The sequence below is a fragment of the Micromonospora sp. NPDC047644 genome (assembly GCF_040704315.1).
Taxonomy (GTDB): domain Bacteria; phylum Actinomycetota; class Actinomycetes; order Mycobacteriales; family Micromonosporaceae; genus Micromonospora.
Map to the genome: position 1 here is coordinate 1 of NZ_JBEYSY010000016.1, position 57249 is coordinate 57249.

General features: G+C 71.6%; 51 protein-coding genes, 1 rRNA gene and 1 pseudogene (1 of these 53 only partly in view). 39 read left to right on the forward strand and 14 right to left on the reverse strand.

The genetic code is table 11. From position 1 onward, the window contains the following. Positions 1-87: ribosomal RNA gene (gene rrf / locus AB0877_RS24925) — 5S ribosomal RNA — on the forward strand; the annotation flags it as partial. A gap of 220 nt (positions 88-307) precedes the next feature. Here rrf and AB0877_RS24930 read toward each other — a convergent pair. Continuing rightward, positions 308-994 (reverse strand): hypothetical protein, encoded by a 687-nt coding sequence (locus tag AB0877_RS24930; protein ID WP_366611866.1) that lies wholly within the window; start codon positions 992-994, stop codon positions 308-310. Positions 995-1063: 69 nt separating this feature from the next. Between AB0877_RS24930 and AB0877_RS24935 the strand changes: the two genes are divergently transcribed. Genes AB0877_RS24935 through AB0877_RS24945 form a run of 3 tightly spaced genes read left to right on the forward strand, consistent with a single transcriptional unit; the run spans position 1064 to position 5447 of the window. Continuing rightward, the gene (locus AB0877_RS24935) at positions 1064-3682 is read left to right on the forward strand and encodes a valine--tRNA ligase (RefSeq protein ID WP_366611868.1); all 2619 of its coding nucleotides are present in this window, start codon (positions 1064-1066) and stop codon (positions 3680-3682) included. Then, positions 3679-5013, forward strand: a complete 1335-nt coding sequence (locus AB0877_RS24940) for a folylpolyglutamate synthase/dihydrofolate synthase family protein (protein WP_366611869.1) — start codon at positions 3679-3681, stop codon at positions 5011-5013. The genes AB0877_RS24935 and AB0877_RS24940 overlap by 4 nt, the downstream gene beginning before the upstream one ends. Beyond that, complete coding sequence (locus tag AB0877_RS24945) at positions 5010-5447, forward strand: DUF4233 domain-containing protein (RefSeq protein ID WP_366611870.1); 438 nt, start codon at positions 5010-5012, stop codon at positions 5445-5447. The genes AB0877_RS24940 and AB0877_RS24945 overlap by 4 nt, the downstream gene beginning before the upstream one ends. Positions 5448-5482: 35 nt before the next feature. Here the strand turns inward: AB0877_RS24945 and AB0877_RS24950 are convergent, their stop codons facing one another. Further along, positions 5483-6940, reverse strand: a complete 1458-nt coding sequence (locus AB0877_RS24950) for a VOC family protein (protein ID WP_366611872.1) — start codon at positions 6938-6940, stop codon at positions 5483-5485. 141 nt (positions 6941-7081) lie between these two features. Between AB0877_RS24950 and ndk the strand changes: the two genes are divergently transcribed. Continuing rightward, on the forward strand, positions 7082-7507 hold the full coding sequence (ndk, locus tag AB0877_RS24955) for a nucleoside-diphosphate kinase (RefSeq protein ID WP_088949743.1): 426 nt from the start codon (positions 7082-7084) through the stop codon (positions 7505-7507). Between the two features lie 37 nt (positions 7508-7544). Here ndk and sigJ read toward each other — a convergent pair whose 3' ends face one another. The 3 genes from sigJ to AB0877_RS24970 form a co-directional block, all read right to left on the reverse strand. Further along, positions 7545-8423, reverse strand: a complete 879-nt coding sequence (gene sigJ, locus AB0877_RS24960; RefSeq protein WP_366611873.1) for an RNA polymerase sigma factor SigJ — start codon at positions 8421-8423, stop codon at positions 7545-7547. Next, positions 8420-8860: a carboxymuconolactone decarboxylase family protein gene (locus AB0877_RS24965; protein WP_366611875.1), complete on the reverse strand. Its 441-nt coding sequence runs from the start codon at positions 8858-8860 to the stop codon at positions 8420-8422. The genes sigJ and AB0877_RS24965 overlap by 4 nt, the downstream gene beginning before the upstream one ends. 381 nt (positions 8861-9241) lie before the next feature. After that, positions 9242-10261, reverse strand: coding sequence for an ArsR family transcriptional regulator (locus AB0877_RS24970; protein ID WP_366611876.1), 1020 nt, complete (start codon positions 10259-10261; stop codon positions 9242-9244). A gap of 309 nt (positions 10262-10570) precedes the next feature. On the opposite strand from AB0877_RS24970, the gene ileS reads away from it, so the two are divergent. Next, a complete protein-coding gene (gene ileS / locus AB0877_RS24975; protein ID WP_366611878.1) occupies positions 10571-13741 on the forward strand; it encodes an isoleucine--tRNA ligase in 3171 nt (1056 codons plus the stop codon). Positions 13742-13838: 97 nt separating this feature from the next. Next, positions 13839-14528, forward strand: coding sequence for a lysophospholipid acyltransferase family protein (locus AB0877_RS24980; protein ID WP_366611880.1), 690 nt, complete (start codon positions 13839-13841; stop codon positions 14526-14528). Positions 14529-14565: 37 nt separating this feature from the next. Here the strand turns inward: AB0877_RS24980 and AB0877_RS24985 are convergent, their stop codons facing one another. Further along, the gene (locus AB0877_RS24985; protein WP_366611881.1) at positions 14566-15786 is read right to left on the reverse strand and encodes a hypothetical protein; all 1221 of its coding nucleotides are present in this window, start codon (positions 15784-15786) and stop codon (positions 14566-14568) included. Between the two features lie 107 nt (positions 15787-15893). On the opposite strand from AB0877_RS24985, the gene AB0877_RS24990 reads away from it, so the two are divergent. From AB0877_RS24990 to AB0877_RS25040, 11 genes are all read left to right on the forward strand, one after another. Further along, positions 15894-17948, forward strand: coding sequence for a TIGR03960 family B12-binding radical SAM protein (locus AB0877_RS24990; protein WP_366611883.1), 2055 nt, complete (start codon positions 15894-15896; stop codon positions 17946-17948). Between the two features lie 261 nt (positions 17949-18209). Continuing rightward, positions 18210-18650 carry a hypothetical protein gene (locus AB0877_RS24995; RefSeq protein WP_366611884.1) on the forward strand — a complete coding sequence of 147 codons (441 nt, stop codon included), beginning with the start codon at positions 18210-18212 and terminating at the stop codon, positions 18648-18650. Positions 18651-18660: 10 nt separating this feature from the next. Continuing rightward, entirely contained in the window at positions 18661-20166 is a 1506-nt protein-coding gene (locus tag AB0877_RS25000) for a hypothetical protein (protein WP_366611886.1), read from the forward strand. A gap of 10 nt (positions 20167-20176) precedes the next feature. After that, positions 20177-21589 (forward strand): type VII secretion-associated serine protease mycosin, encoded by a 1413-nt coding sequence (gene mycP / locus AB0877_RS25005; RefSeq protein WP_366611887.1) that lies wholly within the window; start codon positions 20177-20179, stop codon positions 21587-21589. A gap of 158 nt (positions 21590-21747) precedes the next feature. Then, complete coding sequence (locus AB0877_RS25010) at positions 21748-22560, forward strand: TIGR03936 family radical SAM-associated protein (protein ID WP_366611889.1); 813 nt, start codon at positions 21748-21750, stop codon at positions 22558-22560. 131 nt (positions 22561-22691) lie between these two features. Continuing rightward, on the forward strand, positions 22692-25814 hold the full coding sequence (locus AB0877_RS25015; RefSeq protein WP_366611890.1) for an Rne/Rng family ribonuclease: 3123 nt from the start codon (positions 22692-22694) through the stop codon (positions 25812-25814). A 115-nt stretch (positions 25815-25929) separates the two neighbouring features. Further along, positions 25930-26412 carry a hypothetical protein gene (locus tag AB0877_RS25020; protein ID WP_366611892.1) on the forward strand — a complete coding sequence of 161 codons (483 nt, stop codon included), beginning with the start codon at positions 25930-25932 and terminating at the stop codon, positions 26410-26412. 166 nt (positions 26413-26578) lie between these two features. Further along, positions 26579-26893: a 50S ribosomal protein L21 gene (gene rplU / locus AB0877_RS25025; protein ID WP_007464063.1), complete on the forward strand. Its 315-nt coding sequence runs from the start codon at positions 26579-26581 to the stop codon at positions 26891-26893. A gap of 11 nt (positions 26894-26904) precedes the next feature. Then, entirely contained in the window at positions 26905-27159 is a 255-nt protein-coding gene (gene rpmA / locus AB0877_RS25030) for a 50S ribosomal protein L27 (RefSeq protein ID WP_007464062.1), read from the forward strand. 95 nt (positions 27160-27254) lie between these two features. Beyond that, a complete protein-coding gene (gene obgE, locus AB0877_RS25035; RefSeq protein WP_366611893.1) occupies positions 27255-28718 on the forward strand; it encodes a GTPase ObgE in 1464 nt (487 codons plus the stop codon). A gap of 70 nt (positions 28719-28788) precedes the next feature. Further along, on the forward strand, positions 28789-29238 hold the full coding sequence (locus tag AB0877_RS25040; RefSeq protein WP_366611894.1) for a GNAT family N-acetyltransferase: 450 nt from the start codon (positions 28789-28791) through the stop codon (positions 29236-29238). Positions 29239-29254: 16 nt separating this feature from the next. On the opposite strand, the gene AB0877_RS25045 is transcribed toward AB0877_RS25040, so the two are convergent. Together AB0877_RS25045 and AB0877_RS25050 are read right to left on the reverse strand one after the other, a co-directional pair. Beyond that, positions 29255-29914 carry a DUF6766 family protein gene (locus AB0877_RS25045; RefSeq protein WP_366611895.1) on the reverse strand — a complete coding sequence of 220 codons (660 nt, stop codon included), beginning with the start codon at positions 29912-29914 and terminating at the stop codon, positions 29255-29257. A 65-nt stretch (positions 29915-29979) separates the two neighbouring features. After that, positions 29980-30471: a DUF4383 domain-containing protein gene (locus AB0877_RS25050; RefSeq protein ID WP_366611896.1), complete on the reverse strand. Its 492-nt coding sequence runs from the start codon at positions 30469-30471 to the stop codon at positions 29980-29982. A 216-nt stretch (positions 30472-30687) separates the two neighbouring features. Between AB0877_RS25050 and AB0877_RS25055 the strand changes: the two genes are divergently transcribed. From AB0877_RS25055 to AB0877_RS25065, 3 genes are read left to right on the forward strand one after another with little or no spacing between them, the layout of a single operon-like run. After that, positions 30688-31533, forward strand: coding sequence for a hypothetical protein (locus tag AB0877_RS25055; protein WP_366611897.1), 846 nt, complete (start codon positions 30688-30690; stop codon positions 31531-31533). Positions 31534-31564: 31 nt separating this feature from the next. Then, complete coding sequence (locus AB0877_RS25060; RefSeq protein WP_366611898.1) at positions 31565-32032, forward strand: phage holin family protein; 468 nt, start codon at positions 31565-31567, stop codon at positions 32030-32032. Beyond that, complete coding sequence (locus AB0877_RS25065) at positions 32029-32646, forward strand: DUF3618 domain-containing protein (RefSeq protein WP_366611900.1); 618 nt, start codon at positions 32029-32031, stop codon at positions 32644-32646. The genes AB0877_RS25060 and AB0877_RS25065 overlap by 4 nt, the downstream gene beginning before the upstream one ends. A gap of 129 nt (positions 32647-32775) precedes the next feature. On the opposite strand, the gene AB0877_RS25070 is transcribed toward AB0877_RS25065, so the two are convergent. Together AB0877_RS25070 and AB0877_RS25075 are read right to left on the reverse strand one after the other, a co-directional pair. Then, complete coding sequence (locus AB0877_RS25070) at positions 32776-33795, reverse strand: glycosyltransferase (protein WP_366611901.1); 1020 nt, start codon at positions 33793-33795, stop codon at positions 32776-32778. Continuing rightward, entirely contained in the window at positions 33783-35060 is a 1278-nt protein-coding gene (locus AB0877_RS25075) for a cytochrome P450 (RefSeq protein ID WP_366611902.1), read from the reverse strand. Before AB0877_RS25075 ends, AB0877_RS25070 begins: the two co-directional genes overlap by 13 nt. 143 nt (positions 35061-35203) lie before the next feature. On the opposite strand from AB0877_RS25075, the gene AB0877_RS25080 reads away from it, so the two are divergent. Continuing rightward, entirely contained in the window at positions 35204-35605 is a 402-nt protein-coding gene (locus tag AB0877_RS25080; RefSeq protein WP_366611904.1) for a hypothetical protein, read from the forward strand. A gap of 120 nt (positions 35606-35725) precedes the next feature. Here the strand turns inward: AB0877_RS25080 and AB0877_RS25085 are convergent, their stop codons facing one another. Continuing rightward, positions 35726-35944: a DUF397 domain-containing protein gene (locus AB0877_RS25085; RefSeq protein WP_030336536.1), complete on the reverse strand. Its 219-nt coding sequence runs from the start codon at positions 35942-35944 to the stop codon at positions 35726-35728. Positions 35945-36013: 69 nt separating this feature from the next. Between AB0877_RS25085 and pepN the strand changes: the two genes are divergently transcribed. The 7 genes from pepN to AB0877_RS25120 all read left to right on the forward strand — a co-directional run bounded on the left by pepN (position 36014) and on the right by AB0877_RS25120 (position 42875). Then, entirely contained in the window at positions 36014-38530 is a 2517-nt protein-coding gene (gene pepN, locus AB0877_RS25090) for an aminopeptidase N (protein WP_366611905.1), read from the forward strand. Positions 38531-38809: 279 nt separating this feature from the next. Beyond that, positions 38810-39406, forward strand: coding sequence for a nicotinate-nucleotide adenylyltransferase (nadD, locus tag AB0877_RS25095; protein WP_355009302.1), 597 nt, complete (start codon positions 38810-38812; stop codon positions 39404-39406). Between the two features lie 110 nt (positions 39407-39516). Next, positions 39517-39924, forward strand: a complete 408-nt coding sequence (gene rsfS / locus AB0877_RS25100; protein ID WP_238670899.1) for a ribosome silencing factor — start codon at positions 39517-39519, stop codon at positions 39922-39924. Continuing rightward, a complete protein-coding gene (locus AB0877_RS25105) occupies positions 39921-40580 on the forward strand; it encodes a histidine phosphatase family protein (protein ID WP_366611906.1) in 660 nt (219 codons plus the stop codon). The genes rsfS and AB0877_RS25105 overlap by 4 nt, the downstream gene beginning before the upstream one ends. A 48-nt stretch (positions 40581-40628) precedes the next feature. After that, positions 40629-41483: a DegV family protein gene (locus AB0877_RS25110; RefSeq protein ID WP_366611908.1), complete on the forward strand. Its 855-nt coding sequence runs from the start codon at positions 40629-40631 to the stop codon at positions 41481-41483. Positions 41484-41486: 3 nt separating this feature from the next. Continuing rightward, positions 41487-42260 carry an SDR family oxidoreductase gene (locus tag AB0877_RS25115; protein WP_366611910.1) on the forward strand — a complete coding sequence of 258 codons (774 nt, stop codon included), beginning with the start codon at positions 41487-41489 and terminating at the stop codon, positions 42258-42260. A 240-nt stretch (positions 42261-42500) separates the two neighbouring features. Then, on the forward strand, positions 42501-42875 hold the full coding sequence (locus tag AB0877_RS25120; RefSeq protein ID WP_366611912.1) for a VOC family protein: 375 nt from the start codon (positions 42501-42503) through the stop codon (positions 42873-42875). A gap of 55 nt (positions 42876-42930) precedes the next feature. Here the strand turns inward: AB0877_RS25120 and hemC are convergent, their stop codons facing one another. Further along, entirely contained in the window at positions 42931-43866 is a 936-nt protein-coding gene (hemC, locus tag AB0877_RS25125; protein WP_366611914.1) for a hydroxymethylbilane synthase, read from the reverse strand. 188 nt (positions 43867-44054) lie between these two features. Here hemC and AB0877_RS25130 point away from each other — a divergent pair, with 188 nt between their 5' ends. From AB0877_RS25130 to AB0877_RS25145, 4 genes and pseudogenes are all read left to right on the forward strand, one after another. After that, positions 44055-44891 (forward strand): ComEA family DNA-binding protein, encoded by an 837-nt coding sequence (locus AB0877_RS25130; RefSeq protein WP_366611915.1) that lies wholly within the window; start codon positions 44055-44057, stop codon positions 44889-44891. Positions 44892-45127: 236 nt separating this feature from the next. After that, positions 45128-47482: pseudogene (locus tag AB0877_RS25135) on the forward strand (ComEC/Rec2 family competence protein); the annotation flags it as partial. 149 nt (positions 47483-47631) lie between these two features. Further along, the gene (gene holA / locus AB0877_RS25140; protein WP_366611916.1) at positions 47632-48612 is read left to right on the forward strand and encodes a DNA polymerase III subunit delta; all 981 of its coding nucleotides are present in this window, start codon (positions 47632-47634) and stop codon (positions 48610-48612) included. Next, a complete protein-coding gene (locus AB0877_RS25145) occupies positions 48609-49031 on the forward strand; it encodes a hypothetical protein (protein ID WP_366611917.1) in 423 nt (140 codons plus the stop codon). The genes holA and AB0877_RS25145 overlap by 4 nt, the downstream gene beginning before the upstream one ends. Positions 49032-49200: 169 nt before the next feature. On the opposite strand, the gene rpsT is transcribed toward AB0877_RS25145, so the two are convergent. Next, the gene (gene rpsT / locus AB0877_RS25150; RefSeq protein WP_030491765.1) at positions 49201-49467 is read right to left on the reverse strand and encodes a 30S ribosomal protein S20; all 267 of its coding nucleotides are present in this window, start codon (positions 49465-49467) and stop codon (positions 49201-49203) included. Between the two features lie 247 nt (positions 49468-49714). Next, complete coding sequence (locus tag AB0877_RS25155) at positions 49715-50707, reverse strand: aminoglycoside phosphotransferase family protein (protein ID WP_366611919.1); 993 nt, start codon at positions 50705-50707, stop codon at positions 49715-49717. 61 nt (positions 50708-50768) lie between these two features. Between AB0877_RS25155 and AB0877_RS25160 the strand changes: the two genes are divergently transcribed. The 6 genes from AB0877_RS25160 to AB0877_RS25185 all read left to right on the forward strand — a co-directional run. Then, positions 50769-51305, forward strand: coding sequence for a DUF4240 domain-containing protein (locus AB0877_RS25160; RefSeq protein WP_366611921.1), 537 nt, complete (start codon positions 50769-50771; stop codon positions 51303-51305). Positions 51306-51421: 116 nt separating this feature from the next. Next, positions 51422-53299: a translation elongation factor 4 gene (gene lepA, locus AB0877_RS25165; protein WP_366611923.1), complete on the forward strand. Its 1878-nt coding sequence runs from the start codon at positions 51422-51424 to the stop codon at positions 53297-53299. Positions 53300-53785: 486 nt separating this feature from the next. After that, entirely contained in the window at positions 53786-54070 is a 285-nt protein-coding gene (locus AB0877_RS25170) for a GlsB/YeaQ/YmgE family stress response membrane protein (RefSeq protein ID WP_366611924.1), read from the forward strand. An 887-nt stretch (positions 54071-54957) separates the two neighbouring features. Then, complete coding sequence (locus AB0877_RS25175; RefSeq protein ID WP_357357297.1) at positions 54958-55242, forward strand: GlsB/YeaQ/YmgE family stress response membrane protein; 285 nt, start codon at positions 54958-54960, stop codon at positions 55240-55242. Positions 55243-55493: 251 nt separating this feature from the next. After that, positions 55494-56780 carry a sugar ABC transporter substrate-binding protein gene (locus AB0877_RS25180; RefSeq protein ID WP_366611926.1) on the forward strand — a complete coding sequence of 429 codons (1287 nt, stop codon included), beginning with the start codon at positions 55494-55496 and terminating at the stop codon, positions 56778-56780. Then, a protein-coding gene (locus tag AB0877_RS25185; protein ID WP_366611928.1) for a sugar ABC transporter permease crosses the window boundary here: on the forward strand, positions 56777-57249 show its 5' end (the start). 514 nt of this gene lie beyond the right edge of the window; the window shows 473 of its 987 coding nt (coding positions 1-473); the start codon lies at positions 56777-56779; the stop codon falls past the right edge of the window. Before AB0877_RS25180 ends, AB0877_RS25185 begins: the two co-directional genes overlap by 4 nt.

Below are 57249 nucleotides of genomic sequence, written 5' to 3' on the forward strand. Positions count from 1 at the left end.
GGTTACATTCCGAACCCGGAAGCTAAGCCCTCCAGCGCCGATGGTACTGCACTCGTGAGGGTGTGGGAGAGTAGGACGCCGCCGGACAATCTTCCGAAGAAGCCCACCCCAATTGGGGTGGGCTTCTTTGCGTATCCCCCCTTTTTTCCTGACCGCGGCGACCGCGGGACCGTTCAAGGTCACGCTCGATCCTGGTTGTAGTGGCCTCGTGGGTGTGGACACCACTACATCCAGGATGTTGCACGATCTTGCGGCCGGGCGGCCGGGCGGCCGGGCGGCAGGCGGGGCGGCCGGCGGCTGTGCTGGGTCAGTCTCGGGTCTGCATCCCGGCGCGGAGGTTGCGCAGTAGGCCGCCGGCGTCGCTGACCGACCGGCCCGGGAACATCGCCATGACCACGCTGCCGTGGTCGGCCCAGCCGCACACCGCGAAGTCACCGCCCTCGCCGCTGGTGCTGCCACACTTCAATACCCCGCCGAGGTCACCCGCGGCCAGCTCCCGCAGACCGTTCACCGCACCGGTCTCGTCCGACATCAGGCGGAAGAGGCTGTCCAGGTCCCGCTCCGGCTGCCAGAGCAGGGTGGTGCCTCCGAAGATGAGCACGGAGCGCTTGTCGTCGGCCGGGTCGCGGTAGACGGTGCCGAAACTGCGGTCCAACTCGATGTTCGCCGCCAGACCGCTGCGGAGATAGTCGGCGGTGCTCTTCGCCCGCTCGCTGTCGTCGCGAGTCAGACCGGCCACCCGATCGGGTGAGGCCAGTTGGGTGTCCTTCTGCTGCGCCACCCGCCACCCACCGACACCGAGAACGCCGGCGCCGGCGAGACCGACCACCAGTGCGACCGTCCAACCGATCTTGCGTCGGCGTGACCAGCCGCTGGGCCGCTCGTCGGGGTCGCCTCCGGAGTCCCGGGTGCTCAGCTGGATCGGCTCTTCGGTGAGCTCGACCGGCTCGCGGCCGCCGTCGCGCGACCGCTCGGTGAGATGTGCGTCGGACATAGCCGACACCGTACGCGAACGGCAGGTGGCGCACGTCAGGTCTGCGGAAGCCCTCCGTAGACTTGCCCGGTGACCGAGAGACTGGATGCCCGACGCCCCGACGCCCCGACCCTTGCCGGCCAGTACCAGCCCGGTGAGGTAGAGCAGCGACGGTACGAGCAGTGGGTAGCCGGCGGGCACTTCCGGGCCTCCGCCGACAGCGACAAGCCCCCGTTCACCATCGTCATCCCGCCGCCGAACGTCACCGGCTCGCTGCACATGGGCCACGCGTTCGAGCACACGCTGATGGACGCGTTGACCCGGCGTAAGCGGATGCAGGGCTTCGAGGCGCTGTGGCTGCCGGGCATGGACCACGCCGGCATCGCCACCCAGAACCTGGTCGAGCGTCAACTCGCCGCCGAGGGGCTGTCCCGGCACGATCTCGGCCGGGAGAAGTTCGTCGAGCGGGTCTGGCAGTGGAAGGCCGAGTCCGGTGGCGCCATCCTCGGCCAGATGCGTCGCCTCGGCGACTCCGTCGACTGGGACCGCGAGCGCTTCACCATGGACGAGGGGCTGACCCGCGCCGTCCAGACGATCTTCAAGAAGCTCTTCGACGACGGTCTGATCTACCGGGCCAACCGGATCATCAACTGGTGTCCGCGCTGCCTCACAGCCCTGTCGGACATCGAGGTCGAGCACACCGACGACGACGGCGAGCTGATCTCCATCCGCTACAGCGACGAGGTCGTGGTGGCCACCACCCGGGCCGAGACGATGCTCGGCGACACCGCCGTGGCGGTGCACCCCGACGACGAGCGCTACCAGCACCTGATCGGCACCGAGGTCGAGCTGCCGTTGACCGGCCGCCGGATCCCGATCGTCGCCGACGCGCACGTCGACCCGTCCTTCGGCACCGGCATGGTCAAGGTGACGCCGGCCCACGACCCGAACGACTTCGAGATCGGCCAGCGGCACGACCTGCCCGCGCTGACCGTGATGGACGAGCGCGGGGTGATCACCGTGCCCGGCCCGTTCGAGGGGCTGGACCGGTTCGAGGCGCGGCCGGCGATCGTGGCGGCGCTGCGGGAGCAGGGCCGGATCGTCGCCGAGAAGCGTCCGTACGTGCACGCGGTGGGGCACTGCTCGCGGTGCAAGACCACCGTCGAGCCGCGGCTGTCGCTGCAGTGGTTCGTCAACACCGCCCCGCTGGCCCAGGCCGCAGGTGACGCGGTGCGTGACGGCCGGGTCCGCATCGAGCCGGCCGAGTTGGCCAAGCGCTACTTCGCCTGGGTCGACAACATGCACGACTGGTGCATCTCCCGGCAGCTGTGGTGGGGGCACCGCATCCCGGTCTGGTACGGCCCTGCGGGTGAGATCGTCTGCGTCGGCCCCGACGAGGCGCCGCCGACCGGCGAGGGCTGGCACCAGGACGAGGACGTCCTGGACACCTGGTTCTCCAGCGGGCTGTGGCCGTTCTCCACCCTGGGCTGGCCCGAGCAGACCCCGGACCTGGCGAAGTTCTACCCCACCAGCGTGCTGGTCACGGGGTACGACATCCTGTTCTTCTGGGTCGCCCGGATGATGATGTTCGGCCTCTACGCGATGGACGGCCGGCCGCCCTTCGACGTGGTCGCACTGCACGGCATGGTGCGCGACCAGTTCGGCAAGAAGATGTCGAAGTCGTTCGGCAACGTGGTCGACCCGTTGGACTGGATCGACCGGTACGGCGCCGACGCCACCCGGTTCACCCTGGCGCGGGGCGCGAACCCCGGCCAGGACGTCCCGGTCAGCGAGGAGTGGTGCCAGGGCTCCCGCAACTTCTGCAACAAGCTCTGGAACGCCACCCGGTTCGCCCTGATGAACGGCGCGCACACCACCGGCGACCTGCCCCCCACCGAGCAGCTCTCCACCGTCGACCGGTGGATCCTGTCCCGGTTGGCGCACGTCACCGCCGAGGTCGACGAGCAGCTCGAGGCGTACGAGTTCGCCAAGGTGTGCGACCTGCTCTACCACTTCGCCTGGGACGACGTCTGCGACTGGTACGTCGAGCTGAGCAAGCCGGTGCTCGCCGAGGGCGGTGAGCGCGCGGAGGCCAGCCGTCGGGTGCTCGGGCACGTGCTCGACCAGCTGCTACGGCTGCTGCACCCGGTCATCCCGTTCGTCACCGAGGAGCTGTGGCTCGCGTTGACCGGCGGCGAGACGGTGCAGGCCGCCGCCTGGCCGGTGGCCGACCGGTCGCTGATCGACGACGCCGCCGAGGCCGAGCTGGTCGGCGTTCAACGGGTGGTCACCGAGATCCGCCGGTTCCGGTCCGACCAGGGGCTGCGCCCCACGCAGCGGGTGGCTGCCCGCCTGGACGGGCTGTCCGGCGCGGGTATCGCTGCCCACGAGCCGCTGATCCGCTCGCTGGTCCGGTTGGATCCGGCCGGTGACGACTTCCAGGCCAGCGCCACCTTGGCCATGCCCGGCGCGGTCGGTGTCGCGTTGGACACCCGGGGGTCGATCGACGTGGCGGCCGAGCGGGCCCGGCTGACGAAGGACCGCGCGGCAGCCGAGAAGGAGGTCGCGCAGGCGCGGGCGAAGCTCGACAACCCTGCCTTCATCGGCAAGGCCCCCGAGCCGGTGGTCGCGAAGATCCGCGACCGGCTCGCCACCGCCGAGGCCGACCTGGTCCGGATCGACGCTGCTCTGGAGACACTGCCCTCGTGACCGACCGTACCGATTTCGCCGCCGTCGAGGCCGAGCTGAACGCCCGTGGCTTCACCCGCATGGTCTTCGAGCTGGACCGGATCGAGTCGCTGCTCGACCTGCTCGGCAGCCCGCAGCGGGCGTACCCGGCGATCCACCTGACCGGCACCAACGGCAAGACCTCCACCGCGCGGATGATCGATTCGCTGCTGCGGGCGTTCGGGCTGCACACCGGGCGGTACACCAGCCCGCACCTGGAGACCGTCCGGGAGCGGATCAGCCTGGACGGGGAGCCGGTCAGCGAGGAGCGGTTCGCCGCGGTGTACCGGGAGATCAAGCCGCTGGCCGACCTGGTCGACGCGCGGTCCGACGAGCCGCTGACGTACTTCGACATGACCACCGCGCTGGCGTTCGCCACCTTCGCGGACGCGCCGGTCGACATCGCGGTGGTCGAGGTGGGCCTCGGCGGTGCCGAGGACGCCACGAACGTCCTCCAGGCCGGGGTCTGTGTGATCACCCCGATCGGGCTGGACCACACCGAGTGGCTCGGTGACACGCTCCAGGACATCGCGCTGGCGAAGGCCGGAATCATCCACCCGGGCGCCACGGTCATCGCGGCGGCGCAGGACGAGGAGGCGGCAGGTCCCATCCTCGACCGCTGCGCCGAGGTCGGGGCCACCATCGCCCGGGAGGGCGGTGAGTTCGGGGTACGGGGTCGGGCGGTCGCGGTCGGCGGTCAGGTCCTCAGCCTCCAGGGGCTGGGCGGCGTGTACGACGACGTGTTCATTCCGCTGCACGGTGCCCACCAGGCGCAGAACGCGGCGGTGGCGCTCGCCGCCGTCGAGGCGTTCCTGGGTGCGGGGGCCCGACGTCAGCTGGACATCGAAGCGGTCCGGGAGGGCTTCGCCTCGACAAGTTCCCCGGGTCGTCTGGAGCGGGTCCGTAACGCCCCGACCGTCCTGCTGGACGGTGCGCACAACCCGCACGGCATGCGGGCCACCGTCACCGCGCTCCAGGAGGAGTTCGCGTTCAGCAAGCTGGTGGCCGTGCTCGGCGTCCTCGCCGACAAGGACGCGGAGGCGCTGCTGGAGCTGCTCGAGCCGGTGGTCGACCAGATCGTGGTCACCAGGAACAGCTCGCCACGGGCGATGCCGGCGGAGGAACTCGGCGCGCTGGCCGCCGAGATCTTCGGCGAGGATCGGGTGCATGTGGCCCCGGAGATGCCGGACGCCATCGAGGTGGCGGTGGCGTTGGCCGAGGAGGACGTCCCGGGTGAGTTGAGCGGGGTCGGGGTGCTGGTCACCGGGTCCGTGGTGACGGTCGCCGACGCGCGCCGGCTGCTGAAGCGATGACCGGCCCGGAGCGGGACCCGCACCCCACCGAAGACGCGACCGGCCCGTCGGTCGGGCAGCCGGTGGGGGAGGAGGAACCCACGGCCGGGCAGCCGCGACGCTCCGGGTTGCGCAACCCGGAGCGGGCGGTACGCGGTCTCGGCGCTGGCACGCTCAGCCTGGAGGCGCTGGTGCTGTTGCTGGCGATCCAGCCGATCCGGGTGGTCGGCGGTGACCTCGGCGGCGCGGCGATCGGTGCGGTGGTGGCCCTGGCGGTGGCCGCCGTGGTGCTCGCCGGCATGATGCGTCGGCCCTGGGCCTGGAACGCCGGCACCGTGCTTCAGGGGTTGCTGCTGCTGGGCGGTCTGCTGCACTGGTCGCTGCTCGGGCTGGGCATCATCTTCGCCCTGGTCTGGGCGTACGCGTTGCACGTTCGCCGCGTCATTCTCGGCTGACCGCGGACCCGGCCGCTGTCCGAAGGCGGGCCGGGTCAGGCGTCGGCGCGTTCGCGCCACTGGGTGAGCGCGACGCCGTGGCCATCCGGGTCGCGGAAGGCCGCCGCCCACCCCTCCAGCTTGGTGCCCCGGTTGACCACCCGGGGCGCGTACGTGAAGCGGACGCCCGACTCGCGCAACCGCTCGTACGCCGCCTCGATGTCGCTCACCTCAAGGTTGACGTGCACGAGTCGGCGGCTGATGGGTGCCGCCCCGGTCACCTCGCGCAGGACGATCCGGGTCGCCCCGGAGGCCAGGACGGCGTTGTGGGCGCCCTGGTCGACCTCGTTGAAGCCGAGCACGTCGCGGTAGAAACCGAGCGACCGTTGCAGGTCGGTCACCAGCAGGGTGAGGCCCACCCCGCTGATCGGCCCGGCCGGGTCCGCGCCGGCGTCGAACCCGAAGATCGCCTGGTCCAGTTCCTCGTCGGTCACTGTCGTGCGTGCGGCCCCGGCCGGGGAGGGGTCGTCCAGCGGAAGATCGAGTGGGTCCAGCGGGTCGGAGGTGCCCGGGCCGGAGCGCTGCGTGGGCGGCGGCTCGAAGCGCTGAGCGCTCGCCTGCTCGACGCGCTGCGCGCTGGGCGGGTCTGCGGAGTCCCCGGCCGGCGGGGGGCTCGTGTCGCTGGCCTGCGAAGCGTCGAACCGGTCGGCGGCGGGCTCGTCGAAGCGCTCGTCGGCGGGCGGGCGCGGCGCCGGGGTGGTGGCCCGTCGGGGCAGCCCACCGGCTTGCGGCTCGACGACCACGCCCTCCAACACCACCGGGCCACCCGGGCTCTGGTGCATCACCACTGGCTCGCGCTCCTCGGGCACGACGACCGGGTCGTCGCGCCGGAGGTCGTCGCGCGAGGGTTCGGTGCGCAGCGGGTCACCGAGCGGGTCCCGGAACGGGTCACCGACCGGGTCGCGGAAGTCGTCGTCGGGTGCGCGGTCGGCCCACGGCGGCGCGTCCTGCTGGATCAACAGCTCGTCCACCGGCTCCGCGTCGGCGAACTCCGGCGGGAGATCGGCGACGGCAGCGGCGGTCTCGGCGTGGGTGAGCACCTCGTCCCAGAGGACCTTCACGTGCCGCTGGTCGTCCAACGCGACCCGGATCGGCAGGGTCTGGCCCAGCGACGGCCACTTGGAGACCGGCACCCTCGGCTCAATGATCTTCTTGGACCGCGGCGGCAGACCAGGGGCGTCGATCACCAGTTGCAGTTCGCAGCGGCCGAAAGCGTACTGGGTGGGTGGTTCGGAGGCGCTGTGCACGTGCCCGACGCCGACGACCCACGTGCGACCGCCGCCGCGTACGGTTGCCAGCGCGATCGCCAGCACCAGCAGGGCGATCCCCAGAGCGACGATGGCCCAACTCGTCATGCCGAGCCCGAACAGGACGACGAACGTGGCAACGGTGCCCAGCACCGCGCCGATCAGCTTGCGTACCGGCGCGATGGGTCGGTTCCCGCCATTCGCCACAGTGGACCTCCCGGGGTCAGGACCAGGCTAGGCCGGATCGGCCACCGGGGGAAAGACCGGCCGCCGCGCCGGCGCCGGGACCGGGTCGCTAGGCTGACCGTACCGATCCCGAGCGTTCAGCGCGTACAGGAGGAACCCAGCGTGTCCAGCAACAGCCCGGATGAGCGCAGCCTCGTTCTGATCAAGCCCGACGCGGTCCGCCGCGGCCTGGTCGGCGAGGTTCTCTCCCGCTTCGAGCGCAAGGGGCTGCGAATCGACGCGATGGCGCACCGGACGATGGATGCCGCGCTCGCCGACGAGCACTACGCCGAGCACGTCGACAAGGCGTTCTACCCGCCGTTGAAGGACTTCATGACCGGCGGCCCGCTGGTCGCCCTGGTGCTCTCCGGCGACCAGGTCATCGACGTGGTCCGCGGGCTGGTCGGCGCCACCGACGGACGCAAGGCCGCCGCCGGCACCATCCGGGGTGACCTGTCGCTGTCCAACCGGGAGAACCTGGTGCACGCCTCCGACTCGACGGACAGCGCCAAGCGCGAGATCGCGCTCTGGTTCCCCGAGCTGGGCTGACACCCACCGGCCCGGGGTCGACCGACGACGCCCGGGTTCAACCGATCGCCGGCACCTTTGCCGGGTTTCCGACAACGTAGATCCCGGTGATCCGTCCGTCGGCCGCGGCGATGGTCAGCGTGTACCGACTGCCGTCCGCGCGGGTGATCAGCATCGCCGGTTCCCCGTTCAGCTCGACCGGATCCATCGCAACCCGGTGACGCGGGCCGTAGACCCCGGCGTAGAACCGGGCGATCCGGTCGGCGCCGGTGACCGGATTGAGGGCGGCCCGCGCCCGACCGCCGCCGTCGTTCCACGCGGTGGCGTCGGCCGCCACCAGGTCGGTGAGCCTCGCCAGGTCACCGTCGCGGGCGACGGCGAGGAACGCGTCCAGCAGCCGCTCCCGTTCCGCGCGGCTGGCGGTGAACCGACGCTGCTCCTGCCGTACCCGCGCGGACGCGCGGTGGAACAGCTGCCGACAGTCGACGACGGAACGGTCCAGGATCTCGGCGATCTCCGCGTAAGGCAGGTCGAAGGCCGTGTGCAGGACGTACACCGCGCGCTCCGGCGGTGTGAGCCGCTCCAGGACGTGCAGCAACGCCGTGGAGAGCGAGTCGCGCAGCTCCACCCGGTCCAACGGACCGAACGGCGAGGGCGCGGTCGGCACCGGCTCGGGCAGCCACGTCCCGACGTACGTCTCCCGGGCCGCCTGCCGCGCCCGCAGCCGGTCCAGCGCCAACCGGGTGACCACCCTGGACAGGTACCGGCGTGGCTCCTCGACCCGGGCCCGGTCCACACCGAGCCAGCGCAGGTACGCCTCCTGGAGCACGTCCTCCGCGTCGTGCCGGCTGCCGAGCAGGCGGTACGCGAGACCGAGCAGCATCGGCCGGTGCGCCTCGAGCGCACCGGCCGCCTCCGCTGCCGCCGCGGTGGTCACGCCTGGGCCGGAGGCTCCAGCCGCATCGTCACCCCGATCCGGTTCCACACGTTGATTGTGGCAATCGCGATGACGAGGTCGGCCAGTTCCTTCTCCGACCAGACCTTCGCGGCGTCATCCCACACCTCGTCCGGCACCCCGTGCTCGCCGAGCCGGGTGACCGCGTCGGTGAGGGCCAGCGCGGCCCGCTCCCGCTCGTCGAAGAAGGGGGACTCCCGCCAGGCGGCCACCGCGAACAACCGCCGGCTCGACTCGCCGCCGGCGAGCGAGTCCCGGCTGTGCATGTCCACGCAGTACGCGCACCCGTTGATCATCGACGCCCGCAGTTTCACCAGCTCCAGCACGGTGCGGTCGATGTTCGCCTGGACGTACTTCTCCAACCCCATGACGGCCTTGTACGCCTGCGGTGCGACCTCGGCCGGGTTCATCCGTTGCACGACTACCTCCCTGATCGGTCCGACGCCCCTACGACGACCGGGCCGGTCCGGCTCGTGACAACCCCGACTGTGATCCCGCTCATCCCAAGCCCCAACCCCCGGTCGATCATGGAGTTGTCGCCACGACACGCCGTCGAGCGAGGCAACAACTCCATGATCAACGGGGGTCGGGTCGGGGATGGGGTCTGGCAGCGCCGTCTGGTCCGGGCAGGCCGAGCAGCTCCCCGTTGCCGACCGTCAGGTCGACGCCGCGGTCTGCCCGGACCTTCCGGCGCTCGGGTGGTGACCCACCCCGTCCGCCTTGATCGCGTGTTCGATCGTGATCCACAGGCTAGGAGTGACGGATACGAATGGGAAACGGATTCGGATCGAGCCGAATGCTCAGGCCGAGGCGCTCGTCGGCTCGTCACCGACGAGCTGCACCAGTGCCAGACCGGCCGGTTCCAGGCCGTACAACACCCGCCGGCCCACCCGGCGCCGGTGCACCACCCCGGCGGCCAGCAGCGCGGAGAGCTGCTCCGACACGGTGCTCGTCGCCAGCCCCAACGTGGCTGCGAGGCCCGCGGTGGTGGCTGGCCTCGCCAGCGCCCGCAGCACCTGGGCGCGACCCCGACCGACCAGCACCGCCAGCCGATCCGTGGCCGGTGACGTCCGGGCCGCCGGGACCGGCCCACCCTCGGCGAGCACCGCCGCCCCGCGTGCCTGGTAGGAGACGGCGATGATCTCCGGATGGTCGGTGGCGCAAACGAGAGCCCCCTGCGAGAAGATCAGGGGAAGCAGCAGCAGTCGCTGGTTCACCGTTTTGAACTGCTGCTCCGACGGTTTCACCAGGGTCAGCACCGGCCTGTTCCAGCGCACCCGTTCATGCAGGTCGGCCAGGAGCGCGTCCGGGCCGTACGCGGCGAGCGCCCGGGCCCGATGCAGCACCTCCTCGTCCAGCGCCGCCTGCATCGCCGGCCACCACGGCGCGATGGCCGCGTCCCAGTACGCCTGGATGCCGTCGGCGAGCCGGTCCAGCGCGGCCCGCCGGTCCGTGACGAACGGGCGGAGCCACTCCGGCAGGTCGTCCGGGTGGTAGTAGTGGGGGATCTGCTCGGCGATCACCTCGGCCGGCGTCGCGCGCAGCTCGGCGAGCTGGTCGGCCAGGGTCGGCGCGGCCAGCGTGGGGATCGGGCTGAGGAAGTCCGGTGCGGGCAGGCCCATGGTCAGCAGCCGGGCCGGCGCGGTCGCCGGCACGTCGTCGAGCACCCGCCGTGCGTGCCGCGCCCAGGCGGTGTACGGCCAGGGCACCTCGATCGGACTGCGGTGCAGCAGTAACAGACTGGTCAGCACCTCCCAGAGCGGGCTGGTGGCGATCCGGGTCCGGAGCAGCGTCGGCTCGTCCAACTCGATCCGGATCACCCGGTCAGCCTAGGGTGCCGGCGCGGGCGTTCACTCGGCGGCGGGACGGGCGGCGGGTCGAGTATCGTTGAGCACCGAAAGGCGATGACCCGGCCATCACCGGTGAGCCTCCGGAAGAACAGCCGGGCAACCGGCCCAGTAGAACCGGACGGGTGCGGCCCGTCACAGCCGACAAATGAGCGGGCGGTCGATCCTGACCGCCAAGCGGGGTGGTACCGCGGGCCACCCGGGAGCGCCGTTCCAGGCGTACCCGGAGGTTCGTCCTCGCAGACCCACGTTGAGTGAGCTGCATGAGGAGAGCGACCCCCGATGGCCTATCCGTTGCACGACCCGACCGCCGCCGGTGTTCCGGCGAGCCCGGACCTGCCCGCGGTCGAGCGCCGGGTGCTGGAGCACTGGACGGCCGACAAGACCTTCGAGGCCAGCATCGAGGCCCGCCCCGCCGGCACCGACGGCAAGAACGAGTACGTCTTCTACGACGGCCCGCCGTTCGCCAACGGCCTGCCGCACTACGGTCACCTGTTCACCGGCTACGTCAAGGACGTGGTGCCGCGCTACCAGACCATGCGCGGCCGGCACGTCGAGCGGCGTTTCGGCTGGGACTGTCACGGCCTGCCCGCCGAGGTGGTGGCCGAGAAGCAGCTCGGCATCACCAGCAAGGCGGAGATCATCGACCTGGGCGTGGACCGGTTCAACGAGGCCTGCCGCACCTCGGTGCTGGAGTTCACCCAGGACTGGGAGCGGTACATCAACCGGCAGGCCCGCTGGGTCGACTTCACCAACGACTACAAGACCCTCGACCTGGACTACATGGAAAGCGTCATGTGGGCCTTCAAGACCCTGCACGACAAGGGTCTGATCTACGAGGGCTTCCGGGTGCTGGCGTACTGCTGGCGCTGTGAGACGCCGCTGTCGAACACCGAGACCCGGATGGACGACGTCTACCGGGACCGGCACGATCCCACGCTGACCGTGTGGTTCGGGCTGACCGCCGACGACTCCGCGCCGGAGCTGCTGCGCGGGCCGGTCAAGCTGGGCGTCTGGACCACCACGCCGTGGACCCTGCCGTCGAACCTGGCGCTCGCCGTCGGCCCCGACATCGAGTACGCGGTGCTCGAACACCGGGTTTCCCCCGACAGCGAGCGCAGTGGCGACCGCTACCTGGTGGGGGCGGCGCGGCTGGCCGCGTACGCCAAGGAGCTGGAGGGCTACCAGCAGGTCGGCTCGGTGTACGGCCGGGACCTGGTCGGACGCCGCTACACGCCGCTGTTCGACTTCCTCGTCGAGCAGGCCGGGGAGAACGCCTACCAGGTGCTCGGCGCGGAGTTCGTCACCACCGAGGACGGCACCGGGATCGTGCACCTGGCCCCGGCCTTCGGTGAGGACGACCAGAACGTCTGCAACGCCGCCGGCATCCCCACCATCGTCACCGTCGACGACCACACCCGGTTCACCGCGCTGGTCCCGCCGTACCAGGGTGAGCAGGTCTTCGACGTCAACAAGCCGGTGATCCGGGAGCTGAAGGACCGGGGGGTGGTGCTCAGGCAGGACACCTACACCCACTCGTACCCGCACTGCTGGCGTTGTGACACCCCGCTGGTCTACAAGGCGGTGTCGTCGTGGTTCGTCGCGGTGACGCAGTTCCGGGACCGGATGGTCGAGCTGAACCAGGAGATCAACTGGACGCCCGGCCACATCAAGGACGGCTCGTTCGGCAAGTGGCTGGCCAACGCCCGGGACTGGTCGATCAGCCGGAACCGGTTCTGGGGCTCGCCGATCCCGGCGTGGAAGTCCGACGACCCGAACTACCCGCGCCTGGACGTCTACGGTTCGCTGGCCGACATCGAGCGGGACTTCGGCGTACGCCTGACCGACCTGCACCGGCCGGCGGTGGACGACCTGGTCCGCCCCAACCCGGACGACCCGACCGGGCAGTCGATGATGCGCCGGGTGCCGGAGGTGCTGGACTGTTGGTTCGAGTCCGGGTCGATGCCGTTCGCCCAGGTGCACTACCCGTTCGAGAACGCCGACTGGTTCGAGCACCACTACCCGGGTGACTTCATCGTCGAGTACATCGGGCAGACCCGCGGTTGGTTCTACACCATGCACGTGCTGGCCACCGCGCTGTTCGACCGGCCGGCGTTCCGCAACTGCCTGAGCCACGGCATCCTGCTCGGCTCGGACGGGCGCAAGATGTCCAAGAGTCTGCGCAACTACCCGGACGTCTACCACGTCTTCGACGCGTACGGCTCGGACGCGATGCGCTGGATGCTGATGTCCTCGCCGGTGCTGCGCGGTGGGGACATGGCGGTCACCGAGGCGGGCATCCGCGACGCCGTCCGGCAGGTGCTGCTGCCGCTGTGGAACGTGTACTACTTCTTCACGCTCTACGCCAACGCCGACGGGTATCAGGCCCGGCGACGCACCGACTCCACCCACCTGCTCGACCGGTACGTGCTGGCCAAGACGAACGAGCTGGTGTCCACGGTCGGCGCGCAGATGGACGCGTACGACATCTCCGGTGCCTGCGCCAGCGTCCGGTCCTACCTCGACGCGCTGACCAACTGGTACGTGCGCCGGTCCCGGGACCGGTTCTGGTCCGGTGACGCCAACGCCTTCGACACCCTGTCGACGGTGCTGGAGACGCTCTGCCGGGTGGTGGCGCCGCTCGCGCCGCTGACCGCCGAGGAGATCTGGCGTGGCCTGACCGGGGAGCGTTCGGTGCACCTGACCGACTGGCCCTCGGCGGAGGAGTTCCCGGCCGACCACGACCTCGTGGCGGCGATGGACAACGTGCGGGCGGTCGCCTCGGCGGCGCTGTCGCTGCGCAAGGCCAAGGGGCTGCGGGTGCGACTGCCGCTGTCGACGCTGACCGTGGCCTCGCCGGCCGCGGAGCAGCTGCGGCCGTTCGCCGACCTGGTCGCCGACGAGGTCAACGTGAAGACCGTGGAGTTCAGCGCGGACCTGTCCGCGTACTGCGAGCAGGTGTTGACCGTGGTGCCCCGGGCGCTCGGCCCGCGGGTCGGCAAGCAGGTGCAGCAGGTGATCAAGGCGGTCAAGGCGGGCGACTGGGAGCTGGTCGACGGCGCACCGGTGGCCGCCGGCGTCACCCTGGCCGAGGGCGAGTACGAGTTGCGCCTGATCGCCGCCGACGCCGAGCACTCCGCGCCGCTGCCCGGCGGCGAGGGCGTGGTGGTGCTGGACACCGACGTCACTCCGGAGCTGGCCGCCGAGGGGCTGGCCCGGGACGTGGTGCGGGTGGTGCAGCAGGCCCGCCGGGACGCCGACCTGGACGTCTCGGACCGGATCGTGGTGGCGGTGTCCGGGTCCGACGAGGTGCGCGCGGCGGTGTCCGCGTACGTCGACGTCGTCGCCACCGAGGTGCTGGCGGACTCGGTCGACTTCGCCGAGGGCCTCGACGGCTTCGCCGGTGAGGTCGGCGAGGGCGAGCAGATCACGGTCACCGTCCGCCGGTCGTAGCGCGCGGACGCGGACGCCTCCACACCTCCGTCTGCGGGGTGTGGAGGCGTCCGCTACGGTGACACCGCCTGCTCGCATTTCATCTGCCGGAGGACCAGTGCCGCTGCTCTACACCATCGGCAAGCTGACCGTGGGCCCCACGCTGCGGGTGGCGTTCCGCCCGACCGTGGAGGGCCTGGAACACGTGCCGGAGACCGGCGGCGCGATCTTCGCCGGCAACCACCTCTCGGTGGCCGACGAGTTGTTCCTCGGCACGGTCGTGCCCCGGCACCTGGCGTTCTGGGCCAAGTCGGAATATTTCAACGGCACCGGCGTGAAGGGTGCGATCTCCAAGTTCGTCCTCACCGGCCTCGGTGCGATCCCGGTCGAGCGGGCCGGCGGCCGGGCGGCGCTGTCCGCGTTCGACGCGGCGATCCCGGCGCTCAGGGGCGGTGACCTGGTGGTGGTCTACCCGGAGGGCACCCGCTCGCCGGACGGCAAGCTCTACCGGGGGCGGACCGGCGCGGCCCGGCTGGCGATCTCGGCCGGCGTGCCGATCATCCCGGTCGGCATGATCGGCACGGACAAGGCGCAGCCGATCGGCGCCCGGGTGCCCCGGCCGGGCACTGCCAAGATCACGGTTCGATTCGGCAAGCCGCTGGACTTCACCGGCCGACCGGACGACCGCGCCTCGCTGCGGCAGATGACCGACGAGCTGATGAGCGAGATCCAGAAGCTCACCGGCCAGGAGTACGTGCCCCGCTACGCCCCGCCGCGCGCCCACCCGGACCCGACCCGCGACGCCTGACCCCGAGACCCGCACCCCGGTCGGCCAGGGTGCGGCGTCAGCCTCGCTCGGGTTGGACGATCTGGGCGCGCAGGGTGCCCAACAGGTCGGCACTGTCGGCGACGGAGAGCCGGGTGAACACACCGGTGGCGATGCTGCCGTGGTCGACCGACGTGCAGACGACCACGGCACTGCCGTCGGCGCTACCCACCGCGCACCGCTCGTGCCGGCCCCGTACGCCGGTGTCCACGCTCTCCGGGGCACCCAACGCGTACCGATCGGTGAGCCGGCTGATCTCGGCCTCCGCGTCCGACTCCGGAGTCAGCCGGAAGCCGGTGCCGCCGAAGACCGTTACCCGCTTGCCGCTCGTCGTGGCGTAGACGCCGGCGAACGTCTCCTCGGCCAGCCAGTTCTCCTTGCGTACCTCGCTCTCCAGCTGCTGGGCCGCCTCGGTGCTGCGGCTGTCCTGCCGCAGGCTGAGGTCGTCCACCTGGACGGGCAGGGCCGCGCGCGCCGGGTACTGGGCCGAGATCGGGAACCCGTAGTAGGCGGGGCAGCCACAACAGCAGGCCAGGCTGAGCAGCAGCAGCCACGGCCAGCGGCGTCGTCGGCGGACCGGTGCCGGCACGTACCCCTTGGGGGCCTGCCACCCCGGCGGCGGCGATGGCGGTGGCGTGGTGGATCGCCGACCCCGGCGCTGCTTCGGCACCTTCGGCGGCGCGGGTGGCGACATCGGCCGGGCCGGCGCCACGGGTCCGACGGCCCGGGGTGCGCTCGGGGTGGCCGGCGTCGGCGCCGGGTGCGACCCGGCCAGGGGAGCGGGCGGCCCGGACCACTGCCGGGTGTCCGGCGGCGTCGGATAGGACATCGTCGGCGGCAGCGGGGGCAGTTCGGCGGAGGGCAGGTCCCAGCCGCCGGTGTCCACGCCGGCCCACGGGTCGACCGGGGTCTGGTCCTCCGGCGGCCCGACGGCCACCGGCGGGGGAGGGGTCGGCTCGGCCGACTCGCCCCAGGCCGGTCGGCGGGGCAGCGGGGGTGGAACCGGGGCCGAACCACTCCACCTGGGCGCCGGGACCTCCGCGGTCGGGGCGGGCTCCGGCTGGTCCGGGGGTTCTGGCGGGTCCGCGGGTTCCGAGGGTTCCGGCTGATCCGAGGGTTCCGGCTGCTCCGGGGGTACGGGTGGGGAGGTCGCCTCGTCGGCGACCGTCCGGTCCCGCTCCGGCTCCGCGCCCGGGGTGCTCCCGTCGGCCGGCCGTGCTCCCGGCTGGGTCTCCGGCATCGCGGCAATCTCCTCTCGCGCCGAACCGAGGTTAGTACCGCGCCGCCACCCCCGCCGATCGGGCGTGCGCGCGATCGGCGGCGGACGAACGCGTACCCTTGGGCATCATGAGTGCCCCGTCCACGACCCCGCACGCGGCCGCGACCGACTCTCGCGACGACTCCAGCCCGGCCCGTCCGACGCCGCGCGCCGGCTCGGAGCCGTCGGTCTGGCCCCAGCTCGAGCCGCTGCTGCCCCAGATCTCCAAGCCCATCCAGTACGTCGGGGGCGAGTTGGGTGCGGTGACGAAGGACTGGGACGCGGCGACCGTGCGGTGGGCGCTGATGTATCCCGACGCCTACGAGGTGGGCCTGCCCAACCAGGGCGTGCAGATCCTCTACGAGGTGCTCAACGAGCTGCCCGACACCCTCGCCGAGCGGACGTACGCGGTCTGGCCGGACCTGGAGACGCTGATGCGCGCGCACGGCGTGCCGCAGTTCACCGTCGACGCGCACCGGTCGGTGCGCGGGTTCGACGTGTTCGGCATCTCCTTCTCCACCGAGCTGGGCTACACGAACATGCTCACCGCGATCGACCTGGCCGGCATCCCGCTGCTGGCCGCCGACCGCACCGACGCCGACCCGGTGATCGTGGCCGGCGGGCACGCCGCGTTCAACCCGGAGCCGATCGCCGACTTCATCGACGCCGCGGTGCTCGGCGACGGCGAGGAGGCGGTCCTGGAGATCACCGCGATCGTCCGGGAGTGGAAGGCGGAGGGCTCGCCGGGCGGTCGCGACGAGTTGCTGCTGCGGCTGGCGCGCACCGAGAGCGTCTACGTGCCGCGCTTCTACGACGTCGACTACCTGCCGGACGGCCGGATCCAGCGGGTCGTGCCGAACCGGGCGGACGTGCCGTTCCGGGTGCACAAGCGCACGACGATGGACCTGGACGCCTGGCCGTACCCGAAGAAGCCCCTCGTGCCGCTGGCCGAGACGGTGCACGAGCGGTACGCGGTGGAGATCTTCCGGGGCTGCACCCGGGGTTGCCGGTTCTGCCAGGCCGGGATGATCACCCGTCCGGTGCGGGAGCGGTCGATCACCACTGTCGCGCAGATGGTCCGCGAGGGCCTGGAGTTCTCCGGCTTCTCCGAGGTCGGCCTGCTGTCGCTCTCCTCGGCGGACCACTCCGAGATCGGCGACATGTGCTCGGGCCTCGCCCAGCAGTACGAGGGCACGAACGTCTCGCTGTCGCTGCCCTCGACCCGGGTGGACGCCTTCAACATCGACCTCGCGCAGGAGCTGTCCCGCAACGGGCGGCGTACCGGCCTGACCTTCGCCCCGGAGGGCGGGTCGGAGCGGATCCGCAAGGTCATCAACAAGATGGTGTCGAAGGAAGACCTGATCCGTACGGTCGTCACGGCGTACACCAACGGGTGGCGGCAGGTGAAGCTCTACTTCATGTGCGGCCTGCCCACCGAGACCGACGAGGACGTCCTCGAGATCGCCGAGATGGCCCACGAGGTGATCAGGGCCGGCCGGGCCGCGACCGGCTCCAAGGACATCCGCTGCACGGTCTCCATCGGCGGGTTCGTGCCGAAGCCGCACACCCCGTTCCAGTGGGCCGCGATGGACCGTCCGGAGGTCATCGACCACCGGCTCAAGATCCTCAAGCAGGCCATCAACGCGGACCGCTCGCTGGGCCGGGCCATCGGCTACCGCTACCACGACGGCGAGCCGTCGCTCATCGAGGGGCTGCTCTCCCGGGGTGACCGCCGGGTCGGGTCGGTCATCCGCAAGGTCTGGGAGAACGGCGGCCGGTTCGACGGGTGGAGCGAGCACTTCTCGTACCAGCGCTGGGTGCAGGCTGCGGCCGAGACGCTGCCCGCGTTCGGGGTGGACCTCGACTGGTACACCACCCGTCAGCGCGACGAGCTGGAGGTCCTGCCCTGGGACCACCTCGACTCGGGCCTCGACAAGGACTGGCTCTGGCAGGACTGGCAGGACGCGTTCAGCGAGTTCGAGCAGGACGACTGCCGGTGGACGCCCTGCTTCGACTGCGGCGTCTGCCCATCGATGGACACCGAGATCCAGATCGGCCCCACGGGCAAGAAGCTGCTGCCGCTCACCCCGCTGGGCGGCAACGGCATGAAGGTCCCGTCGGGCCACTCGCACTCGCACCCCTGACCGCGCTGCGGTGAGGTAGCGCCGGTTGGCGGTGACCCGCCACCCTCCACATCCGACATGTCGCCCAACGGGTCCGCGTCTCGCGGGCCCGTTGGCGTTGTTCGGGGTCGGCCCACCCGGTGGCCCGCGCCGGACCCTGCGCGAGATCGGCCGTCATCTGTACCACGTGCCGGTGGCTGGGGCTGCCTCGACTGGGTGAGACTCGATACGCTGCGTCTGACATGGACCGACCCGGCGGGTCGGGGACGGGGGAGGAATCGCATGGGGAGCATCCCGCCGCCGAGCATCGGCGACCTGCAGGTCAGCGTCGAGGACCTGGACGCCGCCGCCACATACGTCGAGCGGCTCAGGCAGTACATCGACGACACCATCAAGTACGAGATGGAACGCATCAAGGAGCGGATGAAGGGCGACAGCAACAACGCCCAGACCGTCCCGAACGGCACTCCCTTCGGCGCCTACGAGGATGCCCGCATGCAGTGGCGGGCCCTGGAGGCGTCGACGGCGAACATGGAAGCGCACCTCACCACGCTCTCTGCGAAGCTCGCCGCGCTCAAGGAGGGCACCGAGGAGATCGCCAAGGCGTTCCGCGACACCGAGGCGCGCAACGGCGCCAACGGCAAGGAGATCGAGCGGCTGCTGGAGTCGGCGGCGCCACCGCCCACCGCCAGCGGCGCACCCACCTACCCGTACACGGCCTGAGGGGGACGTCATGGCTGGAGGAACCTGGGAGCGGTGCGTCCGTGAGGTGACGCTCTCCGCCGACCCGGAAACCGTCGGATCGGTCGGGGCGGGCTGGAGCAACCTCTCCAACGGCCTGCAACAACTGCGGGACGCGCTCGTCGGTCGCTCGTTCGTCGGCCCGATCGCGACCGGCCAGGAACGCCCGCACGTCGGCGGCCTGCCCGGGATGCTCGCCGGTTGGAAGGGCGGGGGTGGTGACGCGTACCGCGAGCACCTCGGCAAGATCGGCCAGCAGATCGAGGAACTGATCACCAACGCGACCAACGTCAGCGGCGCGTTGACGCGGATCGAGGGCGACATCCGCAAGACGGTCGCCACGATCCCGATCCCGCTGATGGACGACTTCGGCTTCAACGAGTGGAGCCTGCCCAACGGCACCGAGCTCGACGATGCCCGCGACGGCGAGAGTTCGTCCGGCTTCCTCGCCGCGCTGCGCAAGGACTACCAGAGCAACCCCGGCTCGTACGCCGACGGCGCGTTCCGTGACAAGGCCGACGACCTGGAAGCGACGATGAAGGTCGACGGTCAGGCCGGTGACCAGAAGCGGGGTGGCTGGTGGGACACCGGAGCCCACCTGGACAACTGGTACCGGGACAACCAGAACGCGGCGAACAGCGCGATGGCTCCGCTGCCCCTGGCGGTCTACACCGAGCGCCCGAAGCTCACCGTGAACAGGCCGGATGGCCGAATCGAGGAGGATGACCTGCGCCGCGACCCTCGGGTCCCCCCGTCGGGGCGGCCCGACATCAGCAGTGGCGAGATCGGCGGGAAGCCCGACATCGGTGGTGGCGGCCCCACGATCGGCAGCAGGCCGCCGGGCATCGGTGACACGGGCGGTCCGACGTCCACACTCGACCCGTTCTCCCCGACCAAGCCCGGAGGGCTCGGCGAGGGCTCGCCCACCGGCGGCACGGGTCAGTTCACACCCCCGTCGACGGGTTCCAGCTTGCCGGGCTACGCGGACGACGACGCCGGCTACAGCAGCGGTCTGGCCGGCGCCACCCCGGGCGGGGTCGGCGGCCTGGGCGGCGGCATCGGCGGCGGCGGGGTCGGCAGCGCCGGTCTCGGTGGCGCCGGCGGTGGTTTCGGAGGCGGTGCCGGGGTCGGCTCGGCCGGCGGGATCGGCGGCGGTGCCGGCGGTGGCCTGGGCGGCGGTGCGGGGATCGGCGTGGGCGGCATCCCCGGCATGGTGGGTGGCGGCAACGGAAAGATTCCGCCGATGACGAGCGCGGCGAACGCGTTGCGCACGGCTCAGGCCGCTGGCGGCCCCGGGATGGCCGGTGGCGCCGGGGTGGGCGGCGGCGCGCGTGGTGCCGGCGTCGGAGGTGCCGGAGTGATGGGCGGCGGAATGATGGGCGGCGCGGGCGGCATGGGCCAGGGTGGCGGCACCGGCTCCGAGCACTCGTCGTGGTTGACTGAGGATGACGATCCGTGGGGCCCTGGTGACGGGGCGTCCCCGGGTGTCCTTCGATGAGGATGGACGGATGAGGGTGAACGTCGGGGGCCTCCGGCCGGTGGTCGCCTCTCTGCTGGCGGCGTTCCTGGTGGTGGGAGCCGCGCAACCCGCGGCCGCCGCACCCCGGCGGGCCGAGCAGTGGTATCTGGACGAGCTCCGGATCGACCAGGCGCACAAGATCTCGACCGGGCGGGGCGTGGTCGTGGCCGTGATCGACAGTGGTGTCGAGGCCGATCATCCGGACCTGCGCGGTCAGGTGCTCGCCGGTGGCCGCAGCTACGGTGCCTCCGGAGATGGTCGGGTCGACGAGGATGGGCACGGCACGCACATGGCCGGCATCATCGCGGCCAAGGCCAGCAGTGACGGTGTGACTGGGATCGCCCCCGGTGTGAAGATCCTTCCCATCAAGATGCGCAAGGAGGACGGGGTCTACAAGAGCGCCGGGATGGCTCGGGGCATTCGGATGGCCGTCGACGGCGGCGCCAAGGTGATCAACATTTCCATCGGTGGCGCGGGTCTCGTCAACCCCGTGGAAGAGAGCGCAATCAAGTACGCGTTGGACCGTGACGTCGTCGTGGTCGCCTCCGCGGGCAACACCGCCCGCGGCAGCACCGCCGTGGGCAGCCCGGCCAACACCCCGGGCGTGATCGCGGTGACCGGGACGACCAGGGGCGGCGCGTTCTGGCCCGGTTCGGTGCAGGGGCCGGAGGCGGTGGTCGCCGCTCCGGGCGACGGGATCTACAACGTCGCCAACGAGGGAGGCTACGGCTGGGGCGACGGGACCTCCGACTCCAGCGCGATCGTCTCCGGTCTCGCCGCGTTGATCCGGTCGAAATACCCGGACCTCAGCGCACCCAATGTGATCAACCGAATCATCCGGACCGCGCGGGACGCCGGTCCGTCCGGGCGGGACCCGCAGTACGGCTTCGGGGTGATCGACCCGACGCGGGCGCTGACCGCGAACGTGCCACCGGTCACCGCCAATCCGCTGCTCGACCCGGCCGTCGCGGCGACCGACCCGGGCCCGGATCGGGCCGAGGGTGCGGACGAGGAGTTCGACGTCACCCAGCACGGCGATCGTGGTGGCCCCACCGACCAGCAGGTCATGGTGGTCGGCATCGGCATCGCCGTGGTGCTGGTGTTGCTGCTGGGCCTGGTGGTCTTCCTCATCTGGAACCGTCGTCGGTACCGGCGGGAGGCGGCCCGGGCCGCCGACATCCCGGACGAGGTGCTCGACCGGGTGGCGCAGGGCGCGTACCCCCCACCTGACGCGGGTTACGCCCCACCGCCCGGCTACCCGCCCCCACCCGGTCACGCCCCTCCTGCCGGGTATGCGCCGCCATCCGGCTACGCCCCTCCCTCGGGCTACACCCCGCCCCCGCCCTCCGGCTACGGTCCGCCGCCGGGCGGGTCGCCCCCCCCGCCGCCGTCGGAGCGGTAACCGGTTGCGCTCACGGTGGCCGGCTGGTGACCTCCGCGTCGCCGGCCGGCCATCGGCTTTCGCGGCGGGTGGTCTCGGCCGTGGCGACCGGTTCGTGCCCGTCCGTCAGGACGGTTGCGGCCGCCCCGGCTGCGTACCGTCACGAGCCCTGCGCCAGGATGGGTGGACACGCAGGTACACCCGAGGAGCCCACGATCGCCAGAAAGCCTCAACCCGAGGGCGGCCAGGCACCGGTCGTCCAGCGCGTCCGCATCCGGTACGCCAAGCGCGGGCCGCTGCGATTCACCTCGCACCGGGACTTCGCCCGGGCGTTCGAGCGCGCGCTACGCCGGGCGGCTGTGCCGGTCGCCTTCTCTCAGGGTTTCCACCCGCACCCGAAGATCTCCTACGCCAGCGCCGCCCCGACCGGGGTGGCGAGCGAGGCCGAATACCTGGAAATCGCCCTTCAGGCGGCGGTCGACCCGGAGGCGTTGCGCGCCGCGTTGGACGCCGCGCTCTCACCGGGGCTGGACGTCCTGGACGCCGTGATCGCCGAAGGGGGCAACCTGCCGGACCGGATCGAGGCGTCGCACTGGCACATCGAGTTGCCCGAGGTCGACACGGCGGTGCTGCGCGACGCGGTGGACGCCTTCGTCGCGGCCGAGGAGGTGCTGGTCGAGCGGATGACCAAGCAGGGTCGACGTACTTTCGACGCCCGAGCCGCCGTGATATCGATCGATGTCCAACTGCCGACGCCGACGCCTTCCGGGGTGCCGGCCGTACCGTGTGCGATACTCGAACTGGTCGTGCGGCAGGTCACCCCGTCCGTACGGCCCGATGACGTCCTTTCCGGCCTCCGCGTGGTGGCCGACCTGGAGCCGCCGGTTTCGCCGAGGGTGACACGGCTGGCTCAGGGCACGTTGACCGCGCAGGGTGCGATCGTGGATCCGTTGGATGCGGACCGCGACGGGGCAGCCATCGTTGGGCACTGACCGACGGTCGGTGTTCTGGCAGGCAGACTTCGGCGGTCGCGCACCACGCGCGCCCGGCGGAAACACTTTTGCGGCGACCCTGCGTGGCAGCGCTCACCCGCGCCCGGGCTAGCCAGAACTGGAGAACGTCCATGCTCGAGAACGAGCCCGAGGGCGGCGAACGGGCCGGTTCACAGCCGGCCGGTGCAAGCGCCGACCAGAGCACCACGGCCGACGGCGGCGCCGTCGAGACCCCCACCACGGCCGTCGGTTCGGCCTCGGTGGAACCGACCGGCGCGGAGAGCGCTCCTGCTGAGGCCGCCGAACCCGCCGCGCCGGTGCGACGCACCCGCGCGACCCGTCGTCGGGCCGCCCCGCTCAACCAGCCGGAGCAGACCGACGCCCCGATCGAGGCGCCCACCGGTGGCGCCGGCAACGTCGAGTCGCCACAGGCGGAGGTCTTCGCTCCGATCTCCGGTGACCTGGACGTCGCACCGAAGACCCCCCGGCGTCGCCGTAAGGCCACCCCCGTCGAGACGACCGCCGATGAGCCGCTGGTCGCCGCCGCCGCGGAGGCGGCCTCGGCCGAGGTGGTGCCGCCGGTCAAGGTGACCCGTACCCGGCGCAAGAAGGCCACGCCGACGGCCGTCGAAGAGCCGGCCGCCGTCGAGCAGCCGCCCGCCGTCGAGCAGCCGGTCGCGGCCGACGAGCCGGTCGTCGAGGAGCCGGTCGTCGCCGGGGAACCGGCGGAGTCCGACCTGCGCGAGGCCGAGGCCGAGTTGAACGACTCCCCGGCGCTGCCGAGCACGTCCGCCGCCGAGCTGGCCTGGAGCAGCGGTGCCCAGGAGCGCTCCGGCGAGGTGCCACCGGGTGTGGCCGTCTCCGGTGTGACGGATGAGCCGAACGAGCCTGTCGAGATCGAGCCGGAGCAGCCGCGTACCCGTCGTCGGCGCGCCGCGCTCTCCGCGCCCACCGTGCTGTTCATGGCGCCCCAGCCGGACGCCGTGCCGGTGACCCGACCGGCGGAGCCCGCGGCGGTGACCGAGGAGCCGGCCGTCGAGGAAGCCACCGAGCCGTCGCGCCGCCGTCGGCGTGGTCGCCGCGAGGCCGAGCCGGTGGAGCCGATCGAGGCCGTCGAGGCCGAAGAGGAGCCGACCGAGGAGGCCGACGAGGCCGCCGAGGCGGATGAGGACGACGAGGACAGCGCCGCCGCGCGCCGCCGCCGCCGTCGTGGTCGCCGGGGCCGGGGCCGGGGCAAGGGCGGCGCCGACGACGCCGAGGACGAGGAGTCCGAGGAGGCGGCGCAGGCCGACGAGGAAGAGACCGCCGAGGCCGAAGCCGAGGGCGACGAGGACGAGGAGACCGAGGGCGGGGACGGTCTGACCCGTCGTCGTCGCCGCCGCCGCCGTCGTGGCGCCGGTGACACCGAGGGTGCGGCGGACGACGGCGTGCCGACCGTGGTCAAGATCCGCGAGCCGCGCCGGACCGTCGACGAGGTGCAGGGCGTGTCCGGCTCGACCCGGCTGGAGGCCAAGCGCCAGCGCCGCCGGGACGGTCGGGAGCAGCGCCGTACCCGCCCGCCGATCCTCAGCGAATCGGAGTTCCTGGCGCGCCGGGAGGCCGTCGACCGGGTGATGGCGGTCCGCCAGCGCGGTGACCGCACCCAGATCGCCGTCCTGGAGGACGGCGTGCTGGTCGAGCACTACGTCACCCGCAATTCCTCCGGGACGATGGCCGGCAACGTGTACCTGGGCAAGGTGCAGAACGTGCTGCCGAGCATGGAGGCCGCGTTCGTCGACGTCGGTCGGGGCCGCAACGCCGTGCTGTACGCCGGCGAGGTCAACTGGGACACCTCCGGGTTGGAGGGGCGGGCCCGCTCGATCGAGCAGGCGCTGCGCTCCGGCGACTCGGTGCTGGTCCAGGTCACCAAGGACCCGATCGGGCACAAGGGCGCACGGCTGACCAGTCACATCGCGCTCTCCGGCCGGCACCTGGTCTACGTGCCCAACGGCAACGCCTCCGGGATCAGCCGCAAGCTGCCGGACAACGAGCGCAAGCGGCTGCGGGACGTGCTCAAGAAGCTGGTCCCGGACGGCGCGGGCGTGATCGTCCGGACGGCCGCCGAGGGCGCCACCGAGGACGAGTTGGCCCGCGACGTCAAGCGGCTCCAGGCGCAGTGGGAGGACATCCAGGCCAAGGCCGCCGAGGGTGGCGCTCCGGTGCTGCTCTACGGGGAGCCCGACCTGGTCATCCGGGTGGTCCGGGACCTGTTCAACGAGGACTTCCGCGAGCTGGTGATCGAGGGCGAGCAGTCGTACGACATGGTCGAGTCGTACCTGTCGCACGTCTCCCCGGACCTGGTCGACCGGGTGCGTCGGCACGTCGGCACGAGCGACGTCTTCGCCGAGTACCGGATCGACGAGCAGATCATCAAGGGCCTGGACCGCAAGGTCTTCCTGCCCTCCGGCGGCTCGCTGGTGATCGACCGTACCGAGGCGATGACTGTCGTCGACGTCAACACCGGCAAGTACACCGGCTCCGGGGGCAACCTGGAGGAGACCGTCACCCGTAACAACCTGGAGGCGGCGGAGGAGATCGTCCGTCAGCTCCGGCTGCGGGACATCGGCGGCATCGTGGTGATCGACTTCATCGACATGGTGCTGGAGTCGAACCGTGAGCTGGTGCTGCGCCGACTCACCGAGTGCCTGGGCCGGGACCGCACCAAGCACCAGGTCACCGAGATCACGTCGCTCGGCCTGGTGCAGATGACCCGTAAGCGGATCGGCGCGGGCCTGCTGGAGGCGTTCAGCGAGACCTGCGAGTGCTGCAAGGGCCGGGGCGTCATCATCCACACCGAGCCGGTGCCGGAGAAGCCTCGCGCCGCCGGCGCGGGGGAGAAGGTCAAGGCGGTCGCCTCAGCGGTGACTCCCGCTCCGGCGGCCGAGCAGAGTGCCCCCTCGTCCCGCCGCCGGGCCCGCAAGAACGCCCCGGCCGCCGCCGAGCGGACCGCTGTCGAGGTCGTCGACGCCGACTCCACGCCCGAGCCGGACGCCGACTACCAGGACACCATGGGCTACGACCTGTCCCGCTACGAGTCGGACACCGCCGCCGCGCCGGCGATCTCCGATGCTCAGCAGGGTGAGTCGGCTCGGTTGGCCGCGGCGGACGACCCGGACGCGCTCGCCGACGCCGAGGGCGACGAGGAGAGCGCCGAGGGCGGTGGCGGTCGTCGCCGCTCGCGTCGCGGTGGCGCCCGTCGGCGGACCCGCCCCTGAGCGCCTGACCGGCCACATGTTTGACGAGGTCCCTCTCCCGGCAAAGTGACGGGGGAGGGACCTCGCCGTTGTGGCCACCCCGTCCTCGGTCGGCTGTCCCGGTCAGGAGAAGAAGATGCGCCGTCTGCTCGCGGTCACCGCGCTGCTCACCATGCTCTCCGTCGCGGCCGGCTGCGCCACCGGTACGACCGCCGAGGACGCCGGCTCGGTGGTCGCCGGCACCCCAGGGGGCCAGACCGGCATGCCGGCCAGCGGTGGCGTGGCGGGCGGCAACGCCACCCAGGTGTGCGCCGCGGCGCAGGAGGCCAGCACCACTGCCGCTCGGACGTACGTGGCTGAGCTGGGTCGGATGCTGGCGGCGGTGGGTGCCGGGGACAGCCGTACGGCCGAGGCTGCCCGGGGTCGGGCCGAGGGAGCGCTGGCGGGCTGGCGGACCGTCCTGCGGGAGCAGTCGGAGCGGACCGACGATCCGCAGCTCAAGACGCTGCTCACCGACCTCGGCACCGAGGTTTCCGCGCTCGGTGCCGACGTCGAGTCGATCGACGAGACCGAACTCGACCGGCTCCAGCAGCGCCTCGACCAGCTCTGCGCGCGCTGAGCAGGGCGGGCCGGTTTGGGGTCCGGGCCAGCGATGGCGTACTCTTGCCTGCGGCCCACCTTTGGTGTGCCGAGTTCCCGTGTGCCCGCGCCGCCGTGCACTGCTACCCGGCGAGCCGCTGCGGGAACGACCGCCAGCAGCCTCAACGACAGGGAGTCCGCCTCCGATGTACGCGATCGTCAAGACCGGCGGCAAGCAGTACAAGGTCGCCGAGGGCGACGTGATCGAGGTCGAGAAGCTCACCGGTGCCCCCGGTGACGCGGTGAAGCTCACCGCGGTGCTCCTCGTCGACGGTGACGACCTGGTGACCGACGCGGCGAAGCTTGCCGAGGTCGCGGTGTCCGGCGAAATCGCCGCGCACACCAAGGGCCCGAAGATCCGGATCCACAAGTTCAAGAACAAGACTGGCTACCACAAGCGCCAGGGTCACCGTCAGCCGTTGACCCAGGTCAAGGTGACCGGCATCTCCAGCGGGAAGTAGGTCGTCCTCCAATGGCTCACAAAAAGGGTGCGTCCAGCTCGCGTAACGGTCGTGACTCCGCGGCCCAGCGACTCGGCGTGAAGCGCTTCGGTGGTCAGGTCGTCAGCGCCGGTGAGATCATCATCCGGCAGCGTGGCACCAAGTTCCACCCCGGTGACCTGGTCGGCCGTGGTGGCGACGACACGCTGTTCGCGCTGTCCGCCGGTGCGGTCCTGTTCGGCACGAAGCGCGGTCGCAAGACCGTCAGCATCGTTCCGCAGCAGTAGTTCTCTTCGCTCAAGCGGGCCGCGGACCTCCGGGTCCCGGCCCGCTTAGCCTTTTCCGAAGTGCGGGGTTGGACCTCGCTGGAAGGATTGACGCCGTGGCAACGTTCGTTGACCGGGTCGTGCTGCATCTGCAGGCCGGCGATGGCGGGCACGGTTGTGTCTCGATCCACCGCGAGAAGTTCAAGCCCTTCGGTGGACCGGACGGCGGCAACGGTGGGCACGGGGGCAGTGTGTCCCTGGTGGTCGACCCGCAGGTGACCACGCTGCTCGACTTCCACTTCCACCCGCACGTCAAGGCCGACAACGGCAAGGGCGGCGCCGGCTCGAACCGGGACGGGGCCAACGGCCGCAACCTGGTGCTCAAGGTGCCCAACGGCACAGTGGTGCAGGCCCCCGACGGCACGGTGCTGGCCGACATGGTCGGTGCCGGCACCACCTTCGAGGTCGCCCGTGGTGGGCGCGGCGGGCGGGGCAACGCCTCGCTGGCCAACGCCAAGCGCAAGGCGCCCGGCTTCGCCGAGCTGGGGGAGCCCGGCGACCAACTGGACATCGTGCTGGAGCTGAAGAGCGTCGCCGATGTGGGCCTGGTGGGCTTCCCGTCCGCCGGCAAGTCGTCGCTGATCTCGGTGATCTCCGCCGCGAAGCCGAAGATCGCCGACTACCCGTTCACCACCCTGGTGCCCAACCTCGGCGTGGTCCGGATGGACAACCACACCTTCACCGTCGCGGACGTGCCGGGCCTGATCCCCGGCGCGGCCACCGGTAAGGGCCTGGGCCTGGAGTTCCTGCGGCACATCGAGCGCTGCGCGGTACTGGTGCACGTCATCGACTCGGCGACCCTGGAGCCCGGCCGCGACCCGGTGGCCGACATCGACGCCATCGAGGCGGAGCTGAGCCAGTACGGCGGCCTGGCCGACCGCCCCCGGCTGGTCGCCGTCAACAAGGTCGACGTGCCGGACGGCCGCGACCTCGCCGAGATCGTGCGCCCCGACCTGGAGGAGCGCGGTTACCAGGTGTTCGAGGTCTCCGCGGCCACCCGGGAAGGGCTCAAGGAGTTGACCTACGCGATGGCCGAGCTGGTCGACGCGGAGCGTAAGGCCGCTCCGCCGGCCGAGCCGACCCGGATCGTCATCCGCCCGATCGCCGTGGACGACGACGGTTTCACCATCACGGCCGAGGCGGACGGCTCGTTCACTGTGCGCGGTGTGCGGCCGGAGCGCTGGGTCAAGCAGACCAACTTCGACAACGACGAGGCGGTCGGCTACCTGGCTGACCGGCTGGCCCGGCTCGGGGTGGAGGACAAGCTGGCCAAGGCCGGCGCGCAGCCCGGTGACCTGGTGCGGATCGGCGCGCGCGAGTTCGACTGGCAGCCGACGCTCTTCGCCGGCGTGGAGTTCGTGCCCGGTAACCGGGGCACCGACGTCCGCCTGGAGGAGAAGTCGAACCGGGCCTCCGCCGCGGATCGGCTCGCCGCCCGGAAGGCTCGCCGGGTGCGCCCGGAGGACGAGGTGGGCGCGGACCTCTCCGACGACGACATCGACGAGAGCGACGCCGAGTAGTTCGTTGCGCTCCGTGGTGGGGTTGATTTCCGGAAACCTCCCCGAAATCCACGCGTCCTAGCGTGGGGTGATGCTGATCGAGTCCCGGCCTGCCACCGATCCGGAGATCGCCGCCATGGTCGTCGCGCAGCAGCGTGAGCTGCGCGAGGCCGATGGTGGGTTGGACGGGCAGGTCTTCGTCCCCCACGACGACGTCCACTACCTGGCGGTGGTGCTGAACGGTCGGGCGGTCGCCTGCGGTGGGCTCCAGGCGCTCGACGCCGAGACCGGCGAGGTCAAGCGGATGTACGTCCGGCCCGCGTACCGGGGGCGGGGGATCGGTCGCCAGTTGCTGGCCGCGCTGGAGGAGTGCGCGTTCCGGCAGGGGCAGTCGGTGGTCTGCCTGGAGACCGGCACCTACCTGCCGGCCGCGATCGCCCTGTACACCGCGTGCGGCTACCAGCAGATCCCGGTGTACGGCGAGTACGTGGGCAACCCGTACAGCGTCTGTTTCGCCAAGCGGTTGCCGGTCGCGGCCTGACGGCCGCGTCGACGTCTCAGGCGCCGGTGCTGGCGTGCTCGACGGTGACCGGCTTCGACTCCGGTGAGGCGTGCTGGCGCAGCACGATGCTCAGCAGGATCAGCGCGCCGACCGCGAGAAACTCGCTCTGCCAGTTCTGCATGGACTGGAACCAGAAGTCGCTGGTGCCCAGGAACTCCCACACCCCGATCGGTGGCGCCCCGCTCTGGAGCGCCTGCTCCTGGTTGTACGCGGCGGTGCCACCGAGCAGGTGCCCGACGAACGAGCCGGCGAAGATCAGTAGCAGGGCGAGGGAGAGGCTGTTGCGGTAGACCACCAGCGGCAGGCCGCCGACGCGTACCGGCCAGGGTGACCGCGGGGTCGCCCGGCGCTCGTCGTCCTCGGGCCGGTCGGTCTGGTCCACCGGTTTCGACTCGGCCGAGCCCCGCTGCACCAGGTACGCGGTGAGCAGCACGTACCCGCCCATCTGGAGGAACTCGGACTCCCAGTTCTCGAAGACCGCCTCGACGAAGTGCCCACTGTTCAGGTACGACGGCCAGCTCAGCGGCGCGGCCCCGAACTCAGTCAATTCCTCGTTGTGGGTCTGCCAGCCGAAGACGCTCTGCAACACCAGGAAAACCAGGAACGCCCCGAACATGGCGACGGCCAGGGCGTTGTCACGCAGCCAACGGGGCATGACGCCACCTCCTCCGCCTGCCGCTTACCCCGACGGGCGTGACTCGGAAACCCCGAAGGTCCAGCTCAGTGCCGGTTGGCGGGGTTGTCCAGGCGTCCGCCGGTGCCGGCCTGGTTGGACAGCAGCAGCCCGAGCGCGAGCATCCCGAAGCCGAGCGCCAGGTGCAGCCAGTTGTCGGCGTCGTTGACCGGCAGGATGTTCGCCCCGCCCTCCGGGTTGATCGCCTCGATCGCCAGGCCGTACAGCCAGAGGGCGAGGTAGACCGCGCCACCGGCGGCCAGGAAGACGCGGGCACCGGCGACGCTGCGGGCCAGCGCCAGGCCGACCAGCCCGAAGAGCAGGTGCACCACGTTGTGCAGGATCGACACCTGGAACAGCCCGAGCAGGTGGGCGTCGGAGTGGTGCCCGCCGAACCGCAGCTCGCCGTAGTCGGTGGTGATGCCGGGGATGAAGCCGAGGACGCCGATCAGCAGGAAGACCCCGGCCACCACCAGCGCGGCCAGCTGGACCCGGGGTCGGGGACCGGCCGCTCGGCCGCCTCGTGCGTCTCGTGCCATCGCTGCCCCCTTCGTGGATCTGCCTCACTGTCCGCAGCGGCGACGTGACGCAGCCCGACGATCCTCCATTTTGAAGACCAACCAGGGGGCCGCGCAGATAAATGCACGAAGAGGTATGGAAGCCAAAACGCAGGGTAGGTCAATGGTCAGCGGCGACGGCAACGCGCCGCATCCCCCCAGCACAACCGCGACGACTTTCTGAGCGGAAGGGACATCATGACTTACGATCTTTCACCTACGTCTTCCACGTACGGGCAGCAGTCGACCAACGGCGGTGGCGTCCGCGACCAGGCGCGCCAGGTCGGGTCGGAGGCTGCGCAGGCTGGTGGCGCGGTCGCCCAGACCGCCAAGGAGCAGGGCGCCGAGGTCGGCCGCGAGGCGGCCCGGCAGGCCCGCAACCTGTACGGCGAGGCCCGCAGTCAGCTGGCCAGCCAGACCGGTGAGCAGCAGCGCCGGGCTGCCGGCGGGTTGCGTTCGCTGGCCGACGAGATGCGCTCGATGGCCGAGCAGGGTGGCCAGGCCGGCCCGGTGAGCGAGCTCGCCCGCCAAGCCGCCGACCGGGTGCACGGTGTCGCCGGCTGGCTCGAGGAGCGTCAGCCCGGCGACCTGATCACCGAGGTACGCGACTACGCGCGGCGTAACCCGGGCACCTTCCTGGTCGGCGCGGCGGTGCTCGGTGTGCTGGCCGGCCGGCTGACCCGTGGCATCTCGGCCGCCGGCGACGACTCCGGCAACGGTTCCTCGACCTTCCGGGGCGCCGGGGCGTACGACCCGGAGCAGACCGCGGTGATCCCGACGCCGCCGCCCGCGCCCCGCGCGGTCCCGGACGCCGTCCCGCCGGGCGGCTACCTCGACCCGACCCCCGGTACGCACACCCCGCCGACGTCCGGTGGCTACGCCGACCAGACGCCCGGTACCTACGCCGACCCGGCGCCCGGTGACTACGCCGAGCCCACTCGTGGCGACCACCCGGAGCACTCCGGCACCGGCCAGCCGCTGCCGCCGGTGACCCAGACCGACCCGCTGCCGGGCGTGCCGTCCAGCGGCAGCCCCCGCCCGTGAGCCGCCGAGTCATCCGAAGGGAGGCGACGGCATGAGCATGCCGACGCAGGGGTCCGGACTGGACTCCGGTTACCACCCCGACGCGGGTGCTCCGCACACCGCGTCGGAGGTGAAGAACAGCTCGCTGGGTGACCTGATGCGTCAGGTCACCACCGACCTGTCGACGCTGATGCGTCAGGAGGTCGAGCTGGCCAAGGCCGAGATCCGGCAGGAGGGCAAGAAGGCCGGCAAGGCCGCGGGCCTCTTCGGCGGTGCCGGCTTCGGTGGCTACATGGTGGCCCTGTTCGTGTCCATCGCCATCTGGCAGTTCCTGGACAACGTCATGGACTCGGGCCTGGCCGCGCTGATCGTGGCCGTGATCTGGGCCGTGGTCGCCGCCGTCCTCTACTCGATGGCCAAGAAGAACGCCCAGCACGTACGCGGGCTCAAGCAGACGAACGACAGCGTGCAGCGGATCCCCGACGCGCTCAAGCCGCACCCGGAGGGAGTCACCCGATGAGCACCGACCCCGATCAGATCCGCCGGGAGATCGAAGCCACCCGTAACAGCCTCAGCTCCGACGTGGACGCGCTGGCGTACAAGGTCAGCCCGAGCCGCATCGTCGACGACCGCAAGCAGCGGGCTCGTTCCGCTCTGCAGAATGTGAGGGACAAGGTCATGGGAACCGCGTCTGACCTCGGCCACGGCACCGGCCACGCCGCCCACTCGGTGGGTGACCGCGCCTCGTCGGCGGCCTCCAGCGTCAGCGACGCCGCGCACTCGGCGGCGACCACCGTCAGCGACGCCGCGCACAGCGCGCCGCGGGTGATCCGGCAGAAGTCCCAGGGCAACCCTCTCGCCGCCGGCCTGATCGCGTTCGGGGTCGGCTGGCTGGCCTCGTCGCTGATCCCGGCCTCCCGCCGTGAGCAGGAGGCCGCCGCCCAGGTGAAGGCCAAGGTCGGCGAGCACAGCGGGGCGGTGAAGGAGAAGCTGAGCGAGGTGGCCAGCGAGCTGCGCGAGCCGGCCCAGCAGGCCGCCGAGTCGGTGAAGTCCACGGCTCAGGACGCCGTGCACGCGGTCAAGGACGACACGAAGTCCGCCGCCCACCAGGTCAAGGACCACGCCACTCCCTGAAACACCCCGACAGGCACGACAGCTCGCGGTCATCCTCGGGTGCCCGCGAGCTGTCGCGTCGAGGTCCGTGCCGATCGTGCGCGTCGGGGTCCGCGCCGATCTTGCAGTTTCGGCTGGGGTTCTGTGTGCCTACCGGCGGTAATGTCCCCACCGGAAGTGCAAGATCGCGGGGAGCTGTGGGGTGCGCGGGGCGGGGTTGGCGGCTCGGCGGATCCGGGTGTCGCCGTAGCGGACGCCGCCCAGCAGGAGGCGTCGGGTGACCGCCAGCCAGCCGCACACACCGCGTTCCAGCAGCCAGAGTGGGGCCGCCAGCGCCGTGGCCGGCGGGAACACCCGGGTGCCGCCCGCGCGGCGGCGGCCCACCTCGGCCAGGGCGACGACACCGGCCACCGCGCCGAGCAACAGCCGGGGGCGGCGCGACGCGACCGCCACGGCCGGCAGCACCGCGAGCGCGATCAGCAGGCGAGCCGGCTGAGCCAGATCGTCGTACGCCTGGCGCACCCGTTGACCACGGAAATGCGCGGCGTCGGGAGGCAGCCGGCGGACGTACAGCCAGGCCGGAGTCGCCTCGGTGCCGCCGTACCCGCGCACCGTGCGGATCAGCTCCAGGTTCTCGAAGAGCACGTCCGGGTCGTACCCGCCCATGGCGAGGAAGGTGCCGCGCCGCACGGCGAGGGTGCCCGGGTAGTCCGCCCCGAGCGCCCGGTTGAGCAGGCTCCGGCCGGTGTCCCACCAGGCGTGCCAGGGCAGCGGGTCGAAGTAGTTCTGCGGTCGTACCAGGTCGGCCTTGTCGAGCAGACGGTGTACCGCGGTCAGCGCCGACTCGTCGTACCGGACGTCGTCGTCGGCGATCACCACGTGCTGATGGCCGGCCGCGCGGACACCGGTGTGTACGCCCAGCACCTTGCCGTTGAGCCCACGCTCAGCCGGATCTGGTGGAAGGTGCCGGACCAGCCCCCGCCACGCCTCGGCGTGCCGGGCGAAGAGAGGCGGAGGTGAGCCGTCGACCACGAGCACCTCCACCCGGTCACCCAGCCAGCGCAGGTAGTCGGTCAGCTCGGTCAGCCCGGTGTCGGTGTGCCAGCGCAGCGGCAGCACGTACGACATCGGTAGGCGGGTCGCTTCGGTCCGCCCGGTCACCTCGACCACGCACGATCATCGTCCGTCCGGGAGGAGTGGCGGACGTTGGTGAGGGTCAGCCCGAGAGGCGGCAGCGCGGGCATCCGGTGCAGATCCAGGGCCAGGTTCTGGACCGGCACGTCGTAGCGCATGGTGGTGGTCAGGTTGGTGACCGCCCGCTTCATCAGGTCGATGGTGATCCACTCGCCGGCACAGCGGTGCCCGGCCCAGTGGTCGCCGCCGCCCTGCGGGATCAGCTCGTACGGGTCCACCCGGCGGCCGGCGAACCGCTCCGGACGGAACAGCTCCGGTTGTGGCCAGAGCGTCGGGTGGTGGTTGGTGCCGTAGAGGTCGAGCAGCACCCGCCGACCCTTCGGGAAGTGGTGGCCCTGCCAGTCGAAGGACCGCCGGACCCGGGCGGCCGCCATCGGGAAGAACGGGTAGTAACGGCGTACCTCCTGGACGAAGTGCTCGGTGGACTCGTCGTCGTCGCGGACCCGTTCCCGCCAGGCCGGATGGTCGTGCAGGGCGAGCGCGGCGAAGGTGATGTACTGGTCGATGGCGACCACCGGGCGCAGGACGTTGAGCAACTCCACCGCCGCGATCCGCCGGGGCAGGAGGTCGCCGCGCCCGTCGCGGTGTTCGGCGATCACGGCCAGGGCGCTGCCGGTCGGCGCCGGGGCGAAACCGACCCGGGTCTGTTCGATGAGGTCGGCGAGCCAGCGTTCGGCGCGGTACCGGGCGATCCGTCCCCGCCAGTGTCGGGGTCCCAGCACGGCGGGGGCCTCGATCATGGCGTGCAGCTCGACGGCGCGGCGCTCGACCTGTGACGCGGGCAGCGGCACCCCGGCCCAGGCGCAGACCACCCGGGTCAGCAGCCGACCCAGCTCGTCGTAGAGCGACACCGGACCGGCATGCTCCCAGGCGGCGACCCGGGCCCGCCACTCGTCGTCGAAGAGCTGACCGAGCCGCTGAATCGCCGCCGGCGTCATGATCGACATGAACATGGCCTTGCGGTCGACGTGCTCCGGCCCGTCCAGCCCCTGCACCCCGCCCCTCCCGGTCAGGGTCCGCTGCACGCGCAGCGGCATCGCGGTGGCGCGCTGGAAGCGGTCGTTGTCGTAGAACAGCTCCGCCGCGGGCCGGCCGCGCAGGCAGATGGTCGGGGCGAGCAGGATCCGGGTCGTGAAGACGTCGCTGCCGTACCGTTCGCAGCGCTCGCCGATGAACCGGTAGCCGGCGCGGCGCAGTGCGAGGGTGCTGTCCGGGCTGCGGTCGGCCGGCATGGTCGCCATCGGGTCTCCTCACGCGCGCGCTCGCGGGTGGTCGCGCTCGCGGCTGCGCTTACCCCCGTCGTCGCCGCTGAACCCCGCTCGGCTGGCCCCTCCCAGGGGCGGCGGAACCTGGTTTGCTGGTGCAACGAGCACGGGGAGGGCGGATGCGCGACAACAGAGCGCCGCACTGGCGGCAGCGGCGGGTGGCCGGTGCACTGGGCGGGGGCCGCGACGGGCGGTCCCTGATCGGGCCGCCTCGGCGGCCCACCCGTCCGCATCGGTTCTTCACGGTGCACCTGGGCTTCACCGCGCCCGGCCCGGCCGAGGCGCGCGAGCTGGCGGTGGCGTACGCGGAGGCGTTGAGCCTGCTGCGCTCGGAGGTGGCGCTCGGTGCGGCGGCCCTGTCACCGGCGGACGCCTGGCAGCGCGCCGAGCGGCTGTTCTGCGGATCGGTCGGCCCGGACGGAGAGCGTTGCGTCGACGTCGCCGACCATCCCGGGTTCCACCATGCCCCGGGCCCGGGTGGCCTCGGTTGGGGCGACGGCGACGGCCCCGGTGATGGTTGAGCACCGGCCCCGGGTGGCCGACTCAGAGGTGCGCCGGCCGGCCCGCCAGCGCGGCCGTGCCGGTGTCCCGATCACGGGCACCGGCACGGCGATCCGCCACCGACTGGTCGGCGGGCACGGTCAGTCCAGGTCGAACTCGCCGTCCTGCGCGCCGGCCACGAAGGCGTCCCATTCGGCCTGGGTGAAGACCAGCACCGGCCCGTCCGGCTCGGCCGAGTTGCGCATCCCGATCAGGTCGTCGACGAAGGCGACCTCGACGGCGCTGTCGGAGGTGTCCCCTTCGGCCCGCTGCCAGACCGCCCGAGAGAGGTCGAAGTCGCCCTTGGGGTGCTGCGCCATGGTTCTTTCCTCCAGTGCCGAGGGTCGTGTGGTGACCGGGTGCCGATCCCCATCGGGCAGGATAAGCGGATGCCGAGCCTGACCCGTGTAGAGGCGACCGCGCGTGGCGCGGCGATTACTGTCGAGTCCTATCAGGTGGACCTCGACCTGACCGCTGGCGGCGACCTGTTCCGCTCCCGCGTCGAGATCCGGTTCCGGGCCACCCCCGGCGCCGCGACCTTCGTCGAGGTCAGGCCCGTCACACTGCACGGTGTACGCCTCAACGACCGTGACCTGGACCCCGGCCTGCTCACCGACAACCGGCTGCCGCTCGACGGGCTGGCCGAGGAGAACACGCTCGTCGTCGAGGCCGAGATGGCGTACTCGAAGACGGGGGAGGGGATGCACCGTTTCGTCGACCCGGCCGACGGCGAGACGTACCTCTACGCCACGTCCTTCCTCGACAACGCGCAGCGCATCTTCGCCGCCTTCGACCAGCCCGACCTCAAGGCCCCGATCACCCTCTCGGTCAGCGCGCCGTCGCAGTGGATCGTCACGGGCAACGCCGAGCTGGCCGCCAACCCGGCCCCCGGGCGTTGGGAGTTCGCCCCGAGCGCGCCTCTGGCGACCTACTTCTTCTCGCTGATCGCCGGGCCGTACCACGTCCGGCGGGCCGAGCACGACGGCGTGCCGCTGGGCATCTACTGCCGCCGGTCGCTCGCCGAGCACCTGGACGCCGACGCCGACGAGATCTTCACCGTCACCCGGCAGTGCCTGGACCGGTTCCACCAGCTCTTCACCGAGCGCTACCCGTTCGGCAAGTACGACCAGGCGTTCGTGCCCGAGTTCAACGCGGGGGCGATGGAGAATCCGGGCATCGTCACCTTCCGCGACGACTATGTGTTCCGTTCGGCGGTCACCGACACCGAGCGCGAGCAGCGGGCCACCACCATCGCCCACGAGATGGCGCACATGTGGTTCGGTGACCTGGTCACCATGCGCTGGTGGGACGACCTGTGGCTGAACGAGTCCTTCGCCGAGTACCTCGGCACCCGGGTCACCGCCGAGGCGACCCGCTTCGACCAGGCCTGGACGACCTTCGCCATGCGGCGCAAGGCCTGGGGCTACGCCGCCGACCAGCGGCCCTCCACCCACCCGATCGCCCCGCCGGAGGTCGTCGATGCCGAGGCGGGCCTGCTCAACTTCGACGGCATCTCGTACGCCAAGGGTGCCAGCGTGCTGCGGCAGCTGGTCGCGTGGCTCGGCGACGAGGCTTTCCTCGCCGGCCTGAACGCGCACTTCGCCGCACACCGCTTCGGCAACGCCACCCTCGCCGACCTGCTGGCCAGCCTCTCCGCCAGCAGCGGACGGGATCTGTCCGACTGGGCCGAGCTGTGGTTGCGCCGCCCGCAGGTCAACACGCTGCGTGCCGAGGTCGAGGTGGACGCGGACGGTCGCTACCGCGAGGTGGCAGTGGTGCAGACCGCGCCCGAGTCGTACCCGGTGCTGCGCCCGCACCGGGTCGGCGTGGGGCGCTACTCGATGGACGGCGCAGCGCGGCGCGACGAGGTGGACATCGACCCCGACGCCGACGGGGGTCGTACCGTGCTCGGTGCGTTGACCGGCGAGCCGGCGGCCCGGTTGTTGCTGCTCAACGACGGTGACCTCACCTTCGCGAAAGTGCGCCTCGACCCGGCGTCGGCGGACGTCGTCCCGCAGGTGCTGCCCGCTCTGACCGATCCGCTGACCCGGGCGGTCCTCTGGCGCGAGGCACTCGACGCGACAACCGACGGCGAACGGCCGGTCACCGGCCTGGTCGACCTGATGGCCGCGGCGCTGCCCGCCGAGACCGAGGTGATCATCGCGGAGGACGTCCTGACGCTCAGCCGGTCTTTGGTCGACCGCTACCTCGACCCGCTGACCCGTTCCGCGGCGCTGGCCAGGGTCGCGGGGACGTGCCAGCGGCTGCTCGACGGCGCGCCGGCCGGGGAGTCGTTGCAGCTCGCCGCCGCCCGGGGTTGGATCGCCGCGACCACCGACGCGGATCTGCTGGTCGGTTGGCTCGCCGGCCGGGACGTGCCGGCCGGCCTGAAGGTCGACGCGGAGTTGCGTTGGGCGGTGCTGCGTCGCCTGGTGGTGCTGGGGGCCGCCGGCGAGGCGGAGATCGCCATCGAGGCCGCCGCCGACGTCAGCGCCACGGGCGCGGAACGGGCCGCCCACTGCCGGGCAGCCCTGCCCGACCCAACGGCGAAGCAGGCCGCCTGGGAGATCATCGTGCGGGACACCGACCTGTCCGGTCGGCTGCTGGAGGCGATAGCCGAGGGGTTCTGGCAGCCCGAGCAGGTCGACCTGACTGCCGCGTACGTCGATCGGTACTTCGCGGAGATGCCGGCCGCCGCGCACCGGCGTACCCCGTGGACGGCCGACCGGGTGGCCGCCCTGGCGTTCCCCCGCTACGCCGTGGCGCAGCCCACCCGGGAGGCGGCCGCGGCGCTGCTGGCCCGCGACGACCTGACGCCCGGCCTGCGCCGGGTGGTGACCGACGCCGACGACGACCTGCGTCGCGCGCTGGTCGCCCGGACGGCGGTGGCCGCCGCCTCGGCCTGACCGCTCTGCCCGCGCCTGCCGTGCGGCGCGCCTGCCGCGCCGTCTGATCCGTCGGATGGCGCCTCCTTGATCGACTCGGTTCTCATGAACTCGCGGTGTCCGGGCCTCCCGGATGCGCCGACGTCCAGAAAGTTGAGTTGATCACCACCCCGCTGCCGACCTGATCACCGTGCGGCGGCGGGGTGGTCGCGGCGCGCTGGACCGTGGGCTGGAGTGAGGTGACGTACGGCGAGGGCGGGCCGGGACGGTCGGCCACGACCCTCGGCCTACGATCATCGGGTGGAGGAAGATATCCGGCGGATCGGGATCATGGGTGGCACCTTCGACCCGATCCACCACGGGCACCTCGTCGCGGCCAGTGAAGTGGCGGACCGGTTCGGCCTGGACGAGGTGGTCTTCGTGCCCACCGGGCAGCCGTGGCAGAAGGCCGACGAGCCGGTCAGCCCGGCCGAGGACCGCTACCTGATGACGGTGATCGCGACCGCCTCCAACCCCCGCTTCCAGGTCAGTCGGGTCGACATCGACCGCAGTGGGCCGACCTACACGGTCGACACGCTGCGTGACCTTCAGGCCGAGTACGGGCCGAAGGTGCAGTTGTTCTTCATCACCGGCGCGGACGCCCTGCAACGCATCCTGTCCTGGAAGGACCTGGATGAGATCTTCGAGTTGGCCCACTTCGTCGGCGTGACCCGGCCCGGTTTCCCGCTGAGCGACAAGCACCTTCCGGCGGACACCGTCAGCCTGATCCAGGTGCCCGCGATGTCCATCTCGTCGACCGACTGCCGCGCCCGGGTCGCCCGAGGTGAGCCGGTCTGGTACCTGGTGCCGGACGGTGTGGTGCAGTACATCGCCAAGCGGAGCCTCTATCAGCGCTGAGCACGCCCGTTATGACCAGTTTCGTGGCGCTAACCGACCAGAACTGGACGATCGGGGTGCCGCCGGGTGTGAGACGCTTGGAGGATCGCACGTCTGATCGAAGGAGAACGGTGACAGTTTCCGAACGCGCTCACGAGCTGGCTATCGCTGCCGCCCAGGCCGCCGCGGACAAGAAGGCGCAGGACATCACGATCATCGACGTCGGCGACCAGCTCGCCATCACCGACGCGTTCGTGCTCGCCGCCGCCCCCAACGAGCGTCAGGTGCTGGCCATCGTCGACGCCATCGAGGAGAGCCTGCTGGAGCTGCCGGAGAAGGCGAAGCCGGTGCGGCGCGAGGGCGAGCGGGGTGGCCGCTGGGTGCTGCTCGACTACGTCGACGTCGTGGTGCACGTCCAGCACACCGAGGAGCGCGAGTTCTACGGGCTCGACCGCCTCTGGAAGGACTGCCCCACCATCCCGTTCGTCGATCGCGACCTGGTCGAGGCCGACGCCAGCGGGTCCGCCGCAGCCGAATGACCCGACTGATCGTCTGGCGGCACGGCAACACCGACTGGAACGCCGCCAACCGTGTCCAGGGGCAGCTCGACGTACCCCTCAACGAGCGTGGTCGCGACCAGGCTCGCGCCGCCGCGCCGCTGCTCGCGGCGCTGCGGCCCGACGCCATCGTGGCCAGCGACCTGAGCCGCGCCGCGGAGACCGCCGCCGCGCTCGCCGCGCTGACCGGCCTGCCGGTCCGCACCGACGCCCGGCTGCGCGAGCGGCACTTCGGCCAGTGGCAGGGTCTGCACCTCGCCGAGGTCGCCGAGCGGTTTCCCGACGAGTACGCGCGCTGGCGGGCCGGCGACCCGGACCCGGGCGCGGATCTGGAGCCCCTGCACGACCTCGGTGAGCGGGTCGGTGCCGCGCTGCGGGAGGCGGCCGAGGCCGCGGCCGGCGGCACGGTGGTGATCGCCACCCACGGTGGCGGCTCCCGGCAGGGCATCGGTCATCTGCTCGGCTGGGACACCGGCGTGCTGCGCTCCGTCGGCTCGTTGGCCAACTGCCACTGGAGTGAGCTACGGCACGACGACCGTGCGCCGGCCATCGGGCGTCCGCAGGACGTCAGTGGCTGGCAGCTGCGGGCGCACAACGTCGGCCTGATCACCGCCCCGGTCGCCGTCGACGCGGTCTGAGCATTCGCGCCTCGGCGTTCGCGCCCTCGATCGGCTAGCGTGCCGGGCATGCCCGTCGCGGTTGTCATCGACTCCACCGCCTACCTTCCGTCCGAGCTGGTGCAGGCGCACCGGCTGACCGTCGTGCCGTTGACCGTCGTGCTCAACGGCGCGGAAGGGTTGGAGGGGGTGGAGACCCAGCCGGCCGACGCCACCCGGGCGTTGAGCGCCCGCCGGGTCACCGCGACCACCTCCCGCCCGGCACCCGAGCAGTTCGCCCGCACGTACCGCCGACTGCTCGACGCCGGCGCCGACGGGATCGTCTCGGTGCACATCTCCGCCGCGCTGTCCGGCACGGTGGAGGCCGCCCGGCTCGCCGCCGCCGACCTGGACGGCCGGGTCGAGGTGGTGGACAGCCGCTCGGCGGGCATGGGGCTGGGCTTCCCGGCCATCGCCGCCGCCACCGCCGCCGAAGCCGGCCACGACCTTTCCGCGGTACGCGACGCGGCGCTCGCCGCCATCGCCCGCACCACGGTCTGGTTCTACGTCGACACGCTGGAGTTCCTCCGCCGGGGCGGCCGGATCAACGCCGCCGAGGCGTTGGTCGGCACCGCGCTGTCCGTCAAGCCGATCATGCACATGCCGGACGGGGCGATCGTGCTGCGCGAGAAGGTTCGCACCGCCAGCCGGGGAGTGGCCCGTCTCGTCGACCTGGCCGTCGAGGCCGCCGACGGCGACGACGTGGATCTCGGGGTGCACCACCTGGCCGCGCCGCAACGGGCCGAGGCGTTGCGCGCCGCACTGACCGAGCGCTTCGGCGACCGGCTGCACGACACGTACGTCTCCGAGGCCGGCGCTGTCGTCGCCGCGCACGCCGGGCCGGGCCTGGCCTGCGTGGTCGTCCATCGCCGGCCGGAGGGCTGAGCGGTGTCCACCGCGCAGGTGGTGACCGGGGGCGGTCGCGGTGTCGGCCGGGCCGTGGTGGAACGGCTGCTGGCCATGGACGCCACCGTCGTCGTACTGGAACACGACGCCGACGCGGTCGACTGGTTGACCCACCATCCGGCCGCCGACCGGCTCGTCGCGGTGATCGGCGACGCCGCCGACGAGCAGGTGGCCGAGCACGCCGCCGAACTGGCGGAGCGCGCCGCGCCGCTGACCGGCTGGGTGAACAACGCAGCGGTGTTCCGCGACGCCACGCTGCACGCTGCGTCGGCCGACACGGTACTGGAGCTGATCGGGTTGAACCTGCGGCCCGCCGTGGTGGGCGCGGCGGTCGCCGTCCGCCGCTTCCTGGCCCGCGAGGCCGGCGGCGCGATCGTCAACGTCTCGTCGCACCAGGCCCGTCGACCGGTGTCCGGTGCCCTGCCGTACGCGACGGCGAAGGCCGCGGTGGAAGGGCTGACCCGGGCGTTGGCCGTCGAGTACGGGCGGCACGGCATCCGGGCCAACGCGGTAGCGCTCGGCTCGATCGCCACCGAGCGGCACGCCGAATTCCTCGCCACCCAGGAGCCTGCCCGGGCCCAGTGGATCGACGCCGAGCTGACCCGACTTCACCCGGTGGGACGCATCGGGCGGGCCGACGAGGTGGCCGAGGCGGTCGCGTACCTGCTGTCACCCGCAGCGAGCTTCATCAACGGAGTGACGCTGCCGGTGGACGGCGGGAGGGCCGTGCTCGGCCTCGACCCGGAGGCCCGCTGACCGTTCTCGTCGTGCCGCTGCTCTTCGCCGCTGTGTTAGCCTCCGTACGCGCCCCAGATGGGCCTACCCCCCGGAGGTTCTGGCTACTTCAGCCACCACGCCGAGATCGACGCGACCTACGCGTCTCTCGTGCGGGATCCGGGGCGTCGGTGCCCTCGGGGCTTCGTCATCTGCGAGGTGGGTGAACGCTGCTGGGCTTCCGGTCGGGTCTTCGGATCGACCGGAAAGAAGACGGTACGGATGACAGTCACGTTCAACCACACCATCATCGCCAGCAAGGACAAGAGCGCCTCGGCCGCGTTCTACCGGGAGCTGTTCGAGCTGCCGGAGGCACCGTCGTGGGGACCGTTCGCCAACATCCAGCTGGACGAGGGTGTGCTGCTCCAGTTCGCCGAGCCACCGGTGGACATCCAGATGCAGCACTACGCGTTCCTCGTCGACGACGAGTTGTTCGTGCGGTGCCTGGCGTTCGTCGAGGGGCGTGGCATCACGTACTGGGCCGACCCGCAGATGAAGCGGGAGGGCGAGACCAACACCGAGCACGGTGGACGGGGCTTCTACTTCTTCGACCCGGCGGGACACGCCATCGAGATCATCACCCGCCCGTACCTGTAGCAGGCCCGACGGCCGGTCGGGCGCTGTCGCCGCACCGGCCGTCAGCCTCGCTGCTTCAGTCGCGCGCGGGCAGGTCGAGCAGGTCGCGGGCCCCCTGCCGGAGCAGGGCGGCGGCGACGGAGGTCCCGAGGGTGATCGGGTCCGTCGCCCATTCGTGGACGTCGAGCACCGTCTTGCCGTCGACGCTGATCACCCTCGCCCGTAGGCCGAGGCGTCCGTCGGATTCGGTGCGGGCAAGCGCGGCGATGGGGGAGTGACAGCTGCCCTGCAGGATGTGCAGCATGGTCCGTTCCGCCACGGTCTCCCGCCAGGCCCGGGGGTCGCCGAGGCTGACTGCCAGGTCGCGGGTGCTGGTGTCGTCTTCCCGGCACTGCAGAACCAGGGTGCCGGAGCCGACGGCCGGGACCATCGTGTCGACGTCGATCGGGTGGGTGATGCGGGCGGCCTGCCCGATCCGCTCCAGCCCCGAGACCGCGAGCAGCAGTGCGTCGTACCTGTCCCCGGCGTCGAGTTTGGCGAGCCTGGTGTTCGCGTTGCCCCGGATGGCCACCGGCACCAGGTTCGGCCAGTGCAGCGCCAGTTGCGCCACCCGCCGGACGGCGGAGGTGCCGATCCGGGTACCGGGGGGCAGTTGCTCCATCCGCAGCCCGCCCGGGTGCACCAGACAGTCCCGGACGTCGTCACGAGCCAGGTAGGCGGCCATCACCGTGCCGGCCGGCGCGGGCCGGTCTCCGGGGACGTCCTTGACACAGTGCACCGCCAGGTCCACGTCGCCGGCGATCAGGGCGGCGTCCACCTCCTTGGTGAACGCGCCCTTGCCGCCCAGAGCGGCCAGGTCACCGTGCCAGCGGTCCCCGCTCGTCGACATCGACGTCACGTCCACGACGAGATCGGGGTGCCGGTCGGCGAGCATCGCGCGGACCCGCTCAACCTGCGCGAGTGCCATCGGAGAATTGCGCGTGCCGATGCGCAGCCGGCGGGAGTGGGGCATACGGCGAGGGTAGTCCGCTCGATGTGCGCGCCGTCGACCAGACCGGGTAACGCGGGCCACGCTCCGCGTTCGCCCTCACGCATAGCAGATCAACGCATGATCAGGGCGTTGTCCACAGTAGCGGTGGTTGTCCACAGGGCGCGCTGGTAACCGTTCACCGCCCCGGCCGCCGCCATAGCGTCGGCGCTGTGTCACACGACGAGGAGACAGAGGTACGCCTGCGCCTGCGCCGGCTGACGGAGACGGTCGTCGCACCGCCGCCCCGGCCGGAGACGCCGCTCGCGGGCGTGCCCCCGTCGTCCCTGATCGGTGCGTTGCCGGCGGACGTGTTGTCAACCCCGTCCGCCCTGCCGGTCGTGGAGCCGGCTGTGGACGGCTCGGCGCTCCGGCCGGGGTCGCGGCTACCCGGCCCGGGCGCGTTCGATCCCGGGCGGCGGGGTGTCCGGGCGTTGGCGGCCGTCGCCGTGGTGGTGGTGTTGGGCGCGGCCGGTTGGGCCTGGCGTTCGCGGCCGCAGTCGGAGCCGGTCGCCCCGCTGGTCACCGAGGCCGCGTCGGCCGCACCCTCGGGTGACCCGAGCGTGTCCAGCTCCGGCGAGCTGGTGCTGGCGGTCGCGGGCAAGGTCCGAAAACCCGGTCTGGTACGCCTGCCGGCCGGGTCCCGGCTCGCCGACGCGGTGCAGGCGGCCGGCGGCGCGCTCCCGGGGGTCGACGTCGCGCTGCTCAACCCCGCCCGCAAGGTCACCGACGGAGAGCTGATCGTGGTCGGTGTGACGCCACCGCCGGTGGCGGGCGGTGCGGCCGGGCCCGCGGCGGGCGGTACGGCTCCCGCCGCCGGGCCGCTGAACCTCAACACCGCGACGCTGGCGCAGCTCGACGCGCTGCCCGGGGTGGGGCCGGTGCTCGCCCAACGGATCCTCAGCCACCGGGATCAGCACGGCGGGTTCAAATCCGTCGGCGACCTACGCCAGGTCGACGGGATCGGCGATGCCCGTTACGAGCAGCTCAAGGACCTGGTGACGGTGTGAGCGAGCCCGCCGTCGCCGCCGATCCACCGCAGCTCGGTGGGCCCCAGCCCGCCCCGTCCGCCGTGTCGGCTCGGATCGCGTCGCCGGTTGGGTCGGCTCGGGCCGTGTCGCCGGCTGGGACTGCTCGGGCCGTGTCGCCGGCTGGGACTGCTCGGGCCGCGCCGTCGGCTGGGACTGCTCGGGCCGGGTCGCCGGTTGGGTCGGCTCGGGCCGGGTCGCCGGTTGGCGAGGCCCGGTCGGAGCCGCCGGATCTGCGCCTGGCGGGGCTCGCCGTGGCGGCCTGGCTCACCGCGCTCGCCGGGCTGCACCTCGGCAGCCGCGTGATTCTGCTGGTGGCCGGCGCGGTGGCCGGTCTGACGGCAGTCGGGGCTGTGCACCTGCTCGGCGGCCTCGGCCGTCCCCGAGCTGTGGCGCTGCGCTACGGGTGGGTGGCCGTGGCGGTCGGCCTCGGGGTGGTCTGCGGGGGTGCGGCGACCGCCGCCCAGCTCGCCGTGCGCGACGCGCCGGCGATCCGTGCCCTCGCCGAGCAACGCGCGCCGGTCACCGCCGACCTGGTGGTCCGCGACGATCCGCGCTCGATCCGGAGCGCCGGGCGACCGGGGATGCTGCTGGTGTCGACCGAGCTGGTCCGGCTCACCGGCCCGGATGGTCGACGGATCCACGCATCGGTACGGCTACTCGTGCTGGCGACCGACCCGGCGTGGCGGGGCCTGCTGCCCGGGCAGCGCCTCACCGCCGACGGGCGGCTCGGCGTTCCGCGCGGAGGCGACCTCACCGCGGCGGTGCTCAGCACCAATGGCCCACCTGACCGGCACGGTAAGCCGTCCTGGGCACAGCGCGCCGCCGGGACGCTGCGTACCGGGCTGCAACGGGCCTGCGAGCCGCTGCCCGATGACCCCGGTGGGCTGCTGCCGGGTCTGGTGGTGGGCGACACCAGCCGACTCCCACCCGCCGTCGAGGCGGATTTCCAGGCCACCGGGATGACGCACCTCAATGCGGTCTCCGGCTCCAACGTCGCGATCGTGGTGGGTGCGGTGTTGTTGCTGGCCCGGTGGTCGCGCGCCGGTCCGTGGCTCGCCGCCGGGCTGTGTGGGGTGGCGCTGGTGGGGTTCGTCATTCTGGTCCGCCCGTCGCCGAGCGTCGTACGGGCCGCCACGATGGGAGCGATCGGGCTCGCCGCGCTCGCCGCCGGCCGACCTCGGGCGGCGCTGCCCGCGCTGGCCGCCGCCGTGACGGTGCTGGTGCTCGTCGACCCCGAGTTGGCCGGGGATCCCGGGTTCGCCCTCTCCGTGCTGGCCACCGGTGGTCTGCTGCTGCTCGCGCCGCGGTGGCGGGACGGACTACGCCGGCGAGGCGTGCCGCCTGGGCTGGCCGAGGCGTTGGCCGTGCCGGCGGCTGCCCAACTTGCCTGCGGCCCGGTCGTCGCCGGGATCTCCGGCACTGTGAGCGTGGTCGCGGTGCCGGCGAACCTGCTGGCGGTGCCGGCCATCGCGCCAGCGACAGTGCTGGGTGTGCTGGCGGCCATGGTGTCGCCACTCTGGCCGGCCGGCGCCGAGTTCGTCGCGTGGCTGGCGAGTTGGCCGGCCTGGTGGCTGGTGGTCATCGCCCGGCACGGAGCCCGACTGCCCGGTGGCACCCTGCCGTGGCCGGGCGGGGTGGCCGGTGCCCTGCTGCTGACCGGGCTGACCGTCGCGCTGCTGATCGCGGTGCGCCGGCCACTCGTACGCCGGCTGGTGGCCGTGGTCGGGGTCGCCGCCGTGCTGGGTGCCCTGCCGGTTCGACTGGTAGCCGCCGGCTGGCCGCCCACCGGGTGGGTGGTGGTGGCCTGCGCGGTGGGGCAGGGCGACGCCCTGGTGCTCCCGGTCGGCCCGGGCCGGGCCGTGGTGGTGGACGCCGGGCCGGAACCGGGTGCGGTGGACGGTTGCCTACGTCGGCTCGGCGTACGGGAGGTGCCGCTGCTGGTGATCAGTCACTTCCACGCCGACCATGTGGGTGGGGTGGCCGGGGTGTTCCGGGGACGGCGGGTGGATGCCGTGCTGACGCCGTCGTCCAGCGATCCGCAGAGCGGTCGGGACCTGGTTCGGGCGGCGGCAATCGGCGGGCGGGCCGCGCTGCTGACCACCGTGGCCGGCGCTCGTCACCCGGTGGGCGGGGTCGACCTGCTGGTGCTCGGCCCGCCGTACCCGCTGGCCGGAACCAGGTCCGACCCGAACAACAACTCGTTGGTGCTGCGCGCCACCGTGGCCGGGGTGCGGATCCTGTTGGCCGGCGACGCGGAGACCGAGGAGCAGCACGCGATGGTGGCGCGGGCGGCCCCCGGGCAGTTGCGGGCGGACGTGTTGAAGGTCGCGCACCACGGGTCGGCGTACCAGGACCAGGGTTTCCTCGATGCGGTGCGGCCGGCGGTGGCACTCGTGCCGGTGGGCACGGGCAACACCTACGGGCACCCGAGTCCGCGGCTGCTCGCTCACCTGGGCAGGGGCGGCGTGCGGGTGCTGCGTACCGACACGGACGGCGACGTGGCGGCGGTCCGGACGGACGGTGGTCTGGCGGTGGCCCGGCGAGGTGTACCCGCCGGCCGGCGGCCTTGACCCCCGTGGGACGACGGGCCACCCGACCGATCGGGCGACTTGCGGATTAAGGAGGCAATTGAGTTGGATGTCTGGATTTGCGCTGTGTGCGGGCTGCGCCGATCAAGCAGCGAATGAGCAGGCACGATCCCGCCGCAGGCCGTGCGAATATGGGCGGCGTGACCCCCGCCAGCCTCGCCCCCATTCTGCTCGTCCTCGGTGACGAGGAGCTCCTCGCCACGCGCGCGGTCACCGAAGCTGTCGCGAAGGTTCGCAGTGTCGACCCCGAGGTGGACGTCCGCGAGTACCAGGCCAGCGCGCTCACCGTCGGCGAGATCGCCGAGATGCTCAGCCCCTCGCTGTTCGGTGGGCGGCGGCTGCTGATCCTGCGCTCCGGCCAGGACGCCCGCAAGGACCTGGTGGCCGCGCTGTTGGCGTACGCGAAGAATCCCGACCCGGAGGTCCAGCTGCTGGTGTTGCACCTGAGCGGCGCCAAGGGCAAGGCGTTCGCCGACGGTCTGCGGGCGGCTGGCGCGACGGTGGTCCCGGCCACCAAGCTCAAGGGGCACCGTGACCGGGTGGCCTTCGTCCGCGACGAGATCCGCCGGGCCGGCGGAAAGTGCACCGACGACGCCGCCGAGGCGCTCATCGCCGCAGTCGGCAACGACCTGCGGGAGCTGGCCGCCGCCTGCTCCCAACTGGTCGCCGACACCGATGGGCGGATCAGCGCCGAGACGGTCTCCCGTTACTACCGGGGTCGGGTCGAGGTGACCGGCTTCACGGTGGCGGACGCCACAATGGTCGGCGACGTGCCGGCGGCGCTCGAAGCACTGCGCTGGGCCCTGCACGTCGGTGTCGACCCGGTGCCCATCGCCGACGCCCTGGCGGACGGGGTGCGCACGGTGGCCCGGGTGGCGTCGGCCGGGCGGGGTAGCCCGTACCAGCTCGCCAGCAGCCTCGGAATGCCCTCCTGGAAGATCGAGCGGGCGCAGCGGCAGGGGCGGGGCTGGACGCCGGAGGGCCTGGTCCGGGCCATGCAGGTCGCCGCCGAGTGCAACGCGGCCGTCAAGGGCGGCTCCGACGACCGGGCGTACGCCCTGGAGCGTGCGGTCTTCTCGGTCGCGGCGGCCCGGCAGGGCAGCGCCAGGTGACGGGGGCGAACCGCCCGGCGTGGGCCACCATTCCCGTGGACGAGGCGCGTTACCGGCCGCTCTACGCCCGGCTCCTCGGCCTGCGGTTCGTCAACCCCGGCGGCGTGCTGTGCTTCCTCTTCTTCGAGGGTGCCATCGCCCTGGCGGTGCTGCTGGCCCTCGCCGAGTTGGTCAGTTGGTGGGCGGTGCTGGTGCTGCCGGTCGTGGTGGCCGCCATGGTGAAGCTCAACGACATGGTGGCCGCGATCGTGGTCCGCTCCGCCGCGCTCGTGCCCGAGCAGGAACGAGACCGGTTTCGCCGGCAGATGGAACCGGTGGTCGGCCGAGCCCGGGTGGAGTGGATCTCGCACAGCGTCCCCGGCGTGGTGATCACCGCCGACCCGGTGCCGCCGCCCCGGCGGGCCAACCCGTCAGACTGAGCGCCGACCCCGTCGGGGCCCTCGCCCGCGACGCCCGGCTCGGTTGAACACGACGCCCGGCTCGGTTGAACGCGACGGCCGGTTCGGTTGAACACGGCCGGCTTCTGAACACACGGAAACCCCGGGCCTGGGGCCCGGGGTTTTCCGAATCAGTCTGACTGTGAAATCGTCAGGCGGAGAGCGACACCACGCGCTTCGCGATCGCGGACTTGCGGTTCGCGGCCTGGTTGGAGTGGATCACGCCCTTGCTGACGGCCTTGTCCAGCTTGCGCGAGGCGTCCAGCATGAGCGCGGTCGCCTTCTCGACGTCACCGGCCTCGGCAGCCTCGTGGAACTTCCGGACGGCGGTCTTCAGCGACGACTTGACCGACTTGTTGCGCAGCCGGGCCTTCTCGTTCTGCCGGTTGCGCTTGATCTGGGACTTGATGTTCGCCACGCGACAGCCTCGTCTTGATAGCTCGGGTTGGTCAGCTTATTGCACATGATGACGAACGTGCGTCATCGCTGCGCGAATAGCCAGGTTACCAGGTCGCCCGGGACGAGCCAAAACGGCTCGGTCAGAGCGGGGTTCATCCGGGCCGTGGGGGGTTCACCCCGGCGCTCGACGCTTGGTCAACTCGGCTTCCTGGAAACCGGGGCGACCCAGCGTGGCAGACAACCCGACTTCAAGGAACCCGAGTTGATCAACAGTCGCCGGGCCGCCAGCCCTGGCGGTGAGCCAGCCAGTCGAGTGACTGCTCGCCGCTCCACCGCTGGTGGGCGGGTAGGTGCGGCGAGGCCGTCGGCGGTGCCGCCGCAGCGCCGGTGAGGTAGTAGCCGGCCAACGCGGCCAGGGTCGCGTCCAGCGCGTCCGGGGGCGCGCCCGCCGTGGCCGGGTGCCCGGCGAAGAGTCGGTCCGCGTCCAGCCCGCTGGCGTACGCGGTGAGCAGCAGGCCGGCCAGGTCGAACCAGGCCGGCCCGGAGCAGACCCAGGTCCAGTCGCAGAACCAGGCTCGGCCGTCCGGGCCGATCAGCACGTTGTCGACCCGCAGGTCGCCGTGGATCAGGCCGGTCGCTCCGGCGGCGTACCGGGGGAGGAGGGACTCCAACTCCACCAGCTCGGGCAGCCGGTCGAGCAGTGGCTCGGGTAGCGGCGGGGTCGGCTCCCGACCCGCCGCGACCTCCTCCCACCAGAGGATGTCCGACCGGGCCAGGTCGGCCAGGTGCGGCAGGTCGAGCGCGGTCAGCTCGACCGGCGGGTCGGCCAGGGCGGCGGCGATCCGCGCGTACCCGGCGAGGGTGGCGTCCAGCTCGGCGGGCGTCCAGGGCAGGTGCGGGGTGTGCCCGTCGACGGCGTCGGTGCAGAGCACGAACCAGCCGGCCGCGGAGAGGGTCCACCGGGGGCGGGGCGCCGGCAGGTCCGCCGGCAGCCGGTCCAGGATCGCGGCCTCCCGGGCGTACCAGTCGACCAGGTGCGGTTGCTCGGCGGCGGGCGCGGCCTTCACGAAGGCCCGACCACCGTCGGCGGTGTCGAGCACGGCGGCGAACCCGCGGGTGAAGCCCGCGCCCGCGACCCGGGCGGCGACCACCGGCGCGCCGAGCCGTTCGGCGACCGCGGCCCGCAGCGCCGCCGGTAACGCCGGCCACGACGGGCGCAGGGCGCTCGCGTGGTACGGCGGCAGCGGGAGAGAGGACATCACACCATGCTGCACCGGGGTACGTGCGCGACGCACGGCGACACTGCCAGACTGCCAAGCCATGAGGACCGAGGACTTCTGGCAGCTGATCGACCAGGCACGGGCCGGCGGCGGGGGTGAGCCTGGCCCGGTCGCCGCCCGAGCTGTGGCGTTGCTCGCCGAGCGCGCCCCGGAGGACATCATCGGGTACGCGCGGCACCAGACGCGGGTGCTGGCCGCCTCGCACAAGGCGGATCTGTGGGGTGCGGCGTACCTGATCAACGGTGGTGCGTCGGCTGAGGGCTTCGAACACTTCCGGGGCTGGCTGATGACCCAGGGACGGGCCGTCTTCGCCGGCGCGGTCACCGAACCGGACTCGCTGGCCGAACTGCCCCAGGTGCGGGCGGCCTCGCTCAGCGGCGAGGAGTTCTCCGCCGAGCAGATGCTGTCGGTGCCGTGGGACGCGTACCGCAAGGCCACCGCGACCGAGTTGCCGGCGGACCGCGACCCGGTGCGGACGCCGGATCTCAACGACTTCTGGGACTTCGACGACGAGGACGAGGCGCGTCGCCGGCTGCCCCGGCTGGCCGCACTCTTCGTCGAGCCGCCGATGGAGTGAGGGGTCCTCGGGCCGTTCCATCGCCCGCGCAGTGGGCGCACCCCGGCGGCGTGGGAACATAGAGGGGGTCGGCGACGCGCCGGCCTGTTCACGTCAGCCGACCAGAACGGACCGCTGTGCCACCGAAGCTCGATCCCGGCGCGAACGCCCCTGGTGCCACCGACCCCGGTCGCATCCGGAACTTCGGCATCATCGCCCACATCGACCACGGGAAGTCGACCCTGGCCGACCGGATGTTGCAGCTCACCGGCGTGGTCGACCCGCGGCAGATGCGCGCGCAGTACCTGGACCGCATGGACATCGAGCGCGAGCGCGGCATCACCATCAAGAGCCAGGCCGTCCGCATGCCGTGGACCATCCGCGAGGGTGAGCGGGCTGGTGAGCAGGCGGTGCTCAACATGATCGACACCCCGGGGCACGTGGACTTCACCTACGAGGTGTCCCGGTCGTTGGCCGCCTGTGAGGGTGCCGTGCTGCTGGTCGACGCCGCGCAGGGCATCGAGGCGCAGACCCTGGCCAACCTCTACCTGGCTCTCGAGAACGACCTGCGCATCATCCCGGTGCTCAACAAGATCGACCTGCCGGCCGCGCAGCCCGAGAAGTACGCCGAGGAGTTGGCCCACCTGATCGGCGGCGACCCCGCCGACTGCATCCGGGTCTCCGGTAAGACCGGCGAGGGCGTACCACACCTGCTCGACGAGATCGTCCGGCAGTTCGTGCCGCCGGTCGGTGAGGCCGAGTCGCCCGCCCGGGCCATGATCTTCGATTCGGTGTACGACGTCTACCGCGGCGTCGTCACGTACGTCCGGGTCATCGACGGCCGGATCAGCGCCCGCGACCGGATCAAGATGATGTCCACCGGCGCGGTGCACGAGCTGCTGGAGATCGGTGTCATCTCACCCGAGATGGTCAAGGCCGAGGCGCTCGGCGTCGGCGAGGTCGGCTACCTGATCACCGGTGTGAAGGATGTCCGGCAGTCCCGGGTCGGCGACACCGTCACCATCAACGGCCGGCCGGCCGCCGAGCCGTTGGGTGGCTACAAGGACCCGAAGCCGATGGTCTACTCCGGCCTCTACCCGATCGACGGGTCCGACTACCCCAACCTGCGCGAGGCGCTGGACAAGCTCAAGCTCAACGACGCCGCCCTCGACTACGAGCCGGAGACCTCGGGTGCGCTCGGCTTCGGCTTCCGCTGCGGCTTCCTCGGCCTGCTCCACCTGGAGATCATCCGGGAGCGGCTGGAGCGCGAGTACAACCTCGACCTGATCTCCACCGCGCCCAACGTCGTCTACCGGGCGATCACCGACGACGGCGCGGAGATCGTCGTCACCAACCCGAGCGAATACCCCACCGGCAAGATCGCCGAGGTGTACGAGCCGGTGGTGCGGGCCACCGTGCTGACGCCGAACGACTACGTGGGCGCGGTCATGGAGCTCTGCCAGGGCCGGCGCGGCACCCTGCTCGGCATGGACTACCTCTCCGCCGACCGGGTGGAGCTGCGCTACACGCTGCCCCTCGCGGAGATCATCTACGACTTCTTCGACCAGTTGAAGAGCCGTACCAAGGGCTACGCCTCACTCGACTACGAGCCCTCCGGCGAGCAGGCGTCCGAGCTGGTGAAGGTGGACATCCTGCTGCACGGCGAGCCGGTGGACGCGTTCAGTGCCATCGTGCACAAGGACAAGGCGTACAACTACGGCGTCACCATCGCCGCCAAGCTGCGCACCCTGATCCCGCGCCAACAGTTCGAGGTGCCGATCCAGGCGGCCATCGGCAGCCGGGTCATCGCCCGGGAGACCATCCGGGCGATCCGCAAGGACGTGCTCGCCAAGTGCTACGGCGGCGACATCAGCCGTAAGCGCAAGCTGCTGGAGAAGCAGAAGGAAGGCAAGAAGCGGATGAAGATGGTCGGCCGGGTCGAGGTGCCGCAGGAGGCCTTCATCGCCGCCCTCTCCTCCGACTCCGGCGACGGCAAGGCCGCCGGCAAGAAGTAGTTCGCGCCGCCGTACGCGCCCGGATGCCGTCCGCACCCGGGCGCGTCGCGTTTTCGCTGTGTGCTCGCCCGGATGCCGTCCGCACCCGGGCGCGAGGGTGTGCTCGCCCGGGTGCCGTCCGCGCCCGGGCGCGTCGCGTTTCGCGAGGGTGTGCTCGCCCGGGTGCGTCGTGTTTCGCGAGGGTGTGCTCGCCCGTTCTGACCTCGGTGGGCCGCCGTGTCTGCCGGCCGCCCAGCGCTGCGGTGCGGTACGTGTGGCCGCCGTGCGGATTTTTTTCAATCTCTGCCGTGGCCCCGGGGGGCCGAGAAGATGGGCTCCTACCTGTGTGGACACGCGCCCCATCAACCGACGCACCTCCGAAGCATTGACGACTGGCGCTGTCTATTGAGGTGAGTCGGTTTGGGCTTTCGGTGGGTCGGGCACTTAGCGGTCACGACAGGAAGCACACACCTCGTGTGTCAGACATTCTTTTGAAGGAGGGCGACCGTGGAGTTCACCGTGTGGGGCATCATCACTGCGATCGTTGTTGGTCTCATCGTCGGCGCGCTCGGCCGCCTGGTCGTCCCGGGCAAGCAGAACATGCCGATCTGGCTGCACATGCTGATCGGTATCGGCGCCGCGCTGCTGGGCACCGTCCTGGCGCGGGCCATCGGTATCGCGACGGAGACGAGCGGTGTCGACTGGGGCGAGCTGCTGGTGCAGGTCGTGGTTGCCGCGATCGCTGTCGCGCTGGTGGCCGGTGTGGGTGGCCGCCGCCGCGTGACCCGGTAACACCAGCAACTCGTACTACCGCAACAACTTTCGAGGGGCGCTCGGCCATCAGGTCGGGCGCCCCTCGGTGCATCAAGACTCGATCGACGGGGATCTGATCCAGCGAATAGCTGCGTCCGACTAAGGCCTCTTTCATGGGGGCGGTCGAGCCGAGGCGGTGTCCGGGCGGCGATCCGGCAAGGCGTGGTTTCGTCCGGATACAACACCGGTACCCGGACGCAACCGCAACGCCGCCGGTCGTCGTCCGGGCCCGGCGCAGGCCGGTTCTTATGAAACAGGCCTTAGGCCGCAGCGTCGTCCAGCCCACCCGCGCCGCGTCCCACGGCTCTGTCCGGCGCCACGTCCTGCGCTTTTTTTCGGCGCCACGTCCTGCTTCCTTTGTCCGGCGCCACGTCCTGCGCCTCTGTCCGGCGCCCGTGTCCTGGCCCGCCGAGTCCGGGTGCCCCGTCTAGCGCCAAGACCGTGCTCGATCCTGGTTGTAGTGGCTTCCACCTGGCCGCGATGCCACTACAACCAGGATGTAGCACGATCTTGGGTGCGATACAGGACGGGCGCACCGGCGCGAGACGCCGTTGAAGCAGTACCGCGGAGTCACGGAGCCCTCCAACCCGCCGATCTTGCAGTTTCTGCTGCGACATTCCGGTCACCCCACTCCTATCGACCACCGAAAGTGCAAGATCAGCGCGGGCGCGGGCGCGGGCGCGGGCGGGCGTGGGCGCGGGGCGCGGGGGCGCGGGGTGGGGGGTGGGGGGTGTCGTGCCGTTGTTCATCAAGTCGTGATCGTTTGGGCCGTGTAGTCGGTTTGGAATTTTGGTGGGTAGGGCAATTAACGGTCACGACAGGAAGCACACGAACCGTGTGTCAGACATTCTTGAAGGAGGGTGGCCGTGGAGCTCACCGTGTGGGGCATCATCACTGCGATCGTTGTTGGTCTCATCGTCGGCGCGCTCGGCCGCCTGGTCGTTCCGGGCAAGCAGAACATGCCGATCTGGCTGCACCTGCTGATCGGTATCGGCGCCGCGCTGCTGGGCACCGTCCTGGCGCGGGCCATCGGCATCGCGACCGAGACGAGCGGTGTCGACTGGGGCGAGCTGCTGGTGCAGGTCGTGGTTGCCGCGATCGCTGTCGCGCTGGTGGCCGGTGTGGGTGGCCGCCGCCGCGTGACCCGGTAACGACCTGGCATCATCTGGCGACACAGCACCACCAGTAGGACAGTACGACTGGAAAGAGCGCCCGGCCGAGAGCCGGGCGCTCTTTCGTGCTGAAAGGACCGACTTTGGCCGGATGTGGGAGTGCCCGTCGTCGAGCCGCTGCGGTACGGTCGCCACGCTTCGGCCAGTCCCGCCCACTGTCGTAAAGGAATTCTCCGTACTAGGGTGCGGCGGAGAAGGTTAGTTCCAGGCGGCGCGAGGGGAGAAGTGGCGTGAACAGGTGGAAGCGGCTGGCCCCGGTCACCGCCATGGTGGCCTCGGCCGCGATGGTGCTGACCGGCTGTGGAGGCTCCGGCGACGACGCAGCCGACGACAGCAAGCTCACGGTCTGGATGATGGGTGAGGGCGGGGACGCGCAGAACTCCTTCCTCGACGGGGTCGAGGCCGAGTTCCGCCAGAAGCACCCCGACACCGATGTGGTCGTGCAGTACATCCCCTGGCTGGAGGCGCCCAAGAAGTTCCAGGCGGCGCTCGCCGGCGGTGAGGGACCGGACATCACCGAGCTGGGCAACACCGAGACTCAGGGTTGGGCCGCCCAGGAGGCGCTCGCCGACGTGAGTGGTCGGATGGGTGGCTGGGCCGACGGCAAGGATCTGCTGCCCGACCTGGTGCGCAACGCGCAGCTCGACGGCAAGCAGTACGGCGTGCCCTGGTACGCGGGTGTGCGCGCGATCTACTACCGCACCGACTGGTTCGCCGAGGCCGGCGTGCAGCCCCCGAAGACCTGGGACGACCTGGTCACCGTTGCCAAGGCGGTGCAGGCGAAGAAGAAGGGCACCTACGGCATCGCCCTGCCCGGCAACTCCGAACTGCCCTTCTACTCCTTCCTCTGGGGTGCCGGCGGCGAGATCGCCAGCAACCAGGGCGGCACCTGGAAGTCCGGTTACACCACCCCCGAGGCGCAGCGGGCCGTCAAGTACTGGACCGATCTGGTGACGGTGCACAAGGTCGCCCCGCCCGCGGCGGCGGGTTGGAACGAGATCGACGCGCGTACCCAGTTCGCCACCGGCAAGGCCGCGATGGCCTTCGCCGGTAGCTGGCAGCAGGGCGCCATCAAGAAGGACAACCCCGAGATCGAGAAGGTCTGGGGTACGTTCCCGATCCCCGGCCCGGACGGCAAGGCGGCACCCGGTTTCGCGGGCGGCTCGGACGTGGCGATCTGGAAGGACAGCGAGCGGCAGGACCTGGCCTGGGACTACCTGACCGTGCTGCTGAACAAGAAGAACGCGCAGAGCTTCGCCAGCAGCCTCGGCTTCTTCCCGGTCTATCAGGATCTGGTCTCCGGTGGCGCGTACGCGAACGACAAGGTGATGGCGTCGTTCGCCACCACGATGCAGAACACCAAGCTCACGCCGCTCACTCCGAAGTGGGTGGAGGTCAGCCGGACGAAGACGGTGACCCAGGCGATGAACAGCTCGGTCATGAAGGGTCAGAAGACGGTCGAGAAGGCTACCGCCGACGCGGCCGCTGAGATGGAAAGCATCCTCAACGCCAAGTGACCACGCTGACCGAGGTGCCGGAGACGTCCGCCGCGCGGGAGACCCCCGCGCGGCGGCGTCGCCGGGTGGACCGCCTGCCCTATCTGCTGCTCCTGCCCGCCCTGCTGATCATCGGAGTGCTGCTGCTCTGGCCGCTCGGCCAGGTGGTGGGGATGTCCTTCTACCGGCTGAACAGCGTCCGGCAACTGCGCGGCGATCGGGAGTGGCCGTGGGTGGGGCTCGGCAACTACGCCGACATCCTCTCCGACCCGTTCTTCCTGACAGTGCTGCGCAACACGGTTCTGTTCGCCGCGGCGAACGTGCTGCTCACCATGGTGCTCGGCACCCTGGTGGGGTTGCTGCTCAACCGGCTCGGTCGAAAGATGGCGACGTTCGTGGCCAGTTGCGTGATGCTCGCCTGGGCCACGCCGGCGCTGACCGGCACCATCGTCTGGAAATGGATCTTCGACGACACGAGCGGCCTGGTCAC

Excerpts from the sequence above, each read along its gene's own strand:
- AB0877_RS24930 (WP_366611866.1), bottom strand. The coding sequence starts at position 994 with ATGTCCGACGCACATCTCACCGAGCGGTCGCGCGACGGCGGCCGCGAG.
- AB0877_RS24945 (WP_366611870.1), top strand. The coding sequence starts at position 5,010 with ATGACCGGCCCGGAGCGGGACCCGCACCCCACCGAAGACGCGACCGGC.
- ileS (WP_366611878.1), top strand. The coding sequence starts at position 10,571 with ATGGCCTATCCGTTGCACGACCCGACCGCCGCCGGTGTTCCGGCGAGC.
- AB0877_RS24985 (WP_366611881.1), bottom strand. The coding sequence starts at position 15,786 with ATGCCGGAGACCCAGCCGGGAGCACGGCCGGCCGACGGGAGCACCCCG.
- AB0877_RS24990 (WP_366611883.1), top strand. The coding sequence starts at position 15,894 with ATGAGTGCCCCGTCCACGACCCCGCACGCGGCCGCGACCGACTCTCGC.
- AB0877_RS24995 (WP_366611884.1), top strand. The coding sequence starts at position 18,210 with ATGGGGAGCATCCCGCCGCCGAGCATCGGCGACCTGCAGGTCAGCGTC.
- AB0877_RS25000 (WP_366611886.1), top strand. The coding sequence starts at position 18,661 with ATGGCTGGAGGAACCTGGGAGCGGTGCGTCCGTGAGGTGACGCTCTCC.
- mycP (WP_366611887.1), top strand. The coding sequence starts at position 20,177 with ATGAGGGTGAACGTCGGGGGCCTCCGGCCGGTGGTCGCCTCTCTGCTG.
- AB0877_RS25010 (WP_366611889.1), top strand. The coding sequence starts at position 21,748 with ATGGGTGGACACGCAGGTACACCCGAGGAGCCCACGATCGCCAGAAAG.
- AB0877_RS25015 (WP_366611890.1), top strand. The coding sequence starts at position 22,692 with ATGCTCGAGAACGAGCCCGAGGGCGGCGAACGGGCCGGTTCACAGCCG.
- AB0877_RS25020 (WP_366611892.1), top strand. The coding sequence starts at position 25,930 with ATGCGCCGTCTGCTCGCGGTCACCGCGCTGCTCACCATGCTCTCCGTC.
- rplU (WP_007464063.1), top strand. The coding sequence starts at position 26,579 with ATGTACGCGATCGTCAAGACCGGCGGCAAGCAGTACAAGGTCGCCGAG.
- rpmA (WP_007464062.1), top strand. The coding sequence starts at position 26,905 with ATGGCTCACAAAAAGGGTGCGTCCAGCTCGCGTAACGGTCGTGACTCC.
- AB0877_RS25040 (WP_366611894.1), top strand. The coding sequence starts at position 28,789 with ATGCTGATCGAGTCCCGGCCTGCCACCGATCCGGAGATCGCCGCCATG.
- AB0877_RS25045 (WP_366611895.1), bottom strand. The coding sequence starts at position 29,914 with ATGCCCCGTTGGCTGCGTGACAACGCCCTGGCCGTCGCCATGTTCGGG.
- AB0877_RS25050 (WP_366611896.1), bottom strand. The coding sequence starts at position 30,471 with ATGGCACGAGACGCACGAGGCGGCCGAGCGGCCGGTCCCCGACCCCGG.
- AB0877_RS25055 (WP_366611897.1), top strand. The coding sequence starts at position 30,688 with ATGACTTACGATCTTTCACCTACGTCTTCCACGTACGGGCAGCAGTCG.
- AB0877_RS25060 (WP_366611898.1), top strand. The coding sequence starts at position 31,565 with ATGAGCATGCCGACGCAGGGGTCCGGACTGGACTCCGGTTACCACCCC.
- AB0877_RS25065 (WP_366611900.1), top strand. The coding sequence starts at position 32,029 with ATGAGCACCGACCCCGATCAGATCCGCCGGGAGATCGAAGCCACCCGT.
- AB0877_RS25075 (WP_366611902.1), bottom strand. The coding sequence starts at position 35,060 with ATGGCGACCATGCCGGCCGACCGCAGCCCGGACAGCACCCTCGCACTG.
- AB0877_RS25080 (WP_366611904.1), top strand. The coding sequence starts at position 35,204 with ATGCGCGACAACAGAGCGCCGCACTGGCGGCAGCGGCGGGTGGCCGGT.
- AB0877_RS25085 (WP_030336536.1), bottom strand. The coding sequence starts at position 35,944 with ATGGCGCAGCACCCCAAGGGCGACTTCGACCTCTCTCGGGCGGTCTGG.
- pepN (WP_366611905.1), top strand. The coding sequence starts at position 36,014 with ATGCCGAGCCTGACCCGTGTAGAGGCGACCGCGCGTGGCGCGGCGATT.
- AB0877_RS25105 (WP_366611906.1), top strand. The coding sequence starts at position 39,921 with ATGACCCGACTGATCGTCTGGCGGCACGGCAACACCGACTGGAACGCC.
- AB0877_RS25110 (WP_366611908.1), top strand. The coding sequence starts at position 40,629 with ATGCCCGTCGCGGTTGTCATCGACTCCACCGCCTACCTTCCGTCCGAG.
- AB0877_RS25120 (WP_366611912.1), top strand. The coding sequence starts at position 42,501 with ATGACAGTCACGTTCAACCACACCATCATCGCCAGCAAGGACAAGAGC.
- hemC (WP_366611914.1), bottom strand. The coding sequence starts at position 43,866 with ATGCCCCACTCCCGCCGGCTGCGCATCGGCACGCGCAATTCTCCGATG.
- holA (WP_366611916.1), top strand. The coding sequence starts at position 47,632 with ATGGGCGGCGTGACCCCCGCCAGCCTCGCCCCCATTCTGCTCGTCCTC.
- AB0877_RS25155 (WP_366611919.1), bottom strand. The coding sequence starts at position 50,707 with ATGTCCTCTCTCCCGCTGCCGCCGTACCACGCGAGCGCCCTGCGCCCG.
- AB0877_RS25160 (WP_366611921.1), top strand. The coding sequence starts at position 50,769 with ATGAGGACCGAGGACTTCTGGCAGCTGATCGACCAGGCACGGGCCGGC.